Genomic DNA, 55035 nt, shown 5'->3' with positions numbered 1-55035 from the left:
CACGAAAGCTTCAGCCGCCTTAAATATGCACTTAAGCCCGTCGTGACAGCCGTCCACGGGAAAGCTTTAGGCGGAGGTTGTGAATTGGTCCTTCATTCACCGGTAGTAGTAGCTGCAAGTGAAACATACATGGGACTTGTGGAAGCAGGGGTGGGACTGCTTCCTAGCGGTGGCGGCCTTGCTGAAATGGCGGACCGGATTCTCGGAACGAGCCATAAGCACAACGATAAACAGGAATCGATGACGAAGGTACTGACGAATGTAGGGTTCGCAAAAGTATCAACGAACGCTTATGAAGCGCTCAGGTATGGTTATCTAAGAGAAACCGATTCCATTATATTGAATACAGAGAAAAGAGTAGAAATAGCATTAAAACGAGCACAGTTTGAAGTAGAGACAAATTATGTTCCCCGGCCGAAATTGACCTATTTTGCTTTAGGCAGAGATTATAAAGCACTCGCTCAAGGCCAGCTGGATGCCCAGCGTGTCGGAAACTTCATAAGTGCTCATGATTATACAATCACTTTAAGTGTTGCCGATGTTTTATCCGGAGGAGACCTTCCGCGTAACACCTATATTAATCAAAAATACCTTCAAAAGCTTGAAAAACAAAAATTCTTGATGCTGTTACAAAACGAAAAAACGTACGAGCGAATTACTCATATGCTGGCTACAGGTGAGCCTTTACGAAATTAAAAATTGTGGCAGCAAAGAAAGGGTGAAAATCAGTGCAAGATGCGTATATAGTAGCTTATGGACGTTCTGCTTCAGCTAAAGGAAAGTTAAGTGGTGCTATGGCTCACGAAAGACCTGATGAAGTTGCAGCACAGGTACTAAAAGGAGTATTGGACCGGGTAGGTGGTCAATTCCATCCAAATATGGTACAGGACGTTATCGTTGGTAATGCTTTTCCTGAAGGGCTGCAGGGGCAAAATATCGCACGTTCGATTGCGCTGCTTGCTGGGCTGTCGGAAGACGTTCCGGCCCAGACTGTGAATCGTTATTGTTCTTCAGGACTTCAAACGATCGCGATGGCGGCTAATCAGATTGTGTCTGGCCAGGCAGATATTATAGCAGCCGGCGGAGTTGAACTGATGAGTGCCGTTCCGATGGGAGGAAATGAGCCGGTCAACAGTCCAATACTCCAGGAGGAAGAGGCCGGAGTATCCTATCCAATGGGGCTGACGGCTGAGATGGTGGCTGAAAAATATAACGTATCCCGGGAAGATCAGGATGCTTATGCTGTTCAAAGTCATCAGCGTGCTAAAAATGCCCAGGATTTAAGAAAGTTCGATGACGAGATTATTCCCATTAATGTAACTAAGGTCACGTACGATAATGACGGCCCAGTGGTAACAAAAGATATATTTGACACGGACGAATTGGTGCGCCCTGATACCAATATGGAGGATCTAGCGAAGCTGCCCACTGTGTTCAAGGCCGATGGGACCGTAACAGCCGGTTCATCTGCCCCGCTTACAGATGGTTCAGGTTTTGTGGTTGTAATGTCGGGAGACAAAGTTAAAGAATTAGGCGTCACACCGATTGCACGATTCGTGGGCTTCAAGGCAGCGGGTGTTGATCCAAAAATCATGGGGATTGGCCCGGCTTATGCCATTCCGGATGTGTTAAAATTAACTGACCTGTCGGTTGATGATATGGATTTAATCGAACTAAATGAAGCATTCGCAGCACAAACGGTGGCCTCCATCAGACAGACAGGGTTAGATATGACCAAAACGAATGTTAATGGAGGCGCCATCTCATTAGGCCATCCTCTTGGGGCATCGGGAGCGATGCTGACTGCAAAGCTGCTTGCTGAAATGAAAAAAAGACCAGATTCCAAGCATGGCATGGTGACCATGTGTATTGGAGGGGGCATGGGGGCTGCAGGTATATTTGAATACATCAGATAGTTAACTCCGGCGTTTTAATGTGTTAGTTATCTTTGTCCGCCTGAACAATTACCAGGCATCCGTAAATATCCAGGGGGGCTGTCCTATTTTTGGGACATCCCCACTTTTGTTTTCACGCTGACAGGAGCATTAGGAGGAAATAAATTGCTTAATCATAGAAAAAATATTCAGGGAGGGAAACATGAAGGTATTAAGACTGGATTACAAATTATTTGGCACTATATCATTTGCTTTGATTCTCATGGACTTGCGCCATATTATTGATATACCGGGAGGGTTATTTATACTATTATGCCTTATTCTGGCCATTTCGATTGGGGTTTTCTTTTACCTTCAACGAAAACACTCAAGTGCTTCCACTGATGATGGAAATTGAGGTGATTATTAATGGAGCTTTTTTATGTATTAGCGGTATTAATAAGTACCGGAACGTTTTTATTTTATCTAGGTAAAATTAAGCGTAATAAATGAAAAGAACGTAGCCTCGATAGGAGTGTTCCATCCATTATGATACATCTATTTTCTTTCTTACGATATAGATCCACCGGGAGAAACGTTAGCTTCCATAACAAACAAATAGAAAAACCCGGTCATAAAGGTTGGTAATGCAATACATATAACAGGAAAATACAAAGGATTAGGGGAGTGCTTGAAAAGCATTCCTGTTTTTAATATGCCTTAAATCATTTTTTATACCAATAATTCCTTATTTAAAGAAAATTTAGAAATTTATCGTTGAATTTTTTCCTTTTTCTTTTGTATAATTTAGTTATTTTATAGTAATTCATTCCGCCATGAAGGCACATGATCATAAGGAGGCCCACCACCATGCCAACACTCGATGCTACCGACCGGGCTATTTTACGTGCCTTGCAGAAAAACGCCAAAGAATCATATTCCATGATCGCCCGAACCTTAGAGGTAAGTGAAGGAACGATTCGAACCCGGATTCGAAAAATGCTTGATACCGGGGTTTTTGACTTTATTGTTCACACCGATCCGAAAAAAATCGGTTTGGACGTGCAGGCTATCATCGGTATTAACACCCGGCTCGGCCAACAACAGCACATTGCCCTTCAGCTACAAACCTTTGAAGCTGTACGTTTTCTCGGAGCCTTTTCCGGTAATCACGATCTAATGATTCAAGCCTATTTTTCGACCAACGATGATTTAGTCTCGTTCATTAATGCCGACTTAGCCGCACTTGAAGGCATATTAGACGTCGATGTCAATGTGGAACTGAAGCAGTACAAAGACAGTTTTTCCTACTAAAAACGATAAATAGTAAAAAAATTTACTTTTATTACAACATATGGTTTTCATTTCCTTTCTTTTTCGTTATACTAAAGCAACATTTTTCGAAAAGGGGGGAGAGAGCGTATGAAGATGCTCACTACCACAATTTCCAGTCTCTTACTTGCATCTGTCGTTTCGGTCACATTAGAAACATCAGCCGAAGCCGCACATGTAGCCGTTGTTGGCGGCGCCAGTCTGAATCAACCATCGATGCAAGAAATAACAACTAACGGCGGACACGCCCTGCGTACCGAAAGCTATATTTCGGAGGATCAACGCCGGCCATGTGGCACCTCCGAATGCCGCACGATTTTTGAGCAATACCATGACCGTATGAATGAGATTTTTAACCGAACCGACCATGTTCTGACGTTTGATGCATTTGAACAGTCTCTTGTTTACCATTTGCCGAATGGCGATTATTATATCGTTTCCAATTACACGAATGAAGTAAATGGCAACAACCGCCACATCGAAGTCATTTTGCACCAGAGTCTTGATTACGTCCAGGACATGTATATCGAAACAGACGCCGCTTCTTCATACGACTCTCCAATGGTCCTTGGAGACAACCGGTGGGCGAGAAATACCGGCCAGTGGGAAGAATGATTATACATCCCGAAGCAAGGCTGTCTCCATGTGAAAATGGAGACGGCTTTTGTGTTTTATGTGTGCTTTGTTTATTTTTCAATTTTTTACATAGTCGATGCATTCCGTTGGAAAGCATAGAGGACAAACACCTCTGAAATATTTCTGACTTTACCCTTATAACTAGGAGAATATGAATGATGAAAACGCTGGCTATTTTTATAGGACTCATTATTGTATCTATCATTATAGGCTTAAGCTTTCGAATTCTTAGAAACATGATAACGAACATGCCGTGGGATCATAATTTTGATGTAGCTGTTATAGGCGGGGTATGTGGAGGTATCGTTGCCAGTATTCTTTTAACACAAAAACGTAGAAAAGCAGAGTAAAGGCACTCCTGGAAATAGTTGCTAAAAGATATGCCAATAAGATGCATTATTCACAGCAGCATGAAGGAAAATCATCTTTTTAGCTATTAAGCATAAAAAAATAGAAAACAGGCATCCGTGGCTTTACGAAGTCAAAGGATGCCTGTTTCGTTAAAAAGAAACTGTTGCCGCAATGCTATGGACAGGCCGGCTGTTTAAGTGGAAACCGAAGGGGAACGCTGCTGTTTGGCCTGATACATGGTGTCATCCGCCTGAGCCAGTACCGTTAAAAAATCAGTCTCCCGTGGGCAGAAATCGTAACGGCCGACACTGACCCGCACGGTAAAGGTATCAATGCTTACTGCACAGGTTTGGTCGATACGATTATGCAATCGTTCTGCCCATTCCTCGTTCGACAGATCGTGTGAGGGAACCGGCCCCAGGACAATAAACTCATCTCCGCTCAATCGGTAGGCGGTCTGCTCATTCTCAATTGTATGCTGCAGTGCGTCGGCCACACAGCGGAGTACACGATCGCCGGTGAGATGACCATATGTATCGTTGATAATTTTGAATTGATCAACATCCAAAAAATACAGGGCATAGCGTGATGTCGGAAGAAATGTGTGGTCCCGGAACACCTGCTGCAGTGCTACCCGATTTGGCAGGCGGGTCAGGTCGTCCGTGCGCACGTCATTGCGGGTTTTCTCCAGGTGGGCAATCGTTCGGTTCAAATCCCGGGTCATCCGGCCGATCATCCCGGAAGAACGAAAGGAAGCGCGCGCACTTAAATCACCGGCACGAACCGCGGTTAAGACGGACTGAAAGTGAGTGATACAACGGCGGACGAAGGCAAAAAAGAGACAAAAGTTTAATACGCCTAAAAGGACGCCCGCACTGATGGAGGCGATGGTAAATAAACGCTGAAGTTCGGCGGGAACTGGAATCACGAGCGGCATGATTAGAGAAAAAGCGACGCCTACCACGATGCCAAAACTTAAGTAGACCAGCGCCATCCCGTGAAGATAATTGTATCGCATATAGTTCCTTCCTTTCTGCTGCTGCTCCTGGACGCTAGGAGGGAGGATTTCCGGGGTCTGGTTCATGGGTGTGTAAAATATTAAGAAGGGCATGAATATAGACAGCGTCCAACTCCTCGGTATGCTTACGAAGATGACACAACGCCTGGTCCGGCGTCAGGGCTTTCCTGTAGGAACGGGGAAGCGTCAGGGCCGAATACACATCCACGACACTAAGCAGTCGAAGCGGGGCGGGTAATTCCCATGCCGGTAGTCCGAAGGGGTAGCCCGTTTGGTTACCACGTTCATGGTGATATAAAGCCATGTGAGCTATTGAATCCTCCAGTCCATGCGCCCGGAGCAAATGATATCCCCGCATGGGGTGCTCCTGAACAGTTTCCCATTCTTCCGGTGTCAAAGTGCCCGATTTTTGAAGAATGGATGAAGATATGTATGTTTTACCCACGTCATGCAGCAGGAAACCAGCTGCAAGTTCTGCCATCTCCATCTGCAGATAATCCGCCAGCACGTTTCCGAGAAGAAACACATCTAACGAATGATGGTACGTTTCGGGTCCCATAGATTGTAACCTGGCTACCAAAGGATAGATACGGCCGTCCCGGCAAAGCGATAGAAACAACGACTCGTATTGATGAAAGGCCGACGCCGAATTATGTACAAAACCCGTTTTATCTGGCCAGTGTTTTTGCCACAGCTGATGTAAATACGTCTGGGAAAGAAGAAGATCCACGGTCATGGGAGTCAATACAAAGCACCGCCTGCCTGTTAAAATGGTACTTTTGTTATAGCACAAAGGAAAGAATAAATAAACCAAATTGCCTGTCAAATTGGTTTTCCCGTCTTTAATTCAATCCAGGCCAGAGCGATAAGCATGAAAAATTCCCCGGAGCGATAGCGCTATAACCCAGCTATCATGAATATATCTTCAAAATTATTTGTAATGAAGGAATAGAATTGGCTCAGCATGATCATTTAAGAGTAAAAATCACGGCATGCTGAATGGAAAATGGATAAAAAAAGAAACCATTGTGTGAAAATGGCTTCTCTCTTTTTTAATCTTATTAAAGTGAGTTTCATCAAAACGAAGAACGCAGGGATTCGTGCAAGATATCCTGAAAAGTCTGAAACGAGCGGTGCTGCTCGCTTGCCGGAGAATAGATAAAGGAAATATCCACCCGGGCGTGTTCCGGTGGCACGGGCGTGCATGCGATGTAATCATCCTGAAACGAGCGCATGTATCGCTCGGACAGCAGGGCGATTCCCATTCCGGCCCGGACGTGTCCCAATAGTGATTCGAGGTTTGAGAAGGTGATCACCTGTTTCGGAATGATGCCTTCCTGATGAATCATTTGCAGCAGGCGTTCCCGGAACATGCAGCCGGGTTCCAGCACAAGAACAGTCTGCTGGTGTACGTTCTGAAGACTCCCGAGCGGAAGCACCAGCGGGTTGGAAACGAGAGTAAGAGTTTCTGTGGAAAATATGTGCTGATGGAGGGCAGGGTGACGCACAGGGCCGGTGACAAAGGCCCCCTGGCATTCATGCTGCAGCACCTGCTGGACTAATTCCTCTGTAATGCCGTAGCGAAGCGACACGTCAATGGACGGAAGAGCCTGATGGAGCGATGACATTAACGCCGGCAGGTGGGTTGCCGCCATGGAATTAATGGAACCGAGCACCAGTGGCTCATAAGGCAGTGACGAATCTGAAATTGTGTCCTGCAAATGCTCCCATGAGTTAAGCATGTCTTCCACGCAGGCAAGCACATAGGTTCCCTGCGGAGTGAGCGTGAGACCTCTGGAGTGCCGGTGGAAAAGGGGGACGCCGAGCTCATGTTCCAGCCGCTGCAAATGCCCGGTTACGTTCGATTGCACATAGTTCCATTTGTTCGCCACCCTGGAGATGTTTTGCTCATGCGCTAGGGCTCGAAACAGCTGTAAGGTCTGAATGTTCATAGTTCACCCCCCCCCTGATATCTTTTTTTATGATAGCTTCCATATTATTTTATCATTATTCATGATCGTATGGGTGGTGTATCGTAGAAGCTACTATAAGTAAGAGGGAGCGAAGGAATATGCATCACGAGGAACGAACGTGCTGGATTCTTGCTGGATTCCTGGGAGTGGGGATCGGCATATGCTGGCCGTGGCTGTGGCAGGCCACGCAGAAATTTCCGGGTTGGACAGAAGTAGGAATGGCAGTAGGTGGAGGACAAATCGTGGTACCTGTGTGTTCCTTTATCCTAGCAGCTTTGGCAATTGGCCGAAGGCCCCTGGCTGCATACTGGGCCGCAGGAATTGCGATTTTAGGCACGATATATTTAACCGTGTTATGGGTTCTGCCGGGAGCGTTGAGCTGGACGGGGTATGTGTTGTATCAGAAACGTAGCGAGCTTAAAAGCGAGAAACGATAGAAAGAGGAACCATATAAGTGTAGATTTTAGAAATACAAGGGGGGAAGGCGCATGGCCTGGCTGTTAATAATATTATGCTTTACCGGAGGGGCGGCGCTCGCGTTCCAGGCTGGTGTGAACGGAGAAATCGGCAGCAAAATAGGCAGTGTGGAAACGGCCTTTATCGCTTATTTTGTCGGGACCGTTTGCTTATTCTTAAGCACGCTGGTGCAGGGAGGCCTCTCGTTTTCGTTTCCATCCTTCTCGTTCTGGAAATGGACGGTCGGGGCGCTGGGCGCTTTTTATATTGTCTGTATCATTCTGGCGGTGCCGAGGATCGGGGCTTCTGCGGCGATTACCGCCGGCATTGCTGGACAGTTACTGCTCGGAATGCTTCTGGACCATTTTGGTGCATTTGGAACGCTGGAGCTCCCAATGGATGCCTCACGGCTGGCCGCGCTCGGATTGATTGGGGTGGCGCTGTATCTATTTTATCATTGACGCAGAAAGCCTGTCCGTCGGGGCGGCCAGCTTTTCTGCATCATCTTTTAATAGAAATTCTTATTACATATTCTGATTGTTTGTAAGCACACATATAAAGAAAAAACCCCAAACGGTTGAGTGTTTGGGGCTGCCATAATTTTATGCGTTAACCGCATAAGGGGAGTATATACTTAAATGGTTTGCAATGAAGCAGGATCTTCCAAAGATATTTCATCCTAATGCATTCATGCAGAGGAAGGTAGGGAAAGTATTTAACTATCTTGATGAGAAGGCAAAGGCTCCTGGGTCAGCTATAGAATCATCTACACGGCACTGCTTGTCCCCGGCCGCTCGACAATAAGCAGATTTCGCTTCTGCTTACGTCGAAATGACTTTTACGTTACAATCGACCTTTTTTTGAACGCTTTTGGCTGTATTGCCAAGAAATGCCCTGTCGATTTTGGAAGCTCCTGATTCCCCGAGCACGACTAGATCTGTCTCGTATCTGGCGCAAATTTTTCCAATGTCTCGTTTCGGAAGGCCGGGCTCCATGATGGTTTCTACTTGAGGGACTCCTTGTTCAACAGCCCATTCTTTGAGTCGTTGAAGCTGGGAAGAAGCCTGGGCCTGAAGCCGGCGGAAGCCGTTCGGGTCCATGCGCTCGAAGGGGAAGTACCCTTTGGTGTCCATCATAAAGGCGATCAGTAACGTAGCCTGGTGCTCCTGTGCTAATTGTACGGCATGAGCTAAAGGGTCGTGCGAAGTGGCTTCAAGAGTTTCGACACCGACTAATATACGCTGAAATTGTTCCATAGTTTTTCTTCCTTTCTAATAAAAATGTTATATCCGCGATCACTCATAGATGGTAGCGGTTGAAGGGAATCAATAATGAAAATGTTTTCATAAAACCAAAAAAAGCCAGAAAAAGAGAAAATTCTCTTTTTCTGGCTGATGGTCTAGCTTTGATATCTATCCATTGCTGCCGCGTATGAGGAAATGATTAGCACTTCCGATTAGCACTTCCAAAGAAGAATCATAGTCATTTCTAAAATAAATTACCCGGCAAAGGGAGTAATAAAACATGGGGATGGCACCTTTTTCGGCTTTATTTATTTTTATAAAACCGCTCGAGTAATAAAAATTCGTGAAAAAGTGCCGTGGCTGTAGCTGTTTCTGGTTCTTGTAACGAAAGAAGAGGTTTACCTGCTTCCGTAAATCAGGTAAAGAGGTACTATCAATCACGAGAGGAGATAGCCCATCATGAATAAAGCACACTTACTCACAGAAAAATTGGCGCTGCAGGAAGACTATAACCAGGGTAAGGTGTCCTACGACGATTTTCAACAACGGCTGCGGAAGATCCAGGAGCTGTTGAAGCAGGAAAATCCTAAAAAATGATAGATAGGAACGAGGCTCAATAAAACATTTTTTGTACTCTTCCTTTAAATAATATTTTTCGATAGGGTTGGCGCATCTTCCAAGCGTTAGTCCGACAGCGTCTTAAGGCTTAGGATAATACGTGTAATGCTTAGCAGAGGGTGTATAAGAAAAACAAATAAGGAGTAAATAAAATGTCCAAAGAACGTCCATTTACCATGATAACGGGAGCTTCCTCGGGCTTGGGGCTGGAGCTTGCAAAATTATTCGCCCAGGATGGATACGACATTGCGGTTTCGGGCTCGAGTGAGCGCATTTTTGAAGCGGCGGAGGCTATTGAACGCTACGGTGTGGAAGCGTATCCTCTTCAGGCAGACGCCTCGACGTATGAGGGAGTGGAGGAATTTTGGGAGTTTGTGAAAAGTAAAAACAGAGAGCTGGATGCGGCTGTGTTAAACGTCGGTGTCAGCATTGGCGGTTCCTTTTTAGAAAACGATTTGCAGGAAGAGCTGCGGTTAATAGACATTAACATTTCGGGAACGGTGCATATGGCGAAGCGCGTCGTTCAGGATATGGTTCCGAATAAAAAGGGAGATATCCTTATCGTTTCGTCTCTGTCGGCGACATTGCCGACACCTTATGAAACAGTGTATGGTCCGTCGAAGGCATTTGGATTTATGTTTGCCGAATCCTTAAGAGAGGAGTTAAGAGAGACAGGCGTCAATGTAACAGCTATGCTCCCTGGTGCTACAAATACGGATTTTCACCACAATGCCGGCATGGATAATACCTACTTTGGCGATGAGAGAAACAAAAATGACAAAGAACTAGTAGCAAAGCAAGGGTATGATGCTTTAATAAATAAATGGGATCACGTAGTGTGTGGCGATGAAGCAACGAAGAAAGCAGCAGAAGAAAATCGAATAACATCTGAAGAGGTTAAAGCAGCTGAACATGCGAAAAAGGCAAAACCCCAGTAAAGAGCAAAAAAAACGAATGATTGTTTATGACGGGCCCCGGAAAAACTCCGGGCCCGGTTTTTTTCTGCTCTCTGTTTTTTTGATAATTTTGAGTTGAGGGCCGTACGAAGTTCGTAAAAACACTGGTACAAAAAAGGTGCAATTTTGCCCTATAGTACTGAGAAAGAATATCCCCGAGGAAAACATATCAAATAAATGGTGGCGTCCGTATACGTCCCTAGTGTCAGGCCCGAGAAGATGCTTTCTTTATTAACCATCCATTGATAGTTTCTTTAATTATAATAAAGACTCCTAACTAATGAATGAAATTTAATTCACAAAGCTATTTAGAAATTTACTGGCCTCACTATTAAATTTCCACATTACGCCAAACTTATCAGCTACGAGCCCAAAACTGGAGGACCACGGAGTGAACGCTAATGGCATAAGCACAGTACCGTCTTCAGAGAGCTCTCGAAAAATTGATTCGTTTACCTCTGGCTCAGCATCGATAATACTGATAAGAAGAGAATTTTCACTCGTTTGTAAAACGTTAGCGCTTCTTCTGCCTAACCGTTGAATTGTAAATAAGCTACTGTTTTCATCTTTTATTTCTTCCTTTTTATATCCAAAGTATAATAGGGCATAGACGACATCATAGTGTCGTCTATGGGAGGAGTATATGAAAAAATTGAACGATTGGGTTATTTAAAAATAAAAGATTAATAGATTCTGGAAAAATGCTTTGCTATGGTAAGCTCTGCAATAGTATTAGTGAGCATCACCAGCTTCTTAATATTTATTTGCTAATAACACTTTAGTGTCTTCATAATAAAAACATACATAAAAGGGGGACTGCAAGATGGAAACACGCTTAGTGGCTAAAATTCGTGCCAAATATAATAGCTTCACTAAAGCAGAAAGGAAAATAGCGGAGTATGTGCTTAATTATGCAGAATTCGTACCTACAATGACCACCAAGCAATTAGCTGTTCAGGCAAATGCGAGTGAGGCAAGTATCGTCCGTTTCTGCAAACGCATAGGCATGGAAAGCTTTCGAATGCTCAAAGTTGCTCTTGCCCAGGAGCTGTCTCAAATGGATGCTTCCATTAATAGTTTGTCCCTCCTTGAAAGCAGTGATAATCCCCACAGTCTATTTCAAAAAGTAACGTCTTTAAACCGGGCTTCGCTTGACATGATGACAAAAACTGTCAATCATCAATCATTTGAAGAAGCTGTCCAACTGATCTCCCGGGCAAAGACTGTTGGCTTATTTGGTGTTGGTGGTTCTTTCACTCCGGCAGTAGACGGCCAGTATAAATTCATGCGACTCGGGCTTCATGCCTCCGCCTCATCTGATTATCATTACATGGTTCCATTTATTACAATGATGAAGAAAAACGATGTGTTAATCTGTTTTAGCACTTCTGGTTATACAAAGGAGGTTATTGATACGGCCAGTTATGCTAAAGAAAAGAATCTAACAGTTATCAGCATCACCAAATACGCCAATTCACCATTGGTCAAGCATTCTGACTACGTTCTGGCAATTCCGGATATTGAACAGGCAGAACGAATTGGAAGCATTGCTTCACGCACCAGCCAGTTGAATTATATAGATGCCTTATATGTAGCTGTTTTTCATCTAATTGGCGAAGAATTGGTAGAAGCATTCGAACAGGCAAGAGAAACAACAGAAGAGCATCGGAAACTATAATTATGCACTATATGGATCCGCTCTTTTTTCGGTCCTTTTTAAAATTAAATTTCATTTATTTTTATATTATATTGATTTTAAATTTCAAAATATTTATAATTAAATTGTAAGCGTTTTCTAAAAAGATAGCGAGGGATGATAGTGAATAAACTTAAAACCGAAACAAGACACCCGGCTACATATGAACTCGACAATTTAAGCATTAGGGAAATACTTCAACTTATGAACCACGAGGACAAAACTGTGCCGAACGTGATCGAAAGCATTCTTCCCTTAATTGAGCCTCTTGTGGAGAAAGCAGAAGCCTCTATCCGCCAGAACGGTCGTTTGATTTACGTAGGCGCTGGTACAAGTGGACGCCTTGCAATACTGGATGCCGCTGAATGTCCTCCTACATTCGGCACTACACCGGAAACGGTGCAGGGAATCATCGCTGGTGGGAAAGAAGCTTTGCTTACCGCAGTGGAAGGAGCAGAGGATTCTGAAAGCCTTGGTGCTTCTGACCTCAAAGAAATCCAACTGACATCCCGGGACATCGTTATTGGGCTGGCTGCAAGCGGCCGTACGCCTTATGTAGCCGGGGCTCTTAGCTACGCAAGAAAAATTGGGGCCGTAACGGGAAGCATTTCCTGTAATCAGGATGCCCCCATCAGTGCACTTGCCGATTATCCCGTGGAAGCTGTAACGGGACCTGAAATACTTACTGGCTCTACTCGACTAAAAGCCGGCACTGCCCAAAAGAACATATTGAATATGATATCTACTGTAACAATGATCAGGCTGGGCAAAGTGTACGAAAATTTCATGGTAGACGTACAGGCAACGAATCAAAAGCTGGCCCGTCGCTCAATGAGTATGATACAGGAGGTCACCGGTGTAGATGAGCAAACAGCCGTTTCCATATTTGAAGCTTCCGGCCGGCATGTAAAAACAGCAATTGTCATGATTCTGGCTGACACTACTTCTTCTGGGGCGACAGCACTGCTTGAACAAAACCATGGGAGAGTCCGGGAAGCCATTATTAACAAATAAATGCATAAAAAGGAGTGTTTCTGGTGAAAAAAGAACAACAAATTGCTCAAGATGTTCTTCAGCCCCTTGGCGGCAGCGAAAATATCGTTTCTTTGTATAACTGTATGACGCGGGTTCGTCTGAACGTACGTGACCCGGAAAAAGTTGACATCGAACAATTAAAAAAGGTCGAAAATGTTATGGGGGTCGTAGAGGAAGAGACCATTCAGATTGTTGTTGGTCCCGGCACTGCAGGCAAAGTAGCGGCTGAATTGGAAAAAATAACAAATCTTTCAGCAGGTAGTGTCCAGGGAGATGATCACACAGCTGAAGATGTTAAAGCTGGGATCAAACAACGGCAGCATACGCCGATCCGGAATTTCTTAAAGCGTATCGGTAATATTTTTATTCCATTAATTCCTGCATTAATCGCTTCTGGGTTAATTAATGGTGCAGCCAACTTTGCACAAAATGCTGGTGTCGATCCGGAAACGACCTGGCTGCAGATTCTGCTTGTGATCGGCGGAGGAATTTTTACATACCTTGGCATTCTGGTAGGTTGGAATACCGCAAAAGAGTTCGGCGGCACCCCGGCTCTTGGCGCTGTCGCTGGTATTTTAATTATCAATCCTGCCCTTGCCGATATTACGCTGTTCGGAGAAGCTCTTGTACCCGGGCAGGGTGGGATCTTTGCAGTTATTCTGGCCGCCTGGGCGATGGCCTTTGTTGAACGTACTATTCGAAAATTTATTCCAGGTACACTCGATTTGATTTTCACTCCATTTTTTACCGTACTAATTGTAGGTATTGCTACAATCGTTCTTTTGCAGCCAATCGGGGGATTCATTTCTACCGGTATTACTGCTGCTATCAATTTTGTGTTAAATATTGGTGGGGCGGTAGCAGGGGCAGCCCTTGCTGGTTTCTTTCTGCCTCTTGTCATGGTGGGGATGCACCACGGACTGACGCCCATCCATTTAGATTTTATTGACAGCATGGGAGCTACGCCGCTTCTTACGATTCTGGCTATGGCAGGAGCCGGCCAGGTTGGTGCTGCAATAGCCGTCTTCGTAAAAACGAAGAACAGACAGCTTCGTAATACGGTGAAAGGGGCTCTGCCAGTCGGCTTTCTAGGAATCGGTGAGCCTCTCCTTTACGGCGTGACTCTGCCGCTCGGACGTCCGTTTGTAACCGCTTGTCTGGGGGCCGCGGTAGGAGGCGCTTTTCAAGCAGTAATAGGCACAGCATCGACCGGTATCGGGGTTTCAGGCTTATCGTTGATTCCACTTATCGATGGCCAATATGTCATGTACTTTTTAGGTCTTCTGGCAGCCTACTTTTTTGGTTTTTTATTCACTTATCTTTTTGGTTACAACGAAAAAATGGCTGAAAATATTCAATAAGAAAGGAAGCTTCTTTTCAGCTTCCTTTTTACATATTATATAGAAGGAAGGGAAATCCATGAAAGGGTTTAGCGTTTATCTTACTGAAGACTTAGAAGAAGAATTCTCTTATTTAGCACGTATGAAAAATAACGGTTTTTCTTTTGTATTTACTTCACTTCATATACCCGAAAATAAAATTTCCTCTTATCAGAACCAGCTTCAAGCCCTCGCCCGCCAGACAGCATCGCTTGAACTCAATTTGTTTGCAGACATATCTCCAGCTTCCTTTCAACTGCTGAATCTTACAGTTGCAGATGGAAAAAAGCTTCAAGAGTGGGGCCTAACCGGCGTGAGGGTGGATTATGGCATTGATGCCCCCGGAATTGCCGCACTTGCTAAACACGTCAATGTATTATTAAACGCCAGTACAATAACTGAATCCATGCTCAAGGATTTGAAAGCCCACGGTGTGAATTTCTCCTCCTTAGCGGCTTGGCATAACTTTTATCCCCGGCCTGAGACCGGGCTCGACCGACAACAAATCATTCAAAAGAATAAATGGCTGCAATCAGAAAACATTCGGACTTGCGCCTTTGTACCGGGGGATGAAAAGCCCCGGGGCCCTTTATATCAGTTTCTTCCCACGCTTGAAGAACACCGGGGAGCGGCTCCATTTCCAGCCGCTTTAGATTTATGGCGGACTTGCGCTGTCAATGATATATGTATAGGGGACAGCATGCTGTCCTCCGAAGAAGCTTCCCTTTTTAAAACCTACGAAGAAACGAAAGAAATATCAATCCGCTCTTCATTGTTTGTAAAAGATACTGGTGTCGCAGATATATTTCGCATGCTGCACTGGCAGCGGCCAGACCCGGCAAGAGATGTGATCCGGTCGGAACCTTCCCGCTCTTTCACTGCAAAAAATCAAATTCAAATTTCACCGTCTCATTCAGCAGAACCCCGGCCTGTTGGAACGATTACAGTTGATAACGAACGATACGGCAGGTATCATGGAGAGCTTCAAATAACGAAGAAGGATCTGCCGGCTGATTCAAATGTCAATGTTATTGGCCGTGTACATCCGGACTCTCATTTACTTTTATCATTGCTTGAACCTGGCGAGTTATTTAAACTCGTGTAAAAGCAGTTGATATAAGTCTTAATTTATTTATACAAGGAAGCACAATGGATTACTGTGTTTACACAAAAAGGAGTAGCCATATGGAAACAGTATATATTGCCGGCGGCTGCTTATGGGGCGTGCAGGCGTTTATTAAAACGCTGCCTGGCGTGGAGTTCACAGAAGCGGGCAGGGCGAATGGCAGCACTCATACCCTGAATGGCGGCTATGATGGCTACGCCGAATGCGTGAAAACGGGTTTTGACCCGGGAGTCGTCACTATCACGGAGTTGATGGAATATTTATTTGAAATCATTGATCCGTACAGCCTGAATCGGCAGGGGGAGGATATAGGAGAGAAATACAGAACCGGTGTGTACAGCGAAAAACCGGAACATTTAGCAGAAGCGAAGGCGTTTCTTAAGGAGAGAACGGATTACCACCGTATAATGGTGGAAGTGCTGCCTCTGAAAAACTACATTAAAAGCGCCGGGGAGCACCAGGATAGACTGGATAAACACCCCGGCGATTATTGTCACATTCCAGAGAGACTGTTACGCAAATATAATTAGAACAGAATATTAAATGACTGTTGATCCTGACTCCTCTAGCGGTCAGGCGGTACAAAGATACGAAGCTCATGCGGCAGAACGGCGGCATCAAAGGGCAGCGGCCGTCCTTCGTCGCCATCGATATTAAAGATGTGCCTCTCGGCCGTACTTGCGCGCAGGGTGGCGGTCGCAAAATATTCAATATCATCATGGCGGGAAAGAGAACCCTGCAGCAGTTCCGGTATCATTTGCGCGATGTTTGTAAGCCCTAATCGTTTAACAATAAACACATGGAAGCACCCGTCGTGCACTTTCGCCTGGGGGGCAAGCGACTCGATGCCGCCGACCGAATTCGTTAAAGCCACCAGCGCTAGATAAGCGTCGCCTTCCCACACGCCCTGGTCGTGTTCGAGCGTTAACGCAAACGGGGTGTGATGCCGGAAAGCTTTAGTTCCTTCGAGGACGTAGGCAAGAGGACCAAATGCAGACTTTTGCTCCGCGCTTACGTCGTACACAGCCTCGGCAATCGCTCCAATGGCTAAGACATTCATGAAATACGTGCGGTCAACCTTCCCAATGTCGACAGGAATCGTATGCTGCTGACGGATAACCTCTATGGCTTCGGAAGGGTCAAGAGGGAGATGCAGCGCCCTGGCAAAGTCATTGACGGTGCCAAGTGGGAGAAAGCCAAAAGCCGGCTGGTGGGAATGTTCTGCCAGGCCATTGACACTTTCGTTCACGGTGCCGTCGCCACCAAGCGTCACCAGGGCGTCAAATCGCTGTTCGCACGCCTGCTGTGCCAAGTCTTTGGCGTCGCCCGCTTTTTCTGTGTACCGGATTGTAACGTTGTCATACAGCTCCTGCAATACTTTAATAGCAGGAGCTTCGTGGGAAAGAGCGTCGGCCTTCCCGGACGAAGGGTTGATAATCAGCATGGCTTTAGACATTAAAAGCTCCTTTTTAATGATAGTAGGTGAACGATTTCTTGAAAGAATGGCAGCTATTTGAATATGCGGGGCTCATGCTCAACTTCAATTTTTCCATAAAAAACCAGAAAAAGAGGTTTTTTCTTTTTCTGGCTTATGGGCTGTCTGTGCTGACCACCCATTGCTGCCGAATATAGTTTTATTCCAATTCTTTATTAATAGAGTTTTCACTGCTTAATGGTTTACCCCGGGGAGAAAATGATCAAACCTGGCGTATTTTAAACGGAAGGTTTCAAGAATTGTCTGAAGAACATTCAACAGCAGGGTGCAATACGGGATAAGAGCTAGAATACTGCGACGAAAGCGCCCAGAAAGAGAGCCGCCGCCACAATAGCCAGTATGGTGAAACACAAGTATGTAAAAGAAATGGTTAAAGACCTTGGCCTGCTCGTGTTAACAGCCACCTGGATCATGCCAACGGTAATTACAAATGTCCAGACGATTGAAAGCAGATCGAGCACATTATAGACATTCGAGAAAAATGATGGAACAAGTCCCAGGGTGAGAAACAGGCACAGGCCAATGATCGCAAAGGGCAGCAAAAATAAAGTTGGAGTAATGGCCAAAATATTGACCCAGAGAGCTTTTTGATATGAAAGGGAATGATCATAAATACGTGTCGCGCCTTTCAGTATCAGGGGCAGAATAAAAAACACCGCGCCTCCGAGCAAAACCAGCAGCAGCAAAAACCAGGGGTCGTCAGGAATGGCCGGTGATTGATTGGTGCCAAGAGAGATATAATTCGTAATAAATGTGTGTCCAATACTGGCGGCCAGAATGAACAGAGCCACCAATACCAGTGAATAGCGGTAGGTCATTTGGACGAATTGTTTACGGGGCTGAAACGGAAGCTGAAGAATGGATGTAAACATGAAAACCTCCTGCGATTTTTGTAAATTAGTTACATTTAAAACATTAATATACATATATTGAAGGAACAACCCTTCATTTAGTAATTTGGATGTCATGACTGGATATATTTGTTAAAATTAAAGCTCCGAATTAGGTTTGAACTCTTATTTTTAGGTTGGGCGAACATTTACGAAGAAAGAGGGGTATGCATGGTGGCTGCGAAGGACAAAGGAGAGAAAAGTAGAATGCTGAAGCCGGCAAGCCCTGGGGCCGAAGCAGTTCTTATCTACGGCATGCTTTTTGTCGCCACCATGTTGGCAATGGGAAAACCCCTTACGGCAGACAACCTTGCTTTGCCTGCTGTAGCGTTATTTTTAGTCGTAAATGGCTGCGATTATATTGAACGAAAAAGCAGGAAAAATTTTCAGCAGCTTATTGTCGTAGGATCGTTTCTTTTAGCCATGGCTTCTGCTCTGTGTATGGCGCTTTGGATTGTTTAACGATAACGACAAATGATAGTGATGGTGATATGAAAATGACTTTCGAGCGCCGTTTTTTAAGGATTATTGTTAACGCCAAATAACAGCCCTATGGCGATAGGCACTAGTATAATATAAAGAATTATTATAAAAGGAACGAAAATTCCTATATATTTCTATATATACTTTAACACTTTGAGCATTTTGATCGTGACTGCTCCTTATAGTTAATTTTTATGAATTCTTTTTGCTGAAGACGGCATAAGCGGTTGCCATCGCAAGAAAGGAAACAACTGCATTGCTGGATACCTGGAGTAATGCCGGCAGATCGGGAAGCAGAACGTCCAAGAAAAACAAAACAATAACTGTTAGAGAGCCTGCTAATATCCCTGTTTTCCATGCGGTATTCATGTCTAATGCCTCCTTATTGGCAAGTATTCAAATCTTATCAGCCATTATAACGCCGGAGCATCTGCACATCGTATATTAAAGCGAATATCAGAAGTGGGAGAATTCCAATACTAATATAAAAGTTTTGATGCTCTTTTTTGGCATGAAAACGGTACAGCAAATACAGCCACACAAAAAATGGGATCAGAGGAATGGCCGCCATGCCAATGGTAATAAAAAATTGATTGATGCTGCTGAAAAGGCTAAGAGTAAACAGGGATACCAATCCTAGGCCGTACATCAAAAGCATGCCGGATAGCAGCAGCATGGCAAAATTCCATTTTTTCATTGAATAACCTCCAATATTTTTGACCCTGAAGCGAACAGCAGGCTTATTCCAAGGGCTGTGCATACCCATAAGGCCAGAGGCAGATCCCAGCGTCCGAGGTGTAGATGGCCTGCATAGCTGACCGTCCATATGGCGCTGAAGGAAAAGAAGAAAAGAAACGTCGAAGGGTGAAGGTCAGCTGTAAACCCCGTTCTAAATAAACCAAACCCAATTAATCCGCATACGAAAAAGAGTAGAACAAAATATAATATATGAACCACAGTACGCATAACTTCCCTTCTAAATCCGACATTAGTAATTATTTCCATTTTTGAACATAAGAATCGAAAATACAAGGCTTTTAATGATTAAAGTCATTGTTGTTTTTCGACTGAAGGTATATTAAAGTGAAGCTATATTGTTATACAAGATAGTGGAGGAATACTTCGTTTAACCCGTTCTGGCGGTAATATGCACGGCGGGTATTTAATTAAATAACTAGCATGTATTGCAAGGCAGGTGACCAGATGAATGAGCGAAGCCAGCTGTTGAAGGGCATTTTGGAAGGATGTATTTTAGCTATTATTTCCCGGGAGACTGTCTATGGCTATGAGCTGGCGGTCAAGCTGCAGCAGCAGGGGATCGACGTCAAGGAAGGATCCATTTATCCGCTGCTTTTGCGACTGCAGAAGGAAAAGCTGATTCACGGGGAAATGAAGACTTCAGACAGTGGGCCGAACCGGAAATACTATACGCTGACGCCGGCGGGCGAAGCTTCGCTGGAGGCGTTCCGGGAGAACTGGAAGGCCCTGAAGCAGCCCGTTGATCAATTACTGGACAAGGAGGAGTCGTAGGTGAGTACGTTGGTGGAGGAAAACAACGAAAAGCGAAACCAATTAAATAAAGAAAATAAGAAGATATATGAAGATATGATGGTGTATATCCGCCTTTCATTTAATAAAAGTGAACAGGAAACCGAAGAGGTGCTGATGGAGCTGCTAGATCATCTTCTTGTTTTGCAGGCAGAGGGAAGGGACAGTTCGGAGCTGTTTGGCTCTGACCCCAGGCAGTATGCGAAGGATATTGTCGGCGAGCTGCCTCAGACAGTGCCCAGAAAAATGATGGCGTTGTTTGTAATGGGCATTTGTTATTTTTTAAGTGTATATATGCTATCTACTGGATTGATACAAACAATTCTTTCGTATGGTTTTCAGCGGTTGGAGCCAACAAAATCGTACAGCCTGGGGACGACTGCAATAATTATTATGCTGGGGAGCTTTATGTTATCGGTCGTGGGATACAGTGTCTTTCGTTATATCAAGTGGTCTTGTTTCCGGGATGTTTCGAAAATAAAGGAATTTCTGGTAACAGGTTTTATATTCGGTATCGTGCCGGGCACTGTATTTTTTGCAATGTATTACTGGCTGCCTGCATTCGGTCCAACCATCACTTTTCCCGTTTATTGGCTGGGGATAGCTGGAGCAGTGTTTCTACTGTTGGCTGAAATATTGCGGAGGAAAGCTTAGCATAAAATGAGAAGTGAATTTAATTATTTAATACGTTAATGATGCTGAGACCTAAGCGCAAAAGTGAGATTAGATATGAAACAAAGAACTTGAAAGGTGAGAAAAGAGGTAATGAGAGAATTTCTTTCGTTTAAGACATTGGAGAATGAGGCGTTTCGAAAACAACGGACGAAATATTTGCTTAAAACTGCAAAAAAAACCCGAAAACAAAAAATTTGAATACATGGTTAGAAGCTATTCTGATCGCTTTAGTTTGCCTTATATTCTTGACGGGTTTTATTTTTATCTATTCTGATCGTTTTGAATTTGGATGGCTCCGTTTAATTGCTACGTTTTTAGCGATCAGCATAATATATGCAGCGGCTTCGAACTTAATGATAAAAAAAGTGATCGCAAAGTATCACGGGTACCAAAACCTTTCACTTTTATACGACAAAATTGTCATCAAAGAAATTCAGCGTTGGGTAAGAAACAACGATATTTCTTCTGAAAGATTATTGAATGTTTATCTTCCTCATGTTCAAAAACTCCTGGAAGAACATAAAAAAACTTCATTAATTGAAAGGTTTAAATCCCAATGGGGAAAAATATTTTTACTGCCAAGTACATTGTTTATAGTTTTTTCATTTATATTTCAGCTACCTGGGGCAGAAGACGCATCAAGTAACGAATTATTGTACGTTGGTTTTTTAATTTTAATGATTGGTGTTATGGTTTTAGTGATTATTGTTTTTGTAACTTTTGGAATACTTTGTTTCTCCGTTCCAGATTTTGACCGACGCTTTTACACCCGCCTGGAGCTGGCTTTAACCATAGCTGCGTATCGATAGCCGAATAACTTAAAGCATATTGAAAAAACTATAATCAGCCCCTGCTTCTCAAAAGCAGGGGTTTTTTGATGGAAAGCACGGATATAATTAAAAGCCTAAGCATGAACGCTTTAGCTGTCAAAAAGTAAAAAATGCCCGGCATTTTGTTTTATTCAAAACGGTTTCTTAACCAGCTCTAATGCCATAAAAAAAGCCATCCTCTCCATACAGCAGGAGAGGATGGCTTCAAAATATTTAGTCTGCTGACATTTTAAGCTTCGCTTCTCCGGCGCATGAATAATGCTGCGCCGCCAACTGCTAAAGCAGCAATACCAGCCCAAAGACCAGTCATGCCGTTGTCACTGGTACCGCCCATGCCGGTTTGCGGCATTTCCTCCGGCATCATGGCTGCCTCCTGGGCTTCTTCATCCAGCTGGCCGCGGATCTCGCCATCCGGATATTCCTCTGTATGAAGATTCGCATAAACATCACCTGCGACAAGGCTCATGGAGAATTCTTCCCAGGTCATGTCACCGACCAGGTCATCCTCGGTGAGCGTGCCGGTTGCGACTTCGCCGTCGTAATCCATTGGTTCATCGTTTTCGAATAAAAATAACTCGACAGGACCGTCTTCACCTTCGGCCCCGCTATGCAGGTGTCCGGCAACGGCGTTATCCAGGTCCTCGGCGTGGACAGCATACATGATGGACTCCCCGTCTTCACTTACTTCAAAGTGAGCTTCGCCCATAGCGTCGCTGTCGACGTCTTTGGTTTCGGCCTCAGGCGTTAAGTCCACCATGAATTCCAGTCCCTCGTGGTCGGCTGAAGCGGTGCCGGCAAAGCTGGTTACTGCAAATACGGATGCCAGTGGTACAATGACGCGTTTTTTCATATTCATTTCCCCCTTAATTATTAATGAAATGGAACGGTCGATCAGGTACCAGTCGCGCCCCCTTTAATGAGTGCAGATTAAATACAGGCACTCAATTAATAAGACTACGAAGGCGAAAAGAAAACGGATCACCAATTGATAGAATTTTTTTAAAATTATGTAAATAAGCATTTTCAGTACATCAAATAGTTCGGTATGAAGAGCGTTAAAATCGAAAAATGAAAGAGGGAGAATTTAAAGAGCTTTTATAAAATTTCGATTAATTGTGATCCAAAGCGATTTTCTTCTCGTTAGCCTGTATGAACACAAAACGAGGAGGGTTTTTCCATGATTGGTAAAAAATTTATTTTAGGTGCAACAGCAGCCACCCTGATGGTACCGACAACCGCCATGGCCGCAGACAATGACTCCAGCCAGCAGATGCCAATGACAGACATGCAGAACATGAAGGACATGTCGGCCGGGGACGTCCGGGCGTCATTTGATCAACTGTTATCCGAGCACTTTGTCTTAGCCGTGCTGTCGATGCAGAAGCAGTATGACGATGCGCCGGACGCAGAAGAAGTCCAGGAGCAGCTGAATAATAATGCCGATGACATGCAGATGGCGATTACGTCCCTCTACGGCGAAGAAGCCGGCCAACAGTTTGGTGATCTGTTCCGGGAGCATAATGAATATACGACCGATATTGTGGAAGCCACCAAAAATGATGATGAAGCAAGCCTCGAAGAAGCCGAAGCTGAAATACAAACCTTTGCCGATGATTTAAGCACGCTTCTCTCCGAAGCCACCGGCGGGGAACTGCCGCAGGAAGCAGCGGAAGAAGCCCTGATTGCTCATGAAGATGACGTCCAGAGCGCCTTTGACAACTACGTGGCTGAGGATTACAAGGCCGCTTACAGTGATTACCGGGAAGGCTATGCCCGCATGTTTGATATCGGTGAAACCGTGTCGGACGCGGTTGTGAAAGGCATGCCGGAGCAGTTTGACCAGGGTACGACCGATACGGCGGCCGACGATCTCCGCTCGAACCTGAATATGCTCGCCGGCGAACACTTCAGCCTGGCGGTGCTGGAAATGCAGAAGGGCGTGAACCAGCAGGACGATTATGACTTTGTTACGTGGGCCGAGGACGGCAACACCGAAGACTTCCGGGCCGCGATCACGTCGATCTACGGTGAAGAGGCCGGGGTACAGTTCATGGACGTCTGGCAGGGCGAGCATATTGATGCCCAGAGTGATATCGTAGCTGCTACACTGGAAGAAGACGAGGGAGCGCGTCAGGCCGCCGAGGAGGAACTACAAATGTTTTCTGAGGACTTTGGTGCCTTCTTAGGTGGGGCGACGGAGGAAAACCTTCCGACCGAAGCTGCTCAGGACGCCGTATGGATGCATGAAAGCCAGGTGCTCGACACGTACGATAACTATATGAACGAAGACTATGAAGCAACCTATGACTCGTTCCGCGAAGGCTATGCCTTTATGTTTGGCATCGGCAAAAATCTTGGAGGCGCGATCTCAACGCAAATGCCGGATCAGTTCGGCACGGACATGATGATGGAAGACGGCGAAATGATGCCGGCGGAAATGCCGCAAACGGGCATGGGTGGAACAGCTAATGGCAACAGCCCATGGGCCTGGGTATTCGCGTCTGTCGCGATGACGGCCCTGGCGGGAGCATTCTTCTTCCGTAAAAACCTGGCCAAATAATTTCACGTGAACAGAAAGGAGAGGGGAACGGTGACCAAACGACGAATCAAATTCCTCATACTGGCGGCAATGATGTTTGTGGCCATCGGCCTGGGGGTGCAGTACGCGCAGCAGGCGCTGTTCTCCTCTCCGGCGGAAACCACGGTATTATCCGAGGGAGAGGGCGTGTCCGATTCGGAAGAGAATGAAAACACCGGAGAAAGCTCGTCCCCGCCACAGGTGGAAGAGTTTGTGCAGGTTGCGGGTAATACCGAACCAGAAGAAAACCCAGAAAAAACCGAGGAACTGAACCTGTCCGCGCCTTCCACCCTGTCGATCCCATCGATTGACGTCGAGGCTGACCTGGAAGGCGTGGGCGTACTGGATAACGGCCAGATGGGAGTGCCGGATTCCGCAGAGGGTGTCGGCTGGTTTGAACCGGGCGTGACGCCGGGGGAACAAGGCAATGCGGTTATGGCCGGCCATGTGGATAGTGCAAGCGGCCCCGCGGTATTTTATGATCTGGAGGATATGGAAGCCGGGGATGAGGTTCAGGTGACCAACGAAGACGGGCAGGAGCTGGCGTTTAAAGTCACCAAAGTCGTGAGTTATCCGCGCCAGGATGCTCCGATCGAGAACATTTTTGGATCAAGCGACGGCCGGCACCTGCAGCTGATTACGTGCACCGGCACGTTTAATCAGGAGCAGGGCACGCACGATGAGCGGCTGGTCGTCTACACCGAACTCACCAAGGAGAGCGAAGAAGCCCTGATGAACGATAGCGAAGAAGCATCGGACCCACCTCCGTCTCCCGACAACGTCTCTCTCCAGGGGTCGCTTGTAAAATGGCACGCGGTGCGGGACGAGGACGTGGTCGGCTACCGGGTGTACCGCCAGGAAGAAGGCGGAGAGGATTTCACCCGCGTCGCAAGCGTGGATGCACATGAACGGAAAAGCTACACGGAAACGGAAGACGGAAGCTTCACGTACCATGTGACCGCTGTTAATGCAGACGGGACCGAATCCGAACCGTCCGAAGACGTGGCCATAAATAAATAAAGATTGGGATAGGAGCCTATAAACAACAAGACGATGAACGTGTCACACGGCATCGTCTTTGTTGTTTCGTGAGACGAGTAAAAGGATGAACAGGAGGAGGGAGGCGCGATGGCTATAAATGAAAAGAAATGGGGGAGTCAATTAAATAAACAATTGCAAAACAAAAAAGCCGCTGATGGCCTTGAGACCGAGAGCGATCTTTTTACAATTGCTCAGGAAAAGCTGACCTGCTGTACGCCTCCTGTGGGCATGAAAGAGCGAGTGCTTCAGTACGTTTTTGGAGAGAAAAGCTATACGCAGAATTAACGTGGCAAAGCGGCTAATAAAATGTATATTTAGAAAAATAATCAATAAATTCACTAAATTGTAACAAATAGTGATCCAATTTCTGATCCATTTCGTTAACTGGGTGTAACAAACCATGAAGGAGGATTATCACATGAATATGAATTTGAACTGGAAACGCACGGCACTTGCACTGCCATTATCTGCAGCCGTCGTGATCCCGACAGCGCCGGGAGTGGCATCTGCCGACAGCCATGAAGGTGAAAATAACATGGAAATGTCATCAGAAGAGATGATGGCATCGGTATCGACACCGGCGGGCGATCTTCGTGCCCAGCTGGATCATTACTTGTCTGAACACGCGTATCTTGCTGTAACGACCATGCAGAAAGGTGCGGATGGCGCAGAGGATTTTGAAGAATCTGCCGCCGCTCTGGAAGCCAACACCAAAGACCTTTCCAATACGATTGCTTCGGTTTACGGCGAAGAAGCCGGCCAGCAGTTTGAAGAAATGTGGAGCGAGCATATCGATTATTTCGTTGATTATGTTAATGCGACTGATGCGGGAGACGAAGCTGCCAAGCAGGAAGCCCTCGACAATCTGAAGGATTATCGCGAGGAATTCTCTCAGTTCCTGGACGGTGCGACAGATGGCGGCGTTGACGCTGAAGCCGCTTCCGAAGGATTGGAAATGCACGTCAATCAGCTGATCGGGTCGTTTGACAGCTACGTAGCTGGAGACTATGAAGAAGCTTATTCGCTGGCCAGCGACGCGATGGAGCACATGTACGGGGTCAGTGAAAACCTCTCGGTTGCGATCGCTGACCAGTTCCCGGAAAAATATAATAATACCAATCCGGATACACCGGCCGTTGACCTGCGTTCCGATATGAACTTCCTGTTCTCCGAGCACGCGGCCCTCGCCGTAACCGCGATGCAAAAGGGCGGCGCCGGCGCAGAGGATTTCGGTGCTGCAGCTGGTATTTTGAACCAGAACACGCAGGAACTGTCGGATGAGATTGCATCCGTCTACGGCGAAGAAGCCGGCCAGCAGTTTGAAGAGATGTGGAGCGAACACATTGGTTATTTCGTGGATTACGTGGAAGCGACCGGAGCGGAAGATGAAGCGGCCCAGCAGGAAGCGCTGGATAACCTTGATAACTACCGGATGGAATTTTCCAAGTTCATGGAAGAAGCAACCGGCGGTGAACTGCAATCCGATGCTCTGGCGGAAGGCCTGCAGATGCACGTGAACCAATTGATCGGCGCCTTTGACAGCTACACGATGGAAGAGTATGACATGGCCTATGAGGACGTCCGCGAAGCTTACGGCCATATGTTTGGCGTAGGGGAAGGTGTTTCCGGAGCTATTGTGGCTCAGTATCCGGAGCAGTTTGAAAGTGAAATGATGCCGGAAGAAATGCCAAAAACCGGCATGGGCGGTACGGCTCAGAATGTTAGTCCATGGGGCGTCGCTGCCGGAAGCATGGCGCTTGTGATGGCAGGTATTGCACTCATGAAACGCCGCAGAGAAGCCTAGAAACGTATTGAAAATAAAGCAATAAGCGTATATGAAAAACCAGCCGGCGTTGTATGAATCAACGTCGGCTGGTTTATGTTTTTAGACGTACAGCTTTTTAACAACGAAGCAATTGTTATGAAGGGCGCTGTGAAAGTTATAAAGGAGGAGCATTCTAAAACATGCTACATCAGTAAACATTCCTTTCTCTCGCATAAATATGTTCCATCCAGCCGGCTGTATCCACGCCGAATTGTTCACGGATCGCTTCGCTGTCTTCCATGTCGAGGACGTGCTGCTGCCGGAGGACGAGCACCCGGTCGAGCAGGGGGTCCATTTCACTGACTTCATGCGTACTGATAATGACGCCCTGAGAGTCGACATCCACAAAAGAGACGAGGCTCTGGATGATTGAGCGCCGTACGAGCGGATCGAGGCCGGAAAGCGGCTCATCGAGCAGAAGCAGCTCGGCTTCCCGGGCGAGTGTGACGACAATTTTCACCCGGCCGCGGTTTCCTTTTGAGAGCGTTTTGATTTTTTGGGCGGGATCGAGATTCATAAATTCGAGCATATCGTACGCCCGCTGTTTATTAAAATCGGGAAACTGGGCTGCCAGATAATCAATCAATTCTTCGATACGAAAAAAGGAGTAAATGTGGTCGTTTTCCGACAAATAAGCGATCCGGGAGCTGTCCTTCCGCGATACCGGCGTTCCGTTGTAGGTGACCGTCCCTTGATCCGGACGCAGAAGCCCGCCGGCCAGCTTGAGCAGCGTGGATTTGCCGCTGCCATTTTCGCCGACGAGTCCAGTTACTCCTTTGGCAGGTATATCGATCGTTACGTTTTCGAGCGCGGTGCGGCTTAGGAATTTCTTCGTTACTCCGTCAAAGGTTATCATGCTGATCATCCTTTCGATAGGAATCGATGCCCTGGCGGATTTCTTCTCTGCTCATGCCGAGGCTCTCCATTTCCTTCATAAATTCGTTGATCCGCTGCTGCATGAGCTGCTGTTTCAGCTGCTGGATCGATGCTTCATGTTCCGTAACAAAGGTGCCCTGTCCTCGTTTCATTTCCAACACTCCTGTTCGTTCTAATTCGCTGTATGTCCGGGAAACGGTATTCGGATTAACGCCAAACTCTACAGCCAGTGCCCGCACGGAAGGAAGCTTCGTCCCCGGCGGCCACTCGCCGCGAATGATATTGCCGTGAATGGTATCGATAATCTGCTGGTAAATAGGTCTGGAGTTATCAAATGTGTAAGCCATGGGCTTATACCTCTGCTTTCTTATCGATCAACCGGACAGAAAGGAAGAAGATGGCGAAGCCGAGCGCGGCGTGGAAAAGAATTACTCCGGTATATAATTGAAAATTAATGAATTCCACGTTCAACAGCCCCGTCAGCGAAAACTGGCCCCAGTTGGTAATCGCCTGGTACATATTGCCAAGCCCCGAGCTTGCAAGGAAGCTGACAAGAAGCACGGCGGCGATCGCCATAACGACTTGAACCCCTCTGCCCAGAGTATGCCGGAACGCAAAGTCAAACGCGTAAATAAACAGCAGGTAGACGCTGAAATAAAGCGAAACGAAAAGCACAAACATCGCCCCGAGCAGGCATAGAAGCAGCAGCTGCGGCCAAGTTGCCCCCTCCTGGGTTAAGCCGAAAAAGCCAGGAATCCCCGGCGTCAGCCAGAGAAAAAGCAGCAGCAGAACGCCATTAATAAAGAGGGAAACGACAGCGCACGCCATTCCGCTGGCGTATTTTGCGCTGATCATTTTAGCGGCCGGCTGCGGCTGATACAGCCATAAATGCATCTGGCGGCGTTCGAGCTCCAGGCTCACAATCATATAAACCGGCAGATAAACAAAATGGGCAAAAATTCCGGCCATTAAGGGGCCGATGACTGTACTTCCAACTGCCTGTACGGGAGAGTCCACAGTCACGGAAAAGAAGTTTCCGCTGTTCATCACGAGAGAGAACACCACAACAATAAAGATCAGTGCCAGGCACCAGTAAAAAATGGTCCGGGTCAAAGCAAATTCTTTTTTCCATAAGTAAAGCCAGCTAGTCATCATTCAGCGCTCCTTTGTATTAGTGTATTAATTAAATAGTACACTGGTACAAAAGAAACGTCAACAATATTCATGATTCGTAGAAAGCACTTAAAATTTTTTAATTAAAGCTTATTTCTAAAGATTTACCTGAAATAGGGAAGGGAACAGGAAAAAGTCAGCAAAAACTAACCTGGGAGGGATTGGATGAAAAGTACAAAATCCGTGCTTTATTTATATGGCATATTTTTATTCATTTCATGGAATCTGGTGCTTTTACTGGACCAGAGCCACTACGATGCAAAATACAGGATAGAAGGTATTTTATTTATGAGTGCGGTAGTGGCGGTGCTTTTTATATGTAATTTCTTTTATCACAGGAAACGGACAGAAGATTAGCGGCAGGGACCCCCCAATATATTGTGGAGGGGTCCTTTTAAAATTGGATAACATGAATAGAAAGAGGGTCCTTATTAAGTACCTCCGGGGTTGCGTAACATTCAGGAAAGCCTTATCATAAAACCAATAATTAATTTGTTTAGACTACAAATTAATTACGAGGCGAGTGATCAATCCAAAGAGGGTGAGTGTATGTTAACAACGAAAGATCAATTTTATTTGTCTGCACACGACAGCAACGTGCTGGTATTTGAATCAGATGTCCAGGGGATGTATTTTTGCGTCTATGTATTAGAAGAGAAATTATTCCGCGTTACATTAACGAAAGAGCGCCCGGAGGTGGACATACATACATGGGCGGTAGCGCCGGGAGACACGGACATGCCGTTTGAAGGACTCGACCGCAATGCCATTACGGCATATTTTTCACTTCCGCCTTATGAAACATCGGAAACGCCGGAAGAATTTGTTATTGAAACCGATCCGCTCAAGCTGAAGATAAACAAAGCTAAGCTTCACTGCAGCTGGTTCGATAAGACAAGCGGCCGCGAGGTATTAATAGCTGAAGACCGAAATACCCAGGCGTATGCCTTCCAGATTGCCGAAACAGCGCCCACGGCCCATTACTTAAAACGAAATGATACGGACCGCTACTACGGGCTTGGGGAAAAAACAGGAAACGTTAATAAATACGGCGAACGCTACCGCATGCTTAACATTGACGCAATGGGCTACGATGCCGAAAAGACCGACCCGTTGTATAAGCATATTCCGTACTATATTACCTATTCTCCGGAAAACGGAGCTGCTTACGGAGTTTATTACGATGACTATAATGAATGCGCTTTCGACATGGGGCGCGAAAAAGACAACTACCACGGAAAATATAAGTACTTTGAGTCCAAATCGGACTTTCTGGATTTTTATTTTATTCTCGGTCCGGACACGGCCGAGGTGACTCGCCGGTTTTCGTGGATGACCGGTCGCCCGGCACTGATGCCAAAATGGAGCATCGGCTATTCGGGATCGACGATGACCTATACCGATGAAGAAAAATCCCAGGAGCGGCTGATGAATTTTGTCGAGGATACGAAAAAATACGATATCCCGTGCGAGTCGTTCCATCTGTCTTCAGGATACACGTCCATCAACCATAAACGATACGTGTTCAACTGGAACTACGAAAAATTTCCCGACCCGGTAAAATTTACTGAAGATTTTCATAAAAACGGCATTAGAATCATCGCCAATATCAAGCCGAGCCTTTTGATTGACCATCCAAAGCATGAGGAAGTGCTCGATAACGACTACATTATTCTCGACAAACACGGCCGCCCGCTTCTACAGCAGTTCTGGGATGACATGGGCGTGTATCTTGATTTCACGAACGAGCAGACCATTTCATGGTGGAAGGAAAATGTAAAGAAAGAACTGCTGGCAAGCGGCATCGACGCCACCTGGAACGACAACAACGAATTTGAAATCTGGGATCCAGAGGCCGAGGTTCACCTGTTCGGCGAGGGCGGGAAGTTTCAGGATTACCGGGCGGTTTTCCCGATGCTAATGACAAAGAGCTCCCTGGAAGCACAGCTCGAATTCGATGAAGAAAAACGGCCATACCTGATCAGCCGGGCAGGCAGTGCCGGTCTCAGCAGATACGCCCAAACATGGACCGGGGACAACTACTCCAACTGGGAAACGCTTCAGTACAACATTAAAATGGCGATTGGCTTAAGCCTTTCCGGCATATACAATTTCGGGCATGATACGGGCGGCTTTTCCGGCAATGCCCCGGAGCCGGAGCTGCTTCTTCGCTGGATCCAGAGCAACATTTACTATCCGCGGTTTACGATTCATTCCTGGAATGACGACCAGACGGTCAACGAGCCGTGGATGTACCCGGAAATTGTCGATAAGGTTTCCGCCTCCATTCATTGGCACCAGAAGCTGTCGGGCTATATTTTCTCGCTGCTGCAAAAGTCTTCGGCTGCGTACGAGCCTGTCATTAAGCCGACCTTTTTTGACTTTGGCGATGACCCGGCAACGCACGCCGAAAACGATGAATTTATGCTCGGCGAAGAGCTGCTCGTCTGTACGATCGTACGTCCGGGAGAACGCGAGCGTATGGTATATCTGCCTGCTCACCCACACGGATGGTATGACATGCATACCGGGAAGTGGTATGAGGGAGGACAGACGGTCACGGTGCCGGCACCGCTTAAGTATACGCCGGTGATGGTAAAAGGCGGCAGCCTGCTTCCAATTGAGAACAAAGCCGACGGCCGGATCGATATGTACGTATACCCGGGCCAAAACGGCGAGCAGACCTCGTTTACGTATTACGACGACAACGACAAGCGGTACAGCAATGAAGCACTTTCGATTACATGCTCCATGAGAGCGGATGAAAGCAGTGTTCATATTGAAGCCGGCCGTGAAGGGGCATACAGTAATGGTTTCGCGGCAATGCACTTCCATCTGCCTCAGGATGAAACTAGAGAGATTCTGATCAACGGAGAACCGGGTGCCTCGTTTCACTGGTAAATGGCACTGCTGAAAGCTAATTAAAGGAGGGAACCACTGTGAAAAAATGGATAAGCCTCGTCACCATGCTAGCCCTGATAGTGTTAACGGGCTGCCAGAGTGCAAGCGGGGAAGAAGAAAAGAACTTCACGCTTGCGCACAACCAGCCGACGGACCACCCGGCACACCAGTCGCTTGAACGGTTTGCCGAACTGGTGGAAGAAAAATCAAACGGATCTATGAGTACTAAAATTTACCCGAATGGTGAGCTTGGAAGCGAGCGGGAAGTCATTGAAGGCACCCAGGCGGGGGCCGTTGATTTCAGTAAAGTAAGTGCGAGTGCTCTCGAAAGCTTTGAACCGGCGTATTCCGTCTTCAGTCTGCCGTATTTGTTTGAAAGTCAGGAGAGCTTCAAACGTGTCATGAACAATGAGGATGTGACTGACGACATCTATATGGAATCCGCAAATAAAGGCTTCCGCGGACTGACGTATTACGATGCCGGCGTCCGTAACGTTTATACGAAAAGCAGAATGATCGAAACAAGCGAGGATATGAGCGGGCTGAAAACGAGAGTGCAGCCGAGCCAGACAAGCGTCCAGATGATTGAAGCGATGGGCGGGACGCCGACGCCGATGAGCTACGGGGAAGTATACACCGCGCTTCAGTCAGGTGTTATTGACGCAGCCGAAAACAACGCCACCGCGCTTACGAACAGCAACCACGGTGAAGTGGCGAAAAACTACTTCTACACCGAGCACGCGATTGTTCCGGATATGCTCATTGCCAACAATAAGGTGATGGAAAATCTCTCGGCCAGCGAGCGGCAGGTCATTGAAGAAGCGGCGAAAGAATCAACCAGCTACCATGAAGACCTTTGGAACCAGACAGTAGAGGAAGCCAGGGCTACAGCCAGCGAGGAAATGAACGTCGAGTTTCATGAAGTGGACAAGCAGTCGTTCATTGACGAGGTCCAGCCGCTGCACGAAGAGTTCAGAAATGATCCGGACACCTCCGAGATTTATCAAACCATAAAGGAGGCCGAGTAGTATGCAAAAGGCAAAAACGGCTCTTGACCGCGTGCTGTTGATTGTAAACGCGATTTTAATCACCTGCATGGCAGCTCTTTCGATCTGGCAGGTATTTACGCGCTATGTGCTGGACGCACCGAGTACCACAAGCGAAGAAATTATCCGCTTTATGCTCATCTGGTTCACGCTGCTTACGGCAGCTTATGTGTTCGGGCAGAAAAAGCACATCGCCATCGTGTTTCTGGTGGAAAAGTTCCGGGCACGCGCCCAACGCCTGATTGAGCTTGTCATTAACGTATTATGGATATTTTTAGGGATCGTACCGATGATTATCGGCGGTATTATGCTTTTGACATATACATACAGTGAAACGGCTCCGGCAACGGGAATGTCCATGCTGTTTGTCTACAGCGCCGTGCCCGTGTCGGGTGTATGTATCGTGCTGTATGCACTGCTTGATATGCTTCGGGGCAGCAGCCAGAGCGGCCATACCGGGGAGGGGGAAAAAGGATGACAGTCACAGCAGGGATTTTATTATTCGCATCGCTCGGGGTGCTGCTCGTGTTCGGGGTACCGATTGCCCTAGCTATTCTGCTGAGCGCAATGATCACGATTTCGCTGGTAATTCCGTTTGATGTAAGCATCATCATAACCGCCCAGCGGCTCGCCACAGGCGTCGACAACTTCACGATCCTGGCAATTCCATTGTTTGTGCTTGCCGGCATTATTATGAATAACGGCGGCATTGCTTTTAGGCTCATCAACCTGGCTAAAATTATCGTCGGCCGGCTGCCGGGCTCACTTGCACATACGAACGTGGTCGGAAACATGCTGTTTGGTTCAATTTCGGGATCCAGTGTTGCTGCGGCTGCCGCCATGGGTAAAATCATGACGCCGATGGAAATGAGACAAAAATACTCTCTGAGCTATTCAGCCGCAACAAATATCGCGTCGGCGCCGGCAGGGCTGTTGATTCCGCCAAGCTCGATGCTGATTGTGTATTCTTTAGTCAGCGGAGGCACGTCGATCGCAGCGCTGTTTATGGCCGGCTACATTCCAGGCATTTTATGGGGCCTGTCGGTGATGGCCGTGGCTTACGTGTATGCCAGAAAACACAAGTATCCGGTGTCGGAAAAGGTCAGCTGGAAGGACAAGCTGTTTATTGTCTTTGATGCGATCCCGAGTTTACTGCTGATCATCATCGTTATCGGCGGAATTGTTGCTGGCATTTTTACCGCCACGGAAGGCGCAGCGGTTGCCGTCATTTATGCGCTGCTGCTGTCCCTGATCTACAGACAGCTGAAAAAAGAGGAATTTAAAAATATTTTCAAGGAAACCGTCGAAATCACGGGCATGATCCTGCTTTTGATTACAGCATCTTCACTGTTTTCTCTCGTGATGAGCTATACCGAAATTCCGGCAGGCATCAGTAACGCGCTTCTTTCGATTAGCGCAAACACGATTGTGATTCTGCTTTTGATTAACCTGATCCTGCTGCTAATGGGGACGTTTATGGATATTACGCCGGCCGTGCTGATTTTCACGCCAATCTTCTTTCCGGTGGTCACCGAGCTCGGCATCGATCCAGTGCATTTTGGCATCATTATTGCGTTTAACCTTTGTATTGGAAATATCACTCCACCGGTGGGAAGCGTGCTCTTTGTCGGGACAAGCGTGGCCGACGCACGGCTCGAAAGTGTCATCAAGACGCTGGTGCCATATTTTATTATCCTGATTGTCATGGTGCTCGCCATTACCTTTATTCCGCAGCTCAGCCTGTTCCTGCCGCAGCTGTTTGACCTGATGTAGCTTCGTGCTTTCTGCTAGAGTTCGAAGGAAGCAGAGTGGTCCACCTGGTGAACGCCGAGAAATTTTTTGAACGCAAGCGCTGCGGCCCCGAGTGCGCAGGCGTCCTCGTTCAGGCTCGATAATTTCAGTTCCTGGTAGTTGTTAAACTTGGAGCGCAGGGAGTGCCGGACTTTGTCCAAAAGCTCCGGCTTGGAGGCAAACAGCGGGCTGTTAATAATGACGCGCTCCGGGTTGAAAATATTGATGACATTGTTTACGCCGATCGATAAATAGAAAATGTATTCGTCCACCACCTGGGCGGCCCCGGCGGATGCCAAATGTTTTCGAATCTGCTCCTGGGTATGAAACTCGCTCCCGTTGTCATGAAGCAGCTTTAAGAACGCTTTATTTGATGCATACAGCTCCCAGCAGCCATGGTTGCCGCACGGACAGGGCTTGCCGTTCGGCTCGATGATCATGTGGCCGATTTCACCGGCAAAGCCCTGGTGCCCGCGGTAAATAACTGCATCCTTGACCATGCCAAGCCCGATGCCGGAATAGAGCGTCAGGCAGAACAGATCGGGCACGTGCTCGGCATAAACGTGCTCGGCATATACGGCCAGATTGGCGCTGTTGTCCACGTGCACGGGCGCTTCAAAGGCTGCTTCCAGGCGGGTCTTGACGTCCACGTCCACCCATTGCTGTTTTGGGGTGTAAACAATCTGGCTGTCGTTGTCCACGATCCCGTGGACACCGATGCCGATGCCGGCGAGCGGCGGGGCAGACGAAACGTTTTGGAACACCTCAATTTCCGCCCGCAGCTGCTGAATCAATGCTTCAAGCATGCTTTCAAAATGGGACGTATCCAGATGCAGCTGCTTTTGATGAAGCCGGCGGCCCTTCAGGTCGCAAAAAATAATATTCGTGCTGAGCTCGTCAATGTCAATGCCGACCGTGAAGCCGGCGCGTTCGTTCATTTCAATAATGATCGGCTTTCGGCCGGGAGTATCCAGCGCCTCGGTTCTCGTTTCTATGACGAGTCCCTGCTCCAGCAGGTCATTAATCTGTGTGGAAATAGTCGCTTTGTTTAAGCCGGTAATTCTCGCGAGTTCGCTCCGGGAGAGAGAAGCGTTTTTCACGATTTCTTCGAGAATCAGCCTCCGGTTTAAATTTCGTATATAGTTCCAGTCACCTTTATGCAAGGAAAATCCCTCTTTCCATTCGTCCTGCGTATGTTAGTAATGTGGATGCTGCTGTGTTAAAAGTATAAATTTAATAGTTTGCATAGTAAACAAATTAATTAGGAGATGATCATATGACTGCGTTTATTCACAAGGACTTTTTGCTTCAATCCCCGGTAGCGCGCACGCTGTACCATGATTATGCCAAGCACCTGCCGCTCATCGATTATCATAACCATCTGCCGCCCGGCGAAATTTTAAACGACAAAAATTTCGACAACCTGTCTGAAATCTGGCTGAGCGGAGACCATTATAAATGGAGAGCCATGCGGGCAAACGGGATTTCGGAAGAATACATTACAGGGGAAAAAAGCGATTACGAAAAGTTTATGGCCTGGGCGGAAACGGTGCCGAACACGATTGGGAATCCGCTGTATCATTGGACCCACCTGGAGCTGTCGTCGTATTTTGGCATCAATACGCTGTTAAACAAAGAGACGGCAGAAGAAATCTGGAACGAAACCCGGGAAAAGCTGCAGTCCCCGGAATTTTCCACCCAGTCGCTGCTCCAAAGGGACAACGTTGTATTTCTGGGAACGACCGACGATCCGGCAGACGCGTTAACGATCCACGAGCAGCTGAGGCAGAGCAATCTGCCGTTTGACGTGTCGCCTTCCTACCGCCCCGACCAGGCGCTGCATCTGGAAAAAGACAGCTTCCCAGCCTGGGTGGAACAGCTCGCAGGCCTCACAGGCAAAAAGGTTTCCTCCTACGGGGAGTTTTTAGATGCTCTGGATGAGAGAATTGAGGCCTTTGATGCGCTTGGCACCCGCAGCTCCGACCATGGCCTGACGGAAATGGTATATGAACCAGCGAGTGAAGCAGAAGCTGCGGCCGTTTTCCAGAAACGGATGAACGGGGAGACGGTTACGGCAGAGGAAGCAGCCCAATACAAAACGTTTACGCTGCTGCACCTGGCTGAGCGGTATGCGGCAAAGGAGTGGGTGATGCAGCTGCACCTGCATCCGCTCCGCAACGTCAATACGGTGATGTTTCAGAAGCTTGGCGGGGACACAGGATTTGACGCCATCCACGACCAGCTGCCAGCGCGTCCGCTCGCTGCTTTTCTCGACGATCTTGAAAGCAGAAATGCGCTTCCAAAAACGGTGCTCTACAGCGTAAATGCCAACAATAACAATACGCTTGCGGCGATTGCCGGCAGCTTCCAGAACAGTGAAGTTCCTGGAAAGGTGCAGGTAGGCACCGCCTGGTGGTTCAATGACCACATTGACGGGATGGAAAGCCAGATGACGTCTTTGGCCAACATTGGCCTGATCAGCAATTTCATCGGCATGCTGACCGATTCAAGAAGCTTTCTGTCGTTTTCGCGGCACGAGTATTTCCGGCGCATCTTGTGTAATCTGATAGGCGCATGGGTGGAACAAGGAAAGGCGCCGCATGACATGAAGTTGTTGAGTGCGTACGTTGAAAATATCTGTTACTACAATGCCAAAAGATATTTTTCAATTTAAAGAAAAACGTGGAGAAAGGAGTTCGATGATGCAGACACCATTTCAAATCCCACTGCATGACAAAACAGTCGTTATCACAGGCGGAAGCGGGGTGCTTGGCTCTGTGATGGCAGAGGCACTGGCCGCTAACGGTGCGAAAGTGGCGGTCATCGCCCGCAATAAAGAAAAAGTGGACCAAGTGGCCGGGCGGATCAGAGAAAGCGGAGGCGAGGCTGTGGGCTACAGCGGCGACGTGACGGATAAGCCGGCGATGGAAGCCATCTATGAGGACGTAAAGAGCCGGTTCGGGCCGTGCGACATTCTTGTAAACGGCGCCGGCGGCAACAATCCGAAAGCAACGACCGGACAGGAGTACTTTGACCCGGAAATGCCGGACAGCGGCGGTACCTTTTTTGATCTGGACCCTGCCGCGGTGGATCAGCTGTTTTCCCTGAACTTTCTCGGAGCGTTGATTCCTTCGCAGGTATTCACCCGGGACATGGTGCATGACCGTCCGGGCTCGATCATTAACATTTCCTCGATGAACGCCTACCGCCCGCTGACGAAAATTCCTGCCTACAGCGGGGCCAAGGCAGCCGTCAGCAATTTCACCCAGTGGCTCGCCGTTTACTTTTCCAAGTCAGGGGTGCGGGTGAACGCAATAGCACCGGGCTTTTTCCTGACGGACCAGAACCGGGAGCTGATGTTTTCGGAAGAGGGGGTACTGAGTGCGAGAGCGGAAAAAATACTCTCCCAGACCCCGCAGGAGCGCTTCGGGGAACCAGAGGAGCTGGTGGGCACCCTGCTGTGGCTCGTGGACGAAAAATCATCCAGCTTTGTTAACGGCATTGTTGTGCCGATCGATGGCGGGTTTTCCGCCTACTCGGGAGTGTAAGAAAACGGTATGAAAGAATATTAAGCGCACGGCTAAACGATTAGCCGGCGCTTTTTCATAGCCGGAAACTTATAACATATTTATTTTATTGTGCCGCTGAAAAATTAATATGCTTACAGTACATAGAAAAACCGTGTCTAAAAAAGACGCGGTTTTTCTGATTTTACCCAGGGATTCTATTGTAAAAGCTATGGAGTTAGGTGTTAATTCGCCCGTTTTTCCTCCCAGAGTCGCTTGCGTTCTTCATGGCTCACCTCTTCATATACCTGGTGCAGCATCCAGACATAGCCGAAGGGATCCACAAAAACAGCATTCGACACGCCGTATTCAGGGAGATTCGTGACTGCCTGTACTTCATGGCAGCCAAAGTCAATGGCTTTTGCATAGGTTTCTTCAATGTCTGGAACGGTGATGTTAAACCACAGCGTTTTCGGATCGTCCGGGGTAGGGGCAATTAAGTGGAAGGCCGGGTTTTCGTCCAACAGATGGAAAGGGACCCCGTACAGGGTGAAGATAACTTCGTTTTCGCCCCGGGGAAAGTCTGAAGCTTCCACCGTTTTAATCTCAAATATTTTTTTATACACTTCCAGGGCCTGCAGGCTGTCTGGAACCACCAGATCGATTTCCACGCTATTCATAGTATACGCACTCCCTCTGCCGATTAGTAAATATCCTTCTCTATGTGGGTGATATACGTGTGTTGCTGATTTCTACTCCCGTTATTAAAATTCCTTTTTTCATGAAGTTATTCTTTTATATTAGAAAGCGCCACGACTTCTTTTACGTATACGAAGCGGCCTTGCGCCGGTAATCCTGTACCAGCCAGAAAATTAACGCGAGCAGCAGTACAACCATTGCGGCGGGCACGAGCCACCGGCTGCTGTCATTCTGTACGGCGGCAACAATAGTCACGGCGGTAGCGGCGGCCGGTGCCATCACGTAATAGGGAAGGCCGTTGTAAAACCAGCCGTACGGGAAAAAGTGGGCGCCGGTAATAACCGCAAAAACCAGTACAGCATCGCTCGGGCTGACGGCGATAGCCCAAAAGATGAGCGGGAAGTAGGCTAACTGCGCAAGGTTCAGGCTGAGGCCGAGGCTGCCGATCGGATTGTTGTCAAATTTCCATTCTGCCCGGAGCAGGCGGGAAAAAAGTATTGCGAGCGGCAGCATCAGTCCCGAAGAACAGAGCATAAATATGTTTTTGGTATAAAGATCCAATGAAAGCAGAAAAACAAGCGTGATTAACCCCCAGACCAGCACCGCGGCCATTAAAAAAGCAATTCCGTTTTTACCTTTGACCGACAATTCATTTCTCCATGCGTAAACTTCCACAGCCGCCACCTCCGCTACAACGATTAATGGATTAAGCGTACCATAAAATCTCGTTTATGGAAGGCAGTGTGGCAGGCGGTTCAGTAATTTTTTATATGAAAATACTGTTGGATGTTTCAATTTTTGATGAAAAGGAAATGAAAATACATGTAAATAAGTTATGTAAAAAAGGAGACTTTCAGCATGACACAGGATCCACGCAAGCAGTATTACCATGACGACTATCCGAAGCAGTACCAGGACCCGCCTGGAGTGCAGAAATATATGGACCCGCAGCCGGACTGCGGTGAAAGCAGCTATGAAGGCACCGGCCAATTAAAAGGACGAAAAGCGCTCGTTACCGGCGGCGATTCCGGGATCGGCCGGGCCGCAGCTATTGCGTATGCCCGCGAAGGAGCAGACGTGGCGATTAACTATCTGCCGGATGAAGAGCCGGACGCCCAGGACGTAAAGGAAATGATTGAACGGGCCGGGCGGAAAGCAGTGCTTTTGCCGGGAGATCTACGGAGCGAAAAATTTTCCCGCGAACTCGTGCAGTCCGCAGTCGATGAACTTGGCGGACTGGACATTCTGGCGCTAGTCGCCGGCAAGCAGCAGGCCGTGAAAGACATTGCCGACCTCACGACCGAACAGATCGTTTCCACGTTCGAAACGAATGTGTTCTCTATGTACTGGATTACCCAGGAAGCACTGCCGCATATGCCGGAGGGCGGATCGATCATTACGACAACTTCCATTGAAGGCTACGATCCGTCGCCGATGCTTCTGGATTATGCTGCTACGAAAAGCACCATTATCGGATTTACGAAAGCATTATCCAAACAGGTGGCCTCCCAGGGCATCCGCGTAAACTCGGTAGCTCCGGGACCGTTCTGGTCTCCGCTGCAGATTTCCGGCGGCCAGCCGGGCGAAAACATCCCGAAATTCGGGGAAGAAACGCCCGAAACACCGCTTCAGCGTGCCGGCCAACCGGTGGAGCTTTCCGGTATTTACGTGTTTCTCGCCTCCGATCAAGCAAGCTATGTAACCGGCCACGTATACAGCGCGACCGGCGGCTTGAACGCCAATTAATAAAGACAGATGAAAAGCACCCATTTCCCGTTAACCCGGGTAATGGGTGCTTATTTTACTTAGGACAGCTTTTCTTCCTGGGCTCCGGAATCCTCTGCCTGCTTGCGTGCAACGTGGGAGCTTCCCCACTCGTGCATCGCCTCGAGAATCGGCTCCAGGCTCCGGCCGTATTCGGTGATGGAATATTCCACCTTGGGCGGGATCTCCGGATAAATGACGCGCTGGATGATGTCTTCATCCTCGAGCTCGCGCAGCTGCTTGGTGAGCATGCGCTGGGTGATGCCCGGCATTTTGCGTTTTAATACGCTGAAGCGCTGCGTACCGTCATTTAATAGATGCACAAGAATGACAGGCTTCCATTTGCCGACGAGGATGCCGAGCGCCTCCTGGAACTTACAGAATTCGGGTTCTTTTTTCAATGGCCTCACTCCTTAGTATGATTTTATAAAGCAGGTATGTAGACGTTTGCTTACTTGCATCACAGTATGTACATACTACCACGACTCCCTGGGAAAACGAACTGTTTTGCTTACACTCTTTGGGAGCCGCCATTGGTACCCTCAAGGGAACTATACCACTTTTATGTGCGTACTTGTTTTTAGTGTCAGAGCAGCTAAAATAATAAGAGCAGAGAAAAATTAATCATTTAAGAAAAAGAGGGATAGCTGTGAACGTATTACTAGTAAAAGCAAACAACCGCCCGGATGGCATTTCTACGAAAATGTACGAAACGTTTCTGGAAAATGTTCAGGACGCGGGCGCATTGAACGTCCAGACGTACGACGTATTTGAAGAGGATACGCCGTATTTTGGCCAGGATTTCTTTGACGCCTTTGGCCGTCTTGCGACAGACGGAGAGCCAACCGAGATGGACCGCCGGGTGCTTGCTGCGAAGCAGAAAGCCAAAGACGCGTTCAGCGCGGCGGATCTGGTCGTATTTGCCTTTCCGCTGTGGAACCTGACGATTCCGGCCAAACTGCAGACCTTTATTGACTATATTGCCGAAGCCGGCTACACGTTTAAATACAGCCCGGAAGGCGCGCTCGTGCCGCTCATGCCGGAGAAAAAAGTAATCTTTCTGAACGCCCGCGGCGGGGTATATTCCGCTCCGGAAATGGCTGGCATGGACATGGCGCTTGCATATATGCAGAACATTTTTGGCGGCCTGTACGGCATGGATATTGTGGATGAAGTGGTCATCGAAGGCCATAACGCCAGCCCGGACCAGGCAGAGGAAATCATCGAAGCCGGGCTGAAGGAAGTTGCGGAAGCCGCCTCCCGCATTGCCTACCAAAAAGTATAACGAAACAAACCAATCAACCCGACTGGCAGAAAACTGCCGGCGGGTTTTTTTATGCAGGAGCGGAGGACATAAAAGAAAATTTCTGCTACACTGCATTTGTAATATTTTAGGAGTTTAAAGGAGAGGAGAACATGGAAGCGGTCCGCAATCGAATACGTACGATGCTGATATTTCTGTTGAACGGGCTGATTTTTATTTGGATTTTTATTGTAAACATTATGGCTTTCACGGGACAGAGCTACCTGGGAAACACCGCTATGTCTTTTCCTTTACTATTAACAGTTAATCTATTTCTTATATGGAATTACAACGGCGGGGCAAAAGAAAGCATAAACAAAGCTGAAGCGGTATGGTTTAGAATACTGGCGGCGCTGCTGCTTATGGGTACAATAAGCTTCGTGCTTGCGGAGGTACTTAATTAATTCGAAGAAAGGTGATAAATTGCCAGAATATTTTTCTATTGCAGTGCTTGCCAGCATACTGCTTCGCTTCCCTCTAGAAATATGGATTGTACCAAAGGGAGCGGTGACGATTAAAGAAACCCGGGGGCAATACTGGTCATTTGGCATTCTTATTGTCGCTTTAGTTCTGATAATGATTCCAACTTTTACAGTAGATACATATTCGCAAGGCTATATCCCGCTGTTTATGCTTTCTGTGTTGATGCTATTTGGAGCTGCTCAAGCATGGCTCGAATGGTATTTTGCCTACGAGGCGAAAGAATATATAGTATCAACGATTATTACTTTGTTTTTTATCGTTTCTTATTTTGCGCTGGAACTTCTATTTTAAATATAAATGGTATTCAAAAAGCATCAGGTGCGTCAAAGCTACTATGCCGATTAGTGCAGAAACAACGCTGATCAAAAAAGAATGCCAGTGTTTTCGTTCCTGAGGGATATTACGTTTTTCTTCGACAGCGTCAAGCAGGGCCTGAAGGGCAAAGTGGAACCCCAGTACCGGAAAAACCCACGGCGTTTTTTCGGTTCCGATGAAAAGAATAAGAAGAAAAAGCGCAAAAATCGTGGTATAGATTTTAGCCCGCAAAAACTTCTCCTCCTGCCTTCGGAAGTTATTTCTTCGATAAGGGACCTGCGTTTTATTCCGTATTCCTTTGTCGATGACAAAAGCAAGCAGGAGAATAATACAAATGAGGATTGCCGTTATCATACAGCAGCTCCTTTCTATAATACAAAACACAAATGAGGATGAAAATTCATGACTGCATTTACAGAAGGAATCACAATTCTGCTATTGTTATGCATCCCGCTGGCGCTTGTCTCCTTTGCTTTGTATGCAGTGCTTGAGCCAAAGAGCTGGAAAATGCATGCGTTGTTAACCATTGGGTACATACTTATTACGGGGGCAGTTTCTCTTGTAAGTGCGGCTGTTGCCAGCTGGAGGGGCGGAGCATTTGAAGCAGGAGAAGTAGTTTATACATTTACTACGATCACGGTTTGTATGATTGTCGGACTCGGCGGCTACTATCTGTTTCGGCCGTATTTGTAGCGCCCGGCCTGCTATGATAAACGAAAGGCCCGTATCAAAAACGGCAGCATTACGACAAATATTCCAGCCAGCAGACTTATTATTAACAAGTGGGGCGGCTCAGAGCCGTTAATACTTGTGACAAACGCTGCATTTAAACCGATAAACATCACCAGCATATAATTTTTTACCGTATTCAGTAGAAGAATGCTGTTGCGGTATTGGGCATGGACATTGCCTTCATGAATTTTCCTGGGGTAGTTATGTATATGTGGCACTCGTTCCAATAAGGACATGAAAATCCATAATATAGAAGCGAGAGCCAGCAAAAGCCATATAGCCGCTTTGTTTGCATACGCATCTACTTCTCCGTTCATGCTGAAATGTACAGGCACTTCTTCTGGAAATGTACTATACATAAAAGCAAAAAAGACTGCCCCTGTTAGAAATAATATAATTCCCGCAGCGTCGAGCCAAGCACAGACCTTCGGCCGTGAAACGCGAGCTTTTTCCGAATGTTGGTTCAACAATTCCATATGGAAATCCACCTCATTTAAATTCCTGTTAATGCCTATTTTAGCAAATATGCCTTTGAAAAACAGTTGAACTATCGCCACCTTTGCTTTTAACAATTAAAGAAAATTATCTATATTTATGTATAAAATAGAAATGCAAAAGCTATTATTAATGAATTTTTGTTTGAAATATTAATAGTTCGGAAAAGATATAAGTATGAGCAATTAATTATTAAGCAGCGGTCTTACTTCAGCATACAGGCGTCTATCGGTGACTGAACCATCAAAGGAGATGATGATATGGCAGAGGAAAACAAGAATAGTAAGCAAGAGAATACCAGTAAGGATAACAAGGGTTATGGCTGGGTGGCCACAGGCAGCCTGATCGGCGGATCTCTTCCGCTGATCACCAAAAAAATTAAAAAAGGCCTGATTCCAGGTGATGAGAAAGGCAAGAAGAAAGACAAAAAGAAAAAGTCTAAAAAACCGCGTTACATTTTAAACAAAAAAAGTACGCCGAAGAAACTGGCGAAGCAGAAAAAGCGCCTGAAGAAAAAAGCAAAAGGCAAGCTGCCGAAAAAGCTGAAGAAGTAATGATATTTCCTCCCGGATCCGGGAGGTTTTTTTATGAAATTTTTGAGCAAAAGATAGTTTCAAATGTGTAATAAGCGTATATAATTAATAATGAAAATACCATTACTTTCGGATAAGGAGGAATGCATGATGGCAGATTTAACACCTAATCGCCGTAATCGTGGGTTTTTCCCGGATCTTTCTCGTGGTTTTGGATTTGGAGATTTGCTGAACGACCGTTTCTTTGAACCTTTTCAGGACATGAATAAGTTTAAACTCGATGTCCGGGATGAGGACAAAGAGTACGTGGTGGAAGCGGAGCTTCCGGGCTTTCACAAGGAAGACATCCGGGTGGAATACGAAGCACCGGTGCTGTCCATCAGCGCTAAACGAGAGGAAAAGCAGGATGTCAGCCATGATGATTATGTCCACAGGGAGCGAAGCTACGGAGAATTCCGGCGGCGGGTGACTCTCGACAACGTCAAAGACGACGAAATACAGGCTTCTTTTGATAACGGGGTACTGAAGCTGCAGCTGCCGAAAGAAGAAAAACGCTCCATCAAGAAAAAACAAATCGATATTCAATAGAAATATTACAATCATAATGTAAAATTTCATTTCCGTGTTTAAATACGTTGAATGCCCTCGTATTACCGCGTTAAATGATTTATTTCAAGAGGAAATGCCCACCTTCATTTCGAAGGCGGTAATCTGATTGTAATATTTTGTGACAAATTTTGGTGTATAAGGCGTCAAATATATGCTTATGAAGTTTTAAAGCAGGCCATTGGGCCTGCTTTTTTTACATAAAAAGAAAGTTTATTAAGAGGAGATTACATCTAAATTAATGCTATTGATATTTTCAAGCCCCAGCGTCATAATCGGTAGCGTTGTGTTTGAGAGAAAGCACATAAGTATTTCGGCAATCAACTACATTAAACAATCAACCTATCCACGCAGTATTGACGTAAAGGTAAGTAATCATATAGGCAAACAGGTCATTGGGCATCGTCATTAAGGCGAAAAAAATATCTTTACCTCGGAGGTTGAATTAATATGATGAAAAAAACATTATTCGGAACAGCAGTTACAGCAGGTGTCGTATTCGGAGCACCACAGGCAGCAGACGCATCTATCAGCGACCACGGCCAAATGGAAAGAGGAGACGTTAACTCTTCTGTAGCAGCACTGCAGGACACGCTGAAAGAAAAAGGCTACTTTAACGGAAACACAGGCTCTACGTTCGGACCAAGAACGGAAAGCGCGGTTAAAGACTTTCAGGCAGACAACGGTATCTCTTCTTCTGCGGGCGACTACTTCGGCGTAGCTGGCCCGGAAACACAGGCAGCACTTGGCGGATCTTCTGATTCTTCCAGTGATTCCAGCGAGGAAGTAGCAGGCGAATCGACCTCTGAGTCCTCCGACAGCAGCAGTGAAGGCGAAACCATGACGATGGAAGCTACGGCGTATACAGCTGATTGTGCAGGCTGCAGCGGTATTACTGCCACTGGCAAAAACTTAAACGAAGATCCTAATGCGAACGTAGTCGCTGTTGACCCGGACGTAATCCCACTCGGTTCCACAGTGAAAATCGAAGGCATGGGTACGTATACAGCAGCTGACACAGGCGGTGCAATTAATGGCGACCGCATGGATGTCCATGTGCCAACCAAATCCGAAGCTTATTCCTTCGGCCGTCAGGACGTTGAAGTAACAGTAGTCGACTAATAATAGGATCAGGCAAAAATCCTCTCCAAAGCTGGAGGGGATTTTTTTATTTCTAAATTCCAATGATGACTGATATTAAAAAGCAGTTAAAACACTTATAATATGAAAGAGGTAAAGTAAGAAATTAATTTTGTTTATAATTATAATTGTTACTCCGGAGGAAAAAAGATGATACATATCGAACAGGCCGGGCCTTCGCACGTTTCCGGCATCATTTCTGTCTGTACGAAAGCTACGTGGGCCACGTACCGGGGGCTCTGCAATGATGATTATCTCGAGCGGGTGTGCCGGGAGTTTTATAATGTTTCCAGAGTGCTCGATGAAGTGAAGCATACAAGCCTCGATTGGGGCGGCTATTTTTCGGCAGTGGAGAACGAAATAGTGATTGGTGCTGCGGGTGGTGGTATGACAAGGGAAAAGGAATCCGAACTGTACGTGCTATATCTGGATCCGGACCGCCGCAATGAAGGGGTCGGCACCATGCTGCTTGAAGCCGTAACCCGGCAGCAGAAGCTCCTCGGGGCCGAGGAACAATGGGTGTCGGTCCAGAAAGGCAACCAGCTCGCGATTCCGTTTTATGATGCAAAAGGCTTTACGTACGAAGGAGAGCGTACCGGATATGCCAATACGGAGGATGAAGATTACATATCGCTCCGGTACAGGCGCCTTATTTAAATAGAAGAAAAACGGCTGCGATTACAGCGGCCGAAGGAGGAAAACAATGCTTATCATGCTTATGGTGCTGGGCTTCGCCGGTGTACTGACAGCGGTCAATTTCATTCCTAACCGCCGGGTGCGGAAAATTTCCATTTACAGCAGCTATACGTTGTTTCTCACAGCGCTCGCTGTGTTGACGCTTGGCTAGCCACGGTCCAAGCGTTTCAGTGTACCGAATGTAACTGTTTTGGTTATAATTAACAGTAGAAATGGAGGAATGACATATGAAAGCACTAGTAACCGGAGCAACAGGCAAATTAGGATCCAAAGTCATGCAGGCGCTGCTGCGGAAGATGCCGGCCGACCAGCTGGCCGTCAGCGTCCGGAACCCGGGTAAGGCAAACAATTTGAAGGAAGCGGGCGTGGACGTGCGCCGCGGCGATTTTGACGACCCGGAAAGCCTGGACGAAGCGTTTGCCGGTGTGGACCGCCTGCTCATTATTTCAACCGACGGGGACAACGACACAAGAATTCGCCAGCACACAAACGCGGTGGAGGCAGCCGCCCGGGCCGGCGTCTCCTTTATTGCCTATACAAGCATTGGCCATGCGGAAAGCAGCACGATGTTTTTGGCTCCACCGCATCGAGCCACTGAAAATGCAATTATTGAAACCGGTATTCCATACGCGTTTTTGCGAAACAACTGGTACCTTGAAAACGAAGTGCCAGGCATTCAGGGAGCCATGAACGATGCGCCGTGGGTTACGGCTGCCGGAAACGGCCGGGTAGGATGGGCGCTGCAGCTCGACTACGCGGAAGCGGCGGCGGCCGCTCTCGCCGGAGAAGGGGAACAGCAGTCGGTATATGAGCTTTCCGGACGGCCGCATACCCAGGATGAACTCGTTGGCGTGCTTGAAGACGTGCTTGGAAAAGAAATTCCGGTGCAGCACGTGGACGACGATGAATATGCGGAAATTATGAAGGAAGCCGGTATGCCGGAGACGGTTGTACCGATGCTCGTAAGCATTCAGCAGGGCATCCGCAGCGGTTCGCTCGATGTCGAAAGCGATGATTTTGAGAAGCTGCTTGGCCGTCCGGCCACGCCGATGCATGACGCGCTCGAGCATCTTGTGCGGACGCTGCCTAGCGATTCTTAATTACCACCACACCTTAAGCCGTACGCTTTTGAAGCGCGGGAGCTGATCGCAGCCTCCCGCGCTTTTTCGTGAAGAGGGAAAACGCCGCACACCCGCCGATGACAATTGCACTGCCGGCTGCCTGCGGCCAGGTCAGTTGCTCCCCAAAAAGCACAAAGGCAAGCAGGGCGGTAAACAGCGGGTTAAAGTTTAAAAACAGCCCGGACGTTGTCGCTCCCAAATGCTGTACGCCGATCCCCCACAGCACCATGCAGACAATCGTAGCGATGATGCTTAGAAACAGCATCGAGCTGATAAACACGGCATCCACCCGGTGGATGGGCACCTGAAAGCCATTAATGGGAAGCAGCAGCAGAACACCGAACAGCCCGGAGTAGCAGACGGACATCATTGGCGAAACGAAGGTGGTCGCCCAGCGGCTGCAGATGGAGTAAAGCCCGAAGACGAGCACCGCCAAAAGCATCCATGCATCGCCGGAGGCAAAAGAAAAGCTTTCAAGGCGTCCTTCTGTCACGACAAGCAATACGCCGGCAGTGGAAATAAGCATGGCGGCAATTTGCGCGCCGCGCAGCCGTTCGTGTAGCAGTATCGCTGAAAACAGGGCAATCGACAGTGTATTCATCGTCGAGATAATGCTTATGTTGGTAGCGTTCGACGAAGCAAGTGCAGCGAACTGCAGAATGTTAAACAGGGCAACGCCTGTGATACCCATCAGAAACAGCGGCAGAAGCGCTTTTTTGCGGGGCAGCAGGCGTTTTTCTGTAACCAGGAGGACAGGCAGGAGGCATAATGCGGCAATCCCGTAGCGCAAAATGGTGAGCGTCACAGGTGACGCGTAAGCGGTAAGGCCTTCGCCGACGATAAAATTGCTTCCCCAGCAGAGGCTCGCAAGCAGCAGTAATCCGGCGTATTTCATGCGTTATTCCTCCCTGTAGTGTTGTTTGGAATAAATGTATCATGTAAAATGAATGGAAGAAATATTATTCTCTATAAATGAATATATTCAAAATGATATTAATTTATTTATGGGAAAACAGAATTTGTTTTTGTTTGTGTGGTTAGAAAAGTGCTGAAAACGAATATTCTTCGGGAGGGAAACGCATGCTTGATGAAGTGGATGTACATATTCTCGATTTATTGCAGACGGAAACAAGGCTCAGCAACCTGGAGCTGTCCCAGCGGGTAAGCCTTTCCGCCCCCGCTACTCATGCACGGGTAAAAAGGCTCGAGCAGGACGGCTACATTGATTCCTATACGGCGATCCTAAACCAGGAAAAGCTGGGGTACGACCTGCTGTGCACGATATTCATGAGCACAAGCATTCACCAGACGCAGCAGATAAACGAGCTCGAGCGCCACTTATCGGCGATGCCGGAGGTCATGGAGTGCTACTGCATGACCGGGGCGTTTGATTATATGCTCAAAACCATCCACCGTGACCGTAAGGAGCTGGAGGCGTTCATCCGGGAGTTAAACCAGCTCGGAGTGTCCCAGCTGCAGACAAGCATTGTTCTTCGGGAAGTGAAAGCTTCTACAGTGCTTCCGCTTCGCAAGTAAATCCGGCAGAAGGCCTTTACCGATTTATTCAAAAACATGCAGGTTTCCGGCCGGCGTTCACCCGTAAAGTGGACGGTATACATGGCGCAGCGTCACGAAGAAATAGAAGCTATTGCTGAAAAATAAGTAAACACGATTCAATCCATCAGCGCAACGGAGGAAGTTCATATGCATACCGAAGATTTTATCAGTATTATGATTCACCAGACCGATTTGAAATTAACCAGCTTTATAAAAGAAGAGCTGCGGGTGTTTAACCTCACCCCCGAGCAGAATCTCATTATGATGCTCCTCTGGGAGGAGGACGGGCGTACGCAGAACGACATCGCCCGGAAGCTGCAGAAGGACAAAACGAATGTGGCCCGGATGGCTTCCCAGCTCGAGAAAAAGCAGTTCGTGCGCCGCGCCGCGGGCACCGAAGACCAGCGGGCGGTGCAGCTGTTTATGACAGACGAAGGCAGGGAGCTGCAGGAAAAGGTGCGTCCGGCAGCGGAGCGGTTCAACGCTGCGGTAACAAAGGGCATCAGCCGAAACGAGCTGACAGCGCTTGAACAGACGCTTGCTAAAATAAATAAAAACGTCTCCGAAAGTCTGCGGGAGGAATAGAAAGGCCGCTGAGTAGATTCTTTGCAGGACAAAAAGATATATGTTGTACTAAAGAAGCAGGACAGATGAAGTAAATATATTTTTTTCAGGAAATAGTTGCTATGCATACTAAATTCAAAAAGGAGTGCTGTTGATGGAACGTAACCAGGACCTGTTTCAACGCCGGATTCGTGATAAGTGGACGGTGCAGTACGAAGAATTCGGTTTTCCCTCCATCCAAAAGGGATGGGTGCTGCCGGTGGACCGGTGGAAAGAATTTGATCCGTTCATTTTAATGGCCGAAGATTGGTTTAAGAAGGGTACTTTTCCCGATCATCCGCACCGGGGATTTCAGACGGTCACCTACGTGGTGGATGGACGGCTCGAGCATATTGATAACGGCGGCGGCCGCGATATTCTCGAGCCCGGTGATGTGCAGTATATGAATGCCGGGTGGGCCGCGAGGCATGCCGAAGACGGGGTGGAAAATGACATTGCCCATACGCTGCAGCTGTGGCTGAACCTTCCCAAAGACAAACGAAACACGGAAACCATTTACCAGAACGTATACGGGGAAGAAGCCCCGACCGTACAAATTGATGGCGGGTATTTAAAAATCTTTTCTGGAAGCATTGCTGGTGAAGAGGGGCCGCTGGACTCCCTTGTGCCCATCACGTTAACCGAAATTAATTTATCGGAGGGCGCTGAATACGTGCATCACCTGCCGGAAAATCACAATGCCTTTATATATACGCTCTCCGGCAGTGCTGACGTTGCAGACGGAACCGTCAATAAGCACGATGTGGCGACGCTCACTTTCGAGGAGGACGGGGATCCGCAAGCCCTGTCTACGCTACGAATTAAATCAAACAAACGACGCACGAGACTGCTCGTGTATTCCGGCGAGCCGATCCGGGAGGAAATTGTGCCCTACGGTCCGTTTGTGATGAGCAGCATGGACGAAATTAAGCAGGCGTACCGGGACTTCCATCAGGGAAAATTCGGACCGCCGGCAGAATAAACTGGCGTAAGCGGCATTTAAAACGAAGGAGATGAAGCAGGATGGACGTGCTGACAGCCATTCATTCACGTCGCAGCAATGGGCTCGTTACAGAAACCGTGGTGCCTGAGGAAGTTATCACGAAAGTACTGGAAGCCGGGACCTGGGCTCCGTCGCATCATAAAACAGAGCCGTGGCGGTATTTCGTCATGACCGGAGACGGCCGCAGGCAGCTGGGAGAAACAATGGCTGCCATTGCCGCGGAAGGGATGACGCCGGCAGAAAGGGAAGAGAAACAGCAGAATCTTGAGAAGCAAAAAGACAAGGCGCTGCGGGCGCCGGTGGTGATCGCCGTGGCGGCCGAGCCTTCAAGGGAAGAGCGGGTAGAGACACTCGAAGAGTACGGAGCAGTCTATGCGTCAATACAAAACATGCTGCTTGCCGCTCATGCGCTTGGCCTGGGGGCGTTCTGGCGCACGGGAGCCCACTGCTATCACCCGAAAATGAATGCCCTGTTCGGGCTCGGTGAACAGGCAAAGGTGCTCGGGCTGATCTACCTCGGCTATCCACTGCGGGACATGAAAGAAGGCAGACGGAGGCCAGTAGAACAGGTGACCACCTGGATTACGGAAAAATAATGGTTCATACAAGAAGCCAGGCAGCGGAATAAGACCGCTCCCTGGCTTTGTTATTTTTCATCATGTTTTTTATTCAGCTGCTGGCGCAGGTTCAAACGCTGCTGCACATACTCCCGCAGAGAAATTTCCTTTTGGATCCACTGCTGTTTTAACGCATTAAGCTGGTTTAAAAGGTGATGTTTATTCATACGTTCCTCCTGCAACAAGGTTTCATGGGTAGCTCTATCCGGTTCCCGTTTGTTTCAAACTTCAAATTACGTGTGAAAATGAATGAAAATGGTGAAAAGAAAACTTTTGTAGTTTGAACATCAAATCCGCCTGGGAATACGGTAAGAAATACAAGCCAATGCGGCGGAAATGTCAGGAATCCATAAGCCTGCAACATAAGCCAAAAAGTACCGGTCAGGGAGACCTGCGTGCTTTTTGGCTTTTATTATAAAATATAAGAAGGTGAAATGGAATGAAAAATTATACTCATATCCTGGCTGCCCTTGATGTGCTCAATAATCCGAGTGTTGATGCCTTTGATGAAGCCTGCCGCGTTGCTGTCAAACACGAAGCCGATTTAACCCTGGCCTATGTGTTTCATTATAATGAATATTCGTCGCTTGGCTGGATGGATCCGATTGGGATCAAACGACTGTACGCAGAGGCCGAGTACCAGCTCGAAGCGTATCGAAAAAACGCCAAAGAAAAAGGTGTATCCAAAGTTAAATCCGTGCTGGACAATGGCGTACCCAAAAAGCGGCTGGTGAACCAGCTGTGTGAAAGGCTTGAACCAGATCTTATCATCGTCGGCCAGTCCGGTGGGAATGCGCTCGAGCAGGTCATGCAGGGGAACACTGTCACGAAGGCAGTGCAAAAGCATGCCCCGTGCGATGTGCACGTGGTCGACCGGGCGATTGCCTCCATTCAGCGGGCTCATGCAACTCCGCTCCAATAATCCAAAAACGCTCCGGAGATTTTGAAAATCAGCCGGAGCGTTTTACGTGCATTTATAAATTATAATGGTTTTTCTCGTCCCATTTTTGTTTAATGATCGGAAGGTCACTAACGGTGGTAATAATGAGTTCCTCATTGCGGAAGGAGTTTAAACTATTAAGCAGTTCGTCCTCCGAACAAAAATAAACGGGTTCCTGGCTGCCAAAGCGTGAACGGATATCAGCAGCCGTGCCTATGTCTACCTGATTTTTGGGGCGTTGAAGTACATATGCAAAATGGTCGATGGAAATGACCTCCTTCGAAAAGACGTATAGCAAGAATAGCACGGCGGCAGGGAAACAAAAAGCAGAATGCTCACAAACGGCGGAAAAGGACAATAATTTCATTTTTAACAACTGGAGGCGTCACCTGCTGCGGAACTTTGGATTATAGAAACAGAGAACTCCTAATACGAAGGCGGAGAAAGCGATGGCCCAATACATAAATATAATGCTGATGAGAGTGAGAGTACCGAACCAGATTTGAAAAAAGCGGCGTTCGTTCATAGCTGCACCTCATTTGGTTGAATGATATCGTTTTAGGGATTAAAAAGTACAGGGACGCTGATACAGCCGTTCGGCGGCTTCTCTGCCTGTTTTGGTCTGGGCGAGTCCTCCCTCGGCGGTTTCTTTCAGGCTGCCGGGCATGTCCCTGCCGATGGTATGCATCGTCTGGATCACTTCGTCACAGGGAATGCGGCTGGTAATGCCGGCTAATGCCATATCAGCTGCTGAAAAGGCTATGGAGGTGCCGATCACGTTTCTTTTTACGCACGGCACCTCGACAAGCCCGGCAACCGGGTCGCACACGAGGCCGAGCAGTGACTTCATTGCCATGGCCGTCGCGTGGGAAACCTGCTCCGGTGACCCCTGCTGCAGTTCTGTAATCGTTCCCGCCGCCATAGCCGTCGCTGACCCGATTTCCGCCTGGCAGCCGCCGGCCGCTCCGGAAATGAAGGCATGGTTCGCAAAAACGTAGCCGATGGCGCTCGCTGCGAACAGTCCCATTGTCAGTTTCTCATCGTCCATGCCGCGGTTGTCCTGAAGAGAGACCATCACTCCAGGCAGAATGCCTGCAGAGCCTGCCGTAGGAGTTGCTACAATAAGGCCCATTTTGGCATTGCTTTCCGACGTTGCCATTGCGGCTTCCATCGCCGTGCTGATAACTGGTCCTGATAGTGGGGCGGTATGCTGGTTATACTGATGCATGCGGTAGGCATCGCCTCCTGAGAGCCTGCTTTCCGTTTCCGCGAGGTCACCCAGCCCCTCCCGGACGGCCTGCTTCATTACCTGCAGCCGTTCCTGCATGCGCCCGAAAATCTGTCCGCGGGACGAACCGGAGCGATCCACTTCACGGCGGAGCATCCACTCACCGATACTAATGTCCTGGGCCATACATTCCTGCACAATACTTTCAATCGTGTCTTTCATCTAGATGGAGCCTCCTTTTTGATCCGGGCGGCGATGGATAAAATCTCCGAGCCTGTGCCCAAATTAATGCTGGTATGATATCCGTTAATTTCATAAATATAGGCTACACCGCCGCCAATGGATGCGCCGGTGACATGGACCGTCTCTGTGGCGGAAGCGGCCTGTAAATAAACAGTATTGGGGTGGCAGCCGCCGGGGGTGTTCGTGCAGAACCGGAAGTCGTAACGGAGGCTGCTGTCCTTTGCCAGAGCGTAGGCATTACGGACATTGGTATCGTGTGCGGACAACCCGAGCAGGCCGCCGAGGACAGCTTTATCCGAGCCGTGGCCCTGATAGGTGGAGGCGAGAGAGCCGTAGAACGTGATTGTCACGTCAGTGACGTCTCCCAGCCAGTCATGCACGAATTTTCCAATCGATACCACCCCGGCAGTATGGGAGCTCGAAGGACCGACCATCACCGGGCCGATAATGTCAAAGCAGCTGTCAAACTCCATAGCAATTCCTCCATATTCAAAATTGAAAGCGATTACAAAAAAGAAAAAAAGACAGAGAAGCGGCCTGGGGCGCCGTTTCTCTGTCTGTGAGCCTGAAAGATTTCATTCTTAAAAAAGAATTTTCTTCTTCGG

Annotated in this window: 67 protein-coding genes and 1 riboswitch (2 of these 68 running past the window's edge); of the genes, 45 read left to right on the top strand and 22 right to left on the bottom strand. The window is 47.5% G+C overall.

Annotation, left to right across the window (positions count from 1 at the left end; translation table 11 throughout):
• From fadB to ACTTK6_RS03275, 5 genes are all read left to right on the top strand, one after another.
• Window positions 1-696, top strand: the end of a protein-coding gene (fadB, locus tag ACTTK6_RS03295; protein WP_462832669.1) for a 3-hydroxyacyl-CoA dehydrogenase/crotonase FadB. Its footprint begins 1563 nt before the window's first position; 696 of the gene's 2259 nt are visible here — the last part of the coding sequence; its start codon lies off the left edge, out of view; the stop codon is at window positions 694-696.
• A 32-nt stretch (window positions 697-728) separates the two neighbouring features.
• Window positions 729-1916: a thiolase family protein gene (locus ACTTK6_RS03290; RefSeq protein ID WP_462832668.1), complete on the top strand. Its 1188-nt coding sequence runs from the start codon at window positions 729-731 to the stop codon at window positions 1914-1916.
• A gap of 828 nt (window positions 1917-2744) precedes the next feature.
• Window positions 2745-3188, top strand: coding sequence for an Lrp/AsnC family transcriptional regulator (locus ACTTK6_RS03285; protein WP_462832667.1), 444 nt, complete (start codon window positions 2745-2747; stop codon window positions 3186-3188).
• A 108-nt stretch (window positions 3189-3296) separates the two neighbouring features.
• Window positions 3297-3821: a hypothetical protein gene (locus ACTTK6_RS03280; protein ID WP_079476325.1), complete on the top strand. Its 525-nt coding sequence runs from the start codon at window positions 3297-3299 to the stop codon at window positions 3819-3821.
• A 176-nt stretch (window positions 3822-3997) separates the two neighbouring features.
• Window positions 3998-4192 carry a hypothetical protein gene (locus ACTTK6_RS03275; RefSeq protein ID WP_462832666.1) on the top strand — a complete coding sequence of 65 codons (195 nt, stop codon included), beginning with the start codon at window positions 3998-4000 and terminating at the stop codon, window positions 4190-4192.
• 194 nt (window positions 4193-4386) lie between these two features.
• Here ACTTK6_RS03275 and ACTTK6_RS03270 read toward each other — a convergent pair whose 3' ends face one another.
• From ACTTK6_RS03270 to ACTTK6_RS03260, 3 genes are all read right to left on the bottom strand, one after another.
• The gene (locus ACTTK6_RS03270; protein WP_462832665.1) at window positions 4387-5211 is read right to left on the bottom strand and encodes a GGDEF domain-containing protein; all 825 of its coding nucleotides are present in this window, start codon (window positions 5209-5211) and stop codon (window positions 4387-4389) included.
• A 34-nt stretch (window positions 5212-5245) separates the two neighbouring features.
• A complete protein-coding gene (locus ACTTK6_RS03265) occupies window positions 5246-5947 on the bottom strand; it encodes an HD-GYP domain-containing protein (protein ID WP_462832684.1) in 702 nt (233 codons plus the stop codon).
• 340 nt (window positions 5948-6287) lie between these two features.
• Window positions 6288-7163 carry a LysR family transcriptional regulator gene (locus ACTTK6_RS03260; RefSeq protein WP_462832664.1) on the bottom strand — a complete coding sequence of 292 codons (876 nt, stop codon included), beginning with the start codon at window positions 7161-7163 and terminating at the stop codon, window positions 6288-6290.
• A 119-nt stretch (window positions 7164-7282) separates the two neighbouring features.
• Here ACTTK6_RS03260 and ACTTK6_RS03255 point away from each other — a divergent pair, with 119 nt between their 5' ends.
• Window positions 7283-7621 (top strand): hypothetical protein, encoded by a 339-nt coding sequence (locus ACTTK6_RS03255; protein WP_079476330.1) that lies wholly within the window; start codon window positions 7283-7285, stop codon window positions 7619-7621.
• A gap of 51 nt (window positions 7622-7672) precedes the next feature.
• The gene (locus tag ACTTK6_RS03250; protein WP_462832663.1) at window positions 7673-8101 is read left to right on the top strand and encodes a DMT family transporter; all 429 of its coding nucleotides are present in this window, start codon (window positions 7673-7675) and stop codon (window positions 8099-8101) included.
• A 360-nt stretch (window positions 8102-8461) separates the two neighbouring features.
• Here the strand turns inward: ACTTK6_RS03250 and ACTTK6_RS03245 are convergent, their stop codons facing one another.
• On the bottom strand, window positions 8462-8896 hold the full coding sequence (locus ACTTK6_RS03245; protein ID WP_462832662.1) for a universal stress protein: 435 nt from the start codon (window positions 8894-8896) through the stop codon (window positions 8462-8464).
• Window positions 8897-9343: 447 nt separating this feature from the next.
• Between ACTTK6_RS03245 and ACTTK6_RS03240 the strand changes: the two genes are divergently transcribed.
• From ACTTK6_RS03240 to ACTTK6_RS03210, 7 genes are all read left to right on the top strand, one after another.
• Window positions 9344-9481 carry a hypothetical protein gene (locus ACTTK6_RS03240; protein WP_158219125.1) on the top strand — a complete coding sequence of 46 codons (138 nt, stop codon included), beginning with the start codon at window positions 9344-9346 and terminating at the stop codon, window positions 9479-9481.
• Window positions 9482-9654: 173 nt separating this feature from the next.
• Window positions 9655-10440, top strand: coding sequence for an SDR family NAD(P)-dependent oxidoreductase (locus ACTTK6_RS03235; RefSeq protein ID WP_462832661.1), 786 nt, complete (start codon window positions 9655-9657; stop codon window positions 10438-10440).
• An 841-nt stretch (window positions 10441-11281) separates the two neighbouring features.
• On the top strand, window positions 11282-12136 hold the full coding sequence (locus tag ACTTK6_RS03230; RefSeq protein ID WP_462832660.1) for a MurR/RpiR family transcriptional regulator: 855 nt from the start codon (window positions 11282-11284) through the stop codon (window positions 12134-12136).
• A 138-nt stretch (window positions 12137-12274) separates the two neighbouring features.
• Window positions 12275-13168 (top strand): N-acetylmuramic acid 6-phosphate etherase, encoded by an 894-nt coding sequence (gene murQ, locus ACTTK6_RS03225; protein ID WP_462832683.1) that lies wholly within the window; start codon window positions 12275-12277, stop codon window positions 13166-13168.
• Between the two features lie 23 nt (window positions 13169-13191).
• Complete coding sequence (locus ACTTK6_RS03220) at window positions 13192-14550, top strand: PTS transporter subunit EIIC (protein WP_462832659.1); 1359 nt, start codon at window positions 13192-13194, stop codon at window positions 14548-14550.
• Window positions 14551-14608: 58 nt separating this feature from the next.
• Window positions 14609-15673, top strand: a complete 1065-nt coding sequence (locus tag ACTTK6_RS03215; RefSeq protein WP_462832658.1) for a MupG family TIM beta-alpha barrel fold protein — start codon at window positions 14609-14611, stop codon at window positions 15671-15673.
• Between the two features lie 80 nt (window positions 15674-15753).
• Complete coding sequence (locus tag ACTTK6_RS03210; protein ID WP_462832657.1) at window positions 15754-16224, top strand: peptide-methionine (S)-S-oxide reductase; 471 nt, start codon at window positions 15754-15756, stop codon at window positions 16222-16224.
• 35 nt (window positions 16225-16259) lie between these two features.
• On the opposite strand, the gene ACTTK6_RS03205 is transcribed toward ACTTK6_RS03210, so the two are convergent.
• The gene (locus tag ACTTK6_RS03205) at window positions 16260-17150 is read right to left on the bottom strand and encodes a diacylglycerol/lipid kinase family protein (RefSeq protein WP_462832656.1); all 891 of its coding nucleotides are present in this window, start codon (window positions 17148-17150) and stop codon (window positions 16260-16262) included.
• Between the two features lie 323 nt (window positions 17151-17473).
• A complete protein-coding gene (locus ACTTK6_RS03200) occupies window positions 17474-18061 on the bottom strand; it encodes a hypothetical protein (protein ID WP_462832655.1) in 588 nt (195 codons plus the stop codon).
• A 189-nt stretch (window positions 18062-18250) separates the two neighbouring features.
• Here ACTTK6_RS03200 and ACTTK6_RS03195 point away from each other — a divergent pair, with 189 nt between their 5' ends.
• On the top strand, window positions 18251-18541 hold the full coding sequence (locus ACTTK6_RS03195) for a hypothetical protein (protein ID WP_462832654.1): 291 nt from the start codon (window positions 18251-18253) through the stop codon (window positions 18539-18541).
• Between the two features lie 213 nt (window positions 18542-18754).
• Here ACTTK6_RS03195 and ACTTK6_RS03190 read toward each other — a convergent pair whose 3' ends face one another.
• Window positions 18755-18931 carry a hypothetical protein gene (locus tag ACTTK6_RS03190; protein WP_462832653.1) on the bottom strand — a complete coding sequence of 59 codons (177 nt, stop codon included), beginning with the start codon at window positions 18929-18931 and terminating at the stop codon, window positions 18755-18757.
• A 37-nt stretch (window positions 18932-18968) separates the two neighbouring features.
• On the bottom strand, window positions 18969-19259 hold the full coding sequence (locus ACTTK6_RS03185; RefSeq protein WP_462832652.1) for a hypothetical protein: 291 nt from the start codon (window positions 19257-19259) through the stop codon (window positions 18969-18971).
• Between the two features lie 506 nt (window positions 19260-19765).
• Between ACTTK6_RS03185 and ACTTK6_RS03180 the strand changes: the two genes are divergently transcribed.
• From ACTTK6_RS03180 to ACTTK6_RS03170, 3 genes are all read left to right on the top strand, one after another.
• Window positions 19766-20092 (top strand): PadR family transcriptional regulator, encoded by a 327-nt coding sequence (locus ACTTK6_RS03180; RefSeq protein ID WP_462832651.1) that lies wholly within the window; start codon window positions 19766-19768, stop codon window positions 20090-20092.
• Window positions 20093-20764, top strand: coding sequence for a DUF1129 domain-containing protein (locus ACTTK6_RS03175; protein WP_462832650.1), 672 nt, complete (start codon window positions 20093-20095; stop codon window positions 20762-20764). It abuts the gene before it with no gap.
• Window positions 20765-20979: 215 nt separating this feature from the next.
• Window positions 20980-21594, top strand: coding sequence for a hypothetical protein (locus ACTTK6_RS03170; RefSeq protein WP_462832649.1), 615 nt, complete (start codon window positions 20980-20982; stop codon window positions 21592-21594).
• A gap of 250 nt (window positions 21595-21844) precedes the next feature.
• Here ACTTK6_RS03170 and ACTTK6_RS03165 read toward each other — a convergent pair whose 3' ends face one another.
• A complete protein-coding gene (locus ACTTK6_RS03165) occupies window positions 21845-22465 on the bottom strand; it encodes a CHRD domain-containing protein (protein ID WP_462832648.1) in 621 nt (206 codons plus the stop codon).
• 327 nt (window positions 22466-22792) lie between these two features.
• On the opposite strand from ACTTK6_RS03165, the gene ACTTK6_RS03160 reads away from it, so the two are divergent.
• The 4 genes from ACTTK6_RS03160 (at window position 22793) to ACTTK6_RS03145 (ending at window position 27038) form a co-directional block, all read left to right on the top strand.
• Window positions 22793-24175 (top strand): copper amine oxidase, encoded by a 1383-nt coding sequence (locus ACTTK6_RS03160; RefSeq protein ID WP_462832647.1) that lies wholly within the window; start codon window positions 22793-22795, stop codon window positions 24173-24175.
• Window positions 24176-24205: 30 nt separating this feature from the next.
• Entirely contained in the window at window positions 24206-25213 is a 1008-nt protein-coding gene (locus ACTTK6_RS03155; RefSeq protein WP_462832646.1) for a class F sortase, read from the top strand.
• Between the two features lie 108 nt (window positions 25214-25321).
• Window positions 25322-25519: a hypothetical protein gene (locus ACTTK6_RS03150; RefSeq protein WP_079476351.1), complete on the top strand. Its 198-nt coding sequence runs from the start codon at window positions 25322-25324 to the stop codon at window positions 25517-25519.
• 145 nt (window positions 25520-25664) lie between these two features.
• Entirely contained in the window at window positions 25665-27038 is a 1374-nt protein-coding gene (locus ACTTK6_RS03145) for an LPXTG cell wall anchor domain-containing protein (RefSeq protein WP_462832682.1), read from the top strand.
• Window positions 27039-27207: 169 nt separating this feature from the next.
• Here the strand turns inward: ACTTK6_RS03145 and ACTTK6_RS03140 are convergent, their stop codons facing one another.
• From ACTTK6_RS03140 to ACTTK6_RS03130, 3 genes are read right to left on the bottom strand one after another with little or no spacing between them, the layout of a single operon-like run.
• Window positions 27208-27915 carry an ATP-binding cassette domain-containing protein gene (locus ACTTK6_RS03140; RefSeq protein WP_462832645.1) on the bottom strand — a complete coding sequence of 236 codons (708 nt, stop codon included), beginning with the start codon at window positions 27913-27915 and terminating at the stop codon, window positions 27208-27210.
• The gene (locus tag ACTTK6_RS03135; protein ID WP_462832644.1) at window positions 27902-28282 is read right to left on the bottom strand and encodes a GntR family transcriptional regulator; all 381 of its coding nucleotides are present in this window, start codon (window positions 28280-28282) and stop codon (window positions 27902-27904) included. The genes ACTTK6_RS03140 and ACTTK6_RS03135 overlap by 14 nt, the downstream gene beginning before the upstream one ends.
• 4 nt (window positions 28283-28286) lie before the next feature.
• Window positions 28287-29090, bottom strand: coding sequence for a hypothetical protein (locus ACTTK6_RS03130; RefSeq protein ID WP_462832643.1), 804 nt, complete (start codon window positions 29088-29090; stop codon window positions 28287-28289).
• A gap of 183 nt (window positions 29091-29273) precedes the next feature.
• Here ACTTK6_RS03130 and ACTTK6_RS03125 point away from each other — a divergent pair, with 183 nt between their 5' ends.
• From ACTTK6_RS03125 to ACTTK6_RS03105, 5 genes are all read left to right on the top strand, one after another.
• Window positions 29274-29465: a hypothetical protein gene (locus ACTTK6_RS03125; protein WP_462832642.1), complete on the top strand. Its 192-nt coding sequence runs from the start codon at window positions 29274-29276 to the stop codon at window positions 29463-29465.
• A 192-nt stretch (window positions 29466-29657) separates the two neighbouring features.
• A complete protein-coding gene (locus ACTTK6_RS03120; protein ID WP_462832641.1) occupies window positions 29658-32009 on the top strand; it encodes a glycoside hydrolase family 31 protein in 2352 nt (783 codons plus the stop codon).
• A 38-nt stretch (window positions 32010-32047) separates the two neighbouring features.
• Window positions 32048-33037 carry a TRAP transporter substrate-binding protein gene (locus tag ACTTK6_RS03115; protein ID WP_462832640.1) on the top strand — a complete coding sequence of 330 codons (990 nt, stop codon included), beginning with the start codon at window positions 32048-32050 and terminating at the stop codon, window positions 33035-33037.
• Between the two features lies 1 nt (window position 33038).
• Window positions 33039-33533, top strand: coding sequence for a TRAP transporter small permease (locus tag ACTTK6_RS03110; protein WP_079476357.1), 495 nt, complete (start codon window positions 33039-33041; stop codon window positions 33531-33533).
• Window positions 33530-34828 (top strand): TRAP transporter large permease, encoded by a 1299-nt coding sequence (locus ACTTK6_RS03105; protein ID WP_462832639.1) that lies wholly within the window; start codon window positions 33530-33532, stop codon window positions 34826-34828. The genes ACTTK6_RS03110 and ACTTK6_RS03105 overlap by 4 nt, the downstream gene beginning before the upstream one ends.
• Window positions 34829-34842: 14 nt before the next feature.
• On the opposite strand, the gene ACTTK6_RS03100 is transcribed toward ACTTK6_RS03105, so the two are convergent.
• Window positions 34843-36009 carry an ROK family transcriptional regulator gene (locus tag ACTTK6_RS03100; protein WP_462832638.1) on the bottom strand — a complete coding sequence of 389 codons (1167 nt, stop codon included), beginning with the start codon at window positions 36007-36009 and terminating at the stop codon, window positions 34843-34845.
• Window positions 36010-36122: 113 nt separating this feature from the next.
• On the opposite strand from ACTTK6_RS03100, the gene uxaC reads away from it, so the two are divergent.
• Together uxaC and ACTTK6_RS03090 are read left to right on the top strand one after the other, a co-directional pair.
• The gene (gene uxaC, locus ACTTK6_RS03095; RefSeq protein WP_462832637.1) at window positions 36123-37520 is read left to right on the top strand and encodes a glucuronate isomerase; all 1398 of its coding nucleotides are present in this window, start codon (window positions 36123-36125) and stop codon (window positions 37518-37520) included.
• 28 nt (window positions 37521-37548) lie between these two features.
• Entirely contained in the window at window positions 37549-38394 is an 846-nt protein-coding gene (locus tag ACTTK6_RS03090; protein ID WP_462832636.1) for an SDR family oxidoreductase, read from the top strand.
• A 203-nt stretch (window positions 38395-38597) separates the two neighbouring features.
• Here the strand turns inward: ACTTK6_RS03090 and ACTTK6_RS03085 are convergent, their stop codons facing one another.
• Both ACTTK6_RS03085 and ACTTK6_RS03080 read right to left on the bottom strand, forming a co-directional pair.
• Window positions 38598-39032, bottom strand: a complete 435-nt coding sequence (locus ACTTK6_RS03085) for a VOC family protein (protein ID WP_462832635.1) — start codon at window positions 39030-39032, stop codon at window positions 38598-38600.
• A gap of 142 nt (window positions 39033-39174) precedes the next feature.
• Window positions 39175-39726 (bottom strand): DUF7010 family protein, encoded by a 552-nt coding sequence (locus ACTTK6_RS03080; protein WP_462832634.1) that lies wholly within the window; start codon window positions 39724-39726, stop codon window positions 39175-39177.
• Window positions 39727-39909: 183 nt separating this feature from the next.
• Between ACTTK6_RS03080 and ACTTK6_RS03075 the strand changes: the two genes are divergently transcribed.
• Window positions 39910-40797: an SDR family oxidoreductase gene (locus ACTTK6_RS03075; RefSeq protein WP_462832633.1), complete on the top strand. Its 888-nt coding sequence runs from the start codon at window positions 39910-39912 to the stop codon at window positions 40795-40797.
• Window positions 40798-40856: 59 nt separating this feature from the next.
• Here ACTTK6_RS03075 and ACTTK6_RS03070 read toward each other — a convergent pair whose 3' ends face one another.
• On the bottom strand, window positions 40857-41216 hold the full coding sequence (locus ACTTK6_RS03070) for a winged helix-turn-helix transcriptional regulator (RefSeq protein WP_462832632.1): 360 nt from the start codon (window positions 41214-41216) through the stop codon (window positions 40857-40859).
• A 248-nt stretch (window positions 41217-41464) separates the two neighbouring features.
• Here ACTTK6_RS03070 and ACTTK6_RS03065 point away from each other — a divergent pair, with 248 nt between their 5' ends.
• The 3 genes from ACTTK6_RS03065 to ACTTK6_RS03055 all read left to right on the top strand — a co-directional run bounded on the left by ACTTK6_RS03065 (window position 41465) and on the right by ACTTK6_RS03055 (window position 42892).
• Entirely contained in the window at window positions 41465-42100 is a 636-nt protein-coding gene (locus ACTTK6_RS03065; protein WP_462832631.1) for an FMN-dependent NADH-azoreductase, read from the top strand.
• A 131-nt stretch (window positions 42101-42231) separates the two neighbouring features.
• Window positions 42232-42522, top strand: coding sequence for a hypothetical protein (locus ACTTK6_RS03060; protein ID WP_462832630.1), 291 nt, complete (start codon window positions 42232-42234; stop codon window positions 42520-42522).
• A 19-nt stretch (window positions 42523-42541) separates the two neighbouring features.
• Window positions 42542-42892: a DUF4181 domain-containing protein gene (locus tag ACTTK6_RS03055; protein WP_079476368.1), complete on the top strand. Its 351-nt coding sequence runs from the start codon at window positions 42542-42544 to the stop codon at window positions 42890-42892.
• Here the strand turns inward: ACTTK6_RS03055 and ACTTK6_RS03050 are convergent.
• A complete protein-coding gene (locus tag ACTTK6_RS03050) occupies window positions 42884-43270 on the bottom strand; it encodes a hypothetical protein (RefSeq protein ID WP_462832629.1) in 387 nt (128 codons plus the stop codon). The genes ACTTK6_RS03055 and ACTTK6_RS03050 overlap by 9 nt on opposite strands.
• Window positions 43271-43318: 48 nt before the next feature.
• Here ACTTK6_RS03050 and ACTTK6_RS03045 point away from each other — a divergent pair, with 48 nt between their 5' ends.
• The gene (locus ACTTK6_RS03045) at window positions 43319-43609 is read left to right on the top strand and encodes a hypothetical protein (RefSeq protein ID WP_462832628.1); all 291 of its coding nucleotides are present in this window, start codon (window positions 43319-43321) and stop codon (window positions 43607-43609) included.
• Between the two features lie 11 nt (window positions 43610-43620).
• On the opposite strand, the gene ACTTK6_RS03040 is transcribed toward ACTTK6_RS03045, so the two are convergent.
• Window positions 43621-44124 carry a DUF1648 domain-containing protein gene (locus ACTTK6_RS03040; protein ID WP_462832627.1) on the bottom strand — a complete coding sequence of 168 codons (504 nt, stop codon included), beginning with the start codon at window positions 44122-44124 and terminating at the stop codon, window positions 43621-43623.
• Window positions 44125-44403: 279 nt separating this feature from the next.
• Here ACTTK6_RS03040 and ACTTK6_RS03035 point away from each other — a divergent pair, with 279 nt between their 5' ends.
• From ACTTK6_RS03035 to ACTTK6_RS03010, 6 genes are all read left to right on the top strand, one after another.
• Window positions 44404-44697 carry a hypothetical protein gene (locus tag ACTTK6_RS03035; protein ID WP_462832626.1) on the top strand — a complete coding sequence of 98 codons (294 nt, stop codon included), beginning with the start codon at window positions 44404-44406 and terminating at the stop codon, window positions 44695-44697.
• A 129-nt stretch (window positions 44698-44826) separates the two neighbouring features.
• Window positions 44827-45264, top strand: a complete 438-nt coding sequence (locus tag ACTTK6_RS03030; RefSeq protein WP_179124110.1) for an Hsp20/alpha crystallin family protein — start codon at window positions 44827-44829, stop codon at window positions 45262-45264.
• Between the two features lie 468 nt (window positions 45265-45732).
• Window positions 45733-46404, top strand: coding sequence for a 3D domain-containing protein (locus tag ACTTK6_RS03025; RefSeq protein ID WP_462832625.1), 672 nt, complete (start codon window positions 45733-45735; stop codon window positions 46402-46404).
• Window positions 46405-46572: 168 nt separating this feature from the next.
• Window positions 46573-47079, top strand: coding sequence for a GNAT family N-acetyltransferase (locus ACTTK6_RS03020; protein ID WP_462832624.1), 507 nt, complete (start codon window positions 46573-46575; stop codon window positions 47077-47079).
• A gap of 46 nt (window positions 47080-47125) precedes the next feature.
• Complete coding sequence (locus ACTTK6_RS03015) at window positions 47126-47269, top strand: hypothetical protein (RefSeq protein ID WP_462832623.1); 144 nt, start codon at window positions 47126-47128, stop codon at window positions 47267-47269.
• Window positions 47270-47345: 76 nt separating this feature from the next.
• Entirely contained in the window at window positions 47346-48218 is an 873-nt protein-coding gene (locus tag ACTTK6_RS03010; protein ID WP_462832622.1) for an SDR family oxidoreductase, read from the top strand.
• 13 nt (window positions 48219-48231) lie between these two features.
• Here ACTTK6_RS03010 and ACTTK6_RS03005 read toward each other — a convergent pair whose 3' ends face one another.
• Window positions 48232-49134 (bottom strand): DMT family transporter, encoded by a 903-nt coding sequence (locus ACTTK6_RS03005; protein WP_462832621.1) that lies wholly within the window; start codon window positions 49132-49134, stop codon window positions 48232-48234.
• Between the two features lie 185 nt (window positions 49135-49319).
• Between ACTTK6_RS03005 and ACTTK6_RS03000 the strand changes: the two genes are divergently transcribed.
• From ACTTK6_RS03000 to ACTTK6_RS02985, 4 genes are all read left to right on the top strand, one after another.
• Entirely contained in the window at window positions 49320-49775 is a 456-nt protein-coding gene (locus ACTTK6_RS03000; protein ID WP_462832620.1) for an Lrp/AsnC family transcriptional regulator, read from the top strand.
• Window positions 49776-49943: 168 nt separating this feature from the next.
• On the top strand, window positions 49944-50381 hold the full coding sequence (locus ACTTK6_RS02995) for a MarR family winged helix-turn-helix transcriptional regulator (protein ID WP_462832619.1): 438 nt from the start codon (window positions 49944-49946) through the stop codon (window positions 50379-50381).
• Window positions 50382-50514: 133 nt separating this feature from the next.
• Complete coding sequence (locus ACTTK6_RS02990) at window positions 50515-51381, top strand: pirin family protein (protein WP_462832618.1); 867 nt, start codon at window positions 50515-50517, stop codon at window positions 51379-51381.
• Between the two features lie 41 nt (window positions 51382-51422).
• Window positions 51423-51998, top strand: coding sequence for a nitroreductase family protein (locus tag ACTTK6_RS02985; protein ID WP_079476381.1), 576 nt, complete (start codon window positions 51423-51425; stop codon window positions 51996-51998).
• Window positions 51999-52048: 50 nt separating this feature from the next.
• Here the strand turns inward: ACTTK6_RS02985 and ACTTK6_RS02980 are convergent, their stop codons facing one another.
• On the bottom strand, window positions 52049-52186 hold the full coding sequence (locus ACTTK6_RS02980; RefSeq protein ID WP_158219131.1) for a hypothetical protein: 138 nt from the start codon (window positions 52184-52186) through the stop codon (window positions 52049-52051).
• 272 nt (window positions 52187-52458) lie between these two features.
• Between ACTTK6_RS02980 and ACTTK6_RS02975 the strand changes: the two genes are divergently transcribed.
• On the top strand, window positions 52459-52941 hold the full coding sequence (locus ACTTK6_RS02975) for a universal stress protein (protein ID WP_462832617.1): 483 nt from the start codon (window positions 52459-52461) through the stop codon (window positions 52939-52941).
• A gap of 583 nt (window positions 52942-53524) precedes the next feature.
• Here ACTTK6_RS02975 and sdaAA read toward each other — a convergent pair.
• Together sdaAA and ACTTK6_RS02965 are read right to left on the bottom strand one after the other, a co-directional pair.
• Window positions 53525-54409: an L-serine ammonia-lyase, iron-sulfur-dependent, subunit alpha gene (gene sdaAA, locus ACTTK6_RS02970; RefSeq protein ID WP_462832616.1), complete on the bottom strand. Its 885-nt coding sequence runs from the start codon at window positions 54407-54409 to the stop codon at window positions 53525-53527.
• A complete protein-coding gene (locus tag ACTTK6_RS02965) occupies window positions 54406-54903 on the bottom strand; it encodes a serine dehydratase beta chain (protein WP_462832615.1) in 498 nt (165 codons plus the stop codon). The genes sdaAA and ACTTK6_RS02965 overlap by 4 nt, the downstream gene beginning before the upstream one ends.
• Window positions 54904-54981: 78 nt before the next feature.
• Window positions 54982-55035, bottom strand: a riboswitch (glycine riboswitch); it runs 24 nt beyond the window's last position.

It is taken from the genome of Marinococcus salis, assembly GCF_054971365.1.
Note: the sequence above shows the minus strand (reverse complement) of the source record. Positions and strands in the feature narration are given on the sequence as shown.

Bases quoted from the DNA above. Each gene is read 5' to 3' on its own strand.
- uxaC (WP_462832637.1), top strand. From the start codon at position 36,123: ATGACTGCGTTTATTCACAAGGACTTTTTGCTTCAATCCCCGGTAGCG.
- ACTTK6_RS03230 (WP_462832660.1), top strand. From the start codon at position 11,282: ATGGAAACACGCTTAGTGGCTAAAATTCGTGCCAAATATAATAGCTTC.
- ACTTK6_RS02985 (WP_079476381.1), top strand. From the start codon at position 51,423: ATGGACGTGCTGACAGCCATTCATTCACGTCGCAGCAATGGGCTCGTT.
- ACTTK6_RS03180 (WP_462832651.1), top strand. From the start codon at position 19,766: ATGAATGAGCGAAGCCAGCTGTTGAAGGGCATTTTGGAAGGATGTATT.
- ACTTK6_RS03050 (WP_462832629.1), bottom strand. From the start codon at position 43,270: ATGATAACGGCAATCCTCATTTGTATTATTCTCCTGCTTGCTTTTGTC.
- ACTTK6_RS03090 (WP_462832636.1), top strand. From the start codon at position 37,549: ATGCAGACACCATTTCAAATCCCACTGCATGACAAAACAGTCGTTATC.
- ACTTK6_RS03005 (WP_462832621.1), bottom strand. From the start codon at position 49,134: ATGAAATACGCCGGATTACTGCTGCTTGCGAGCCTCTGCTGGGGAAGC.
- ACTTK6_RS03185 (WP_462832652.1), bottom strand. From the start codon at position 19,259: ATGAAAAAATGGAATTTTGCCATGCTGCTGCTATCCGGCATGCTTTTG.
- ACTTK6_RS02965 (WP_462832615.1), bottom strand. From the start codon at position 54,903: ATGGAGTTTGACAGCTGCTTTGACATTATCGGCCCGGTGATGGTCGGT.
- ACTTK6_RS03150 (WP_079476351.1), top strand. From the start codon at position 25,322: ATGGCTATAAATGAAAAGAAATGGGGGAGTCAATTAAATAAACAATTG.
- ACTTK6_RS03280 (WP_079476325.1), top strand. From the start codon at position 3,297: ATGAAGATGCTCACTACCACAATTTCCAGTCTCTTACTTGCATCTGTC.
- ACTTK6_RS03105 (WP_462832639.1), top strand. From the start codon at position 33,530: ATGACAGTCACAGCAGGGATTTTATTATTCGCATCGCTCGGGGTGCTG.
- ACTTK6_RS03160 (WP_462832647.1), top strand. From the start codon at position 22,793: ATGATTGGTAAAAAATTTATTTTAGGTGCAACAGCAGCCACCCTGATG.
- ACTTK6_RS03040 (WP_462832627.1), bottom strand. From the start codon at position 44,124: ATGGAATTGTTGAACCAACATTCGGAAAAAGCTCGCGTTTCACGGCCG.
- ACTTK6_RS03165 (WP_462832648.1), bottom strand. From the start codon at position 22,465: ATGAAAAAACGCGTCATTGTACCACTGGCATCCGTATTTGCAGTAACC.
- ACTTK6_RS03260 (WP_462832664.1), bottom strand. From the start codon at position 7,163: ATGAACATTCAGACCTTACAGCTGTTTCGAGCCCTAGCGCATGAGCAA.
- ACTTK6_RS02990 (WP_462832618.1), top strand. From the start codon at position 50,515: ATGGAACGTAACCAGGACCTGTTTCAACGCCGGATTCGTGATAAGTGG.
- ACTTK6_RS02975 (WP_462832617.1), top strand. From the start codon at position 52,459: ATGAAAAATTATACTCATATCCTGGCTGCCCTTGATGTGCTCAATAAT.
- sdaAA (WP_462832616.1), bottom strand. From the start codon at position 54,409: ATGAAAGACACGATTGAAAGTATTGTGCAGGAATGTATGGCCCAGGAC.
- ACTTK6_RS03135 (WP_462832644.1), bottom strand. From the start codon at position 28,282: ATGGCTTACACATTTGATAACTCCAGACCTATTTACCAGCAGATTATC.
- ACTTK6_RS03085 (WP_462832635.1), bottom strand. From the start codon at position 39,032: ATGAATAGCGTGGAAATCGATCTGGTGGTTCCAGACAGCCTGCAGGCC.
- ACTTK6_RS03235 (WP_462832661.1), top strand. From the start codon at position 9,655: ATGTCCAAAGAACGTCCATTTACCATGATAACGGGAGCTTCCTCGGGC.
- ACTTK6_RS03240 (WP_158219125.1), top strand. From the start codon at position 9,344: ATGAATAAAGCACACTTACTCACAGAAAAATTGGCGCTGCAGGAAGAC.
- ACTTK6_RS03210 (WP_462832657.1), top strand. From the start codon at position 15,754: ATGGAAACAGTATATATTGCCGGCGGCTGCTTATGGGGCGTGCAGGCG.
- ACTTK6_RS03110 (WP_079476357.1), top strand. From the start codon at position 33,039: ATGCAAAAGGCAAAAACGGCTCTTGACCGCGTGCTGTTGATTGTAAAC.
- ACTTK6_RS03015 (WP_462832623.1), top strand. From the start codon at position 47,126: ATGCTTATCATGCTTATGGTGCTGGGCTTCGCCGGTGTACTGACAGCG.
- ACTTK6_RS03200 (WP_462832655.1), bottom strand. From the start codon at position 18,061: ATGTTTACATCCATTCTTCAGCTTCCGTTTCAGCCCCGTAAACAATTC.
- ACTTK6_RS03195 (WP_462832654.1), top strand. From the start codon at position 18,251: ATGGTGGCTGCGAAGGACAAAGGAGAGAAAAGTAGAATGCTGAAGCCG.
- ACTTK6_RS03140 (WP_462832645.1), bottom strand. From the start codon at position 27,915: ATGATAACCTTTGACGGAGTAACGAAGAAATTCCTAAGCCGCACCGCG.
- ACTTK6_RS03285 (WP_462832667.1), top strand. From the start codon at position 2,745: ATGCCAACACTCGATGCTACCGACCGGGCTATTTTACGTGCCTTGCAG.
- ACTTK6_RS03265 (WP_462832684.1), bottom strand. From the start codon at position 5,947: ATGACCGTGGATCTTCTTCTTTCCCAGACGTATTTACATCAGCTGTGG.
- ACTTK6_RS03030 (WP_179124110.1), top strand. From the start codon at position 44,827: ATGGCAGATTTAACACCTAATCGCCGTAATCGTGGGTTTTTCCCGGAT.
- ACTTK6_RS03045 (WP_462832628.1), top strand. From the start codon at position 43,319: ATGACTGCATTTACAGAAGGAATCACAATTCTGCTATTGTTATGCATC.
- ACTTK6_RS03125 (WP_462832642.1), top strand. From the start codon at position 29,274: ATGAAAAGTACAAAATCCGTGCTTTATTTATATGGCATATTTTTATTC.
- ACTTK6_RS03275 (WP_462832666.1), top strand. From the start codon at position 3,998: ATGATGAAAACGCTGGCTATTTTTATAGGACTCATTATTGTATCTATC.
- ACTTK6_RS03205 (WP_462832656.1), bottom strand. From the start codon at position 17,150: ATGTCTAAAGCCATGCTGATTATCAACCCTTCGTCCGGGAAGGCCGAC.
- ACTTK6_RS03025 (WP_462832625.1), top strand. From the start codon at position 45,733: ATGATGAAAAAAACATTATTCGGAACAGCAGTTACAGCAGGTGTCGTA.
- ACTTK6_RS03250 (WP_462832663.1), top strand. From the start codon at position 7,673: ATGGCCTGGCTGTTAATAATATTATGCTTTACCGGAGGGGCGGCGCTC.
- ACTTK6_RS03255 (WP_079476330.1), top strand. From the start codon at position 7,283: ATGCATCACGAGGAACGAACGTGCTGGATTCTTGCTGGATTCCTGGGA.
- ACTTK6_RS03190 (WP_462832653.1), bottom strand. From the start codon at position 18,931: ATGAATACCGCATGGAAAACAGGGATATTAGCAGGCTCTCTAACAGTT.
- ACTTK6_RS03215 (WP_462832658.1), top strand. From the start codon at position 14,609: ATGAAAGGGTTTAGCGTTTATCTTACTGAAGACTTAGAAGAAGAATTC.
- ACTTK6_RS03000 (WP_462832620.1), top strand. From the start codon at position 49,320: ATGCTTGATGAAGTGGATGTACATATTCTCGATTTATTGCAGACGGAA.
- ACTTK6_RS02980 (WP_158219131.1), bottom strand. From the start codon at position 52,186: ATGAATAAACATCACCTTTTAAACCAGCTTAATGCGTTAAAACAGCAG.
- ACTTK6_RS03270 (WP_462832665.1), bottom strand. From the start codon at position 5,211: ATGCGATACAATTATCTTCACGGGATGGCGCTGGTCTACTTAAGTTTT.
- ACTTK6_RS03130 (WP_462832643.1), bottom strand. From the start codon at position 29,090: ATGATGACTAGCTGGCTTTACTTATGGAAAAAAGAATTTGCTTTGACC.
- ACTTK6_RS03075 (WP_462832633.1), top strand. From the start codon at position 39,910: ATGACACAGGATCCACGCAAGCAGTATTACCATGACGACTATCCGAAG.
- ACTTK6_RS03035 (WP_462832626.1), top strand. From the start codon at position 44,404: ATGGCAGAGGAAAACAAGAATAGTAAGCAAGAGAATACCAGTAAGGAT.
- ACTTK6_RS03010 (WP_462832622.1), top strand. From the start codon at position 47,346: ATGAAAGCACTAGTAACCGGAGCAACAGGCAAATTAGGATCCAAAGTC.
- ACTTK6_RS03120 (WP_462832641.1), top strand. From the start codon at position 29,658: ATGTTAACAACGAAAGATCAATTTTATTTGTCTGCACACGACAGCAAC.
- ACTTK6_RS03245 (WP_462832662.1), bottom strand. From the start codon at position 8,896: ATGGAACAATTTCAGCGTATATTAGTCGGTGTCGAAACTCTTGAAGCC.
- ACTTK6_RS03020 (WP_462832624.1), top strand. From the start codon at position 46,573: ATGATACATATCGAACAGGCCGGGCCTTCGCACGTTTCCGGCATCATT.
- ACTTK6_RS02995 (WP_462832619.1), top strand. From the start codon at position 49,944: ATGCATACCGAAGATTTTATCAGTATTATGATTCACCAGACCGATTTG.
- ACTTK6_RS03060 (WP_462832630.1), top strand. From the start codon at position 42,232: ATGGAAGCGGTCCGCAATCGAATACGTACGATGCTGATATTTCTGTTG.